The organism is Aureimonas phyllosphaerae (assembly GCF_900113065.1).
In the GTDB taxonomy this organism is placed as follows: Bacteria; Pseudomonadota; Alphaproteobacteria; order Rhizobiales; family Rhizobiaceae; genus Aureimonas; species Aureimonas phyllosphaerae.
The window spans coordinates 1-56528 of sequence record NZ_FOOA01000020.1 but is presented as its reverse complement, the minus strand read 5'-3'; the positions used below and the strand labels follow the sequence as shown (position 1 = coordinate 56528).

The window sequence follows — 56528 nt, the reverse complement described above, 5'->3', positions numbered from 1 at the left end:
TGGCGGGCCAGTGGGACCTGACCCCGCAGCGGTTCCGCGTGCAGGCGATCCGGCACCTCCTTCTCGGGGCCCGCCGCATCCTTCTCCATGCCGTCAACGTGACCGACGGCTTCGATCGCGACGAGCGACTCCTTGCCAACCCGCGCTGGGACTTTCCTCCGGCCTACAACTTCCTGCCGTGGTGGGACGATTGCGGCCCGATCTTCGACGAACTGTCGCGGCTGTCAGCCTTTCTGGAAGACGGCGAGCCCGTGCGGTCCGTCGCGCTCCTCTACCCGCTGGAGACGATCCGGGCCGAAGGGCCGGCGCATGCTTGCGGCCGGCATTTCGGCCTGTGGGCCGAGGCGCTGTCGCAAGCCGGCATCGGCTACGATATCATCGACGAGCGCCAGCTCCCGTCTGCGCTTTCGCCGGATGCGGGCTACGAGGTGCTGGTGCTGCCGGCCGTCAGCGTCCTGGCGGAGGGTCCCGGCGCCGGCCACATCCGCGATTTCGCGCGCCGGGGACGGCAGGTCGTCTGCTCCGGCGGGCTGCCGAAGGGGCTGGAGGACGTGGCCAGCATCGGCCCGCCCCTCGCGGCCATGCCCGCGTCGCGCGCAGAGCCCTACCACCTCGCGGGCTGCGAGGCTGCGAGCATCCGGGCGCGAGTCGCCGCGCTGCCGCGCTCCGACCTTGACATGCGCTTCGGGGACGAGGGACCGACCTGGTCCTCGATCGCACGCGTCGGGCCAGACTGGCGGCTGGCAGCCCTCAACGACGCCGATCATCCGAGGCGGCTGGAGCTGACGGGCCTTCCCCCGAGGCCCCAGATCGTGATTCTCCACTCCTCGACCATCGGTGCCGATCGCGTCGAGATCGCCGGGCGAGGCGACGGCACGGCGTCTCTCTTGGTTCCGGCCTTCGGCGTCGCCTGCCTCGTCGTTTCCGCGGGGAAGACGGCCGGCGAGCGGGAAGCCGGAAGCCGTCCCTCCCGGGTCCCGTCATCCTCCGGCGACGTCATCGACCTCGCGGACGGATGGACGCTCGAACTTCCGGGTCTCGCGCCGGTCCCCATCGCCGTCGACCGAGGCTGGGAGGCTCAGGGCTTCCCGTTCGTCTCGGGAACAGGCCGCTATCGACGGTCGATCGTCGTCCCGGGCGGGCCGGAGGGAACCCGCTGGTTCCTCGAACTCGCCGGCGTGGAGGTATCGGGCGAGATCTGGGTCGACGGGGTCTGTCTCGGCCGGCTGCTGCAGGGCCCTGCGCGCTTGCTGCTGCCGGGAAGATCCGGCGACACGCTTTCGCTCGAGATCCGCGTCCGCAACACCGCCGCCAACCGGTATCACGAGGCCATGTCCTTCTCCGCCGAGGACCTACCGCCCTCGGGGCTGACATCTCCCCCGCGGCTGAGGGCGACGCGGGAGCCTTGACCCGGCGGTCCGCGGCGGGCGCACGCCGACGCGTCGGGTCGATCATCGTCGCGCGTCCTCGCTCGCCGCATCGACCTGCGCTTCGATGGCCGCCTTGTCGACGACGGACCAGACCCGGTGGATCTTGCTGCCCCGGAACTCGTAGAAGACGTTCTCGGCGAAGGACACCCTTCGCCCCTCCACCTTCAGGCCGAGGAACGCGCCGCGAGGGTGGCAGTCGAACCGGAGCCGTGCGGCAACGCGGGGCGGCTCGCAGACCAGCGTCTCGATGCGGAACGCGAGGTCGGGGATGTCCGCATGGTCCTTGACCAGCATCTCCCGGTAGCCGGCGAGACCGAGAGCGCGGCCGTTGTGTTCGATGTCGTCGGCCACGAAATCGCCGAGCGACGGCCAATCGCGCGCGTTGAGACAGGCGATGTAACCCTTGTAGAGATCAGGCATCGGGGGATCGACAGGCAATGGAGGTCCTCACGGTTGCGGCCTTCCGACCGTCGATGGCGTGCCGCGAACCTAACGCGGCAGCAGGATGCCGGCGATCCTCCAGTCGGACGGCTGGTGCGGGAGGCTGCCGTCGGCGATAAGTGAGCGGCACGGCGAGCACCCGGCGGACAGGCAGGCAGCAGCGATGGACCACGGTTCCCCGCGGGGGCAGCGAATGGAGCGCGTCTCGTTCAACCGGCCGCTCGGTCACGGCGGGCTCGAGACGATGGCGGCCCACTATGTGCGCCAGACCTTCAAGCCCCACGCCCACCCGGAATATCTGATCGGCGTCATCACCGGCGGCGTGCACGCGGTCTGGTGCCGCGGCGAGCAGCATACGGTCCTGCCGGGAACGGTGATGTCGATGCGGCCGGGCGACGTCCACCACGGAAATGCCGCCGTCGAGGCCGGCTGGGTCCAGCGGATGCTCTACATTGACGAGGACACGATGGTGGAGATCATGGGGGACCTCCGCGACAGCCACCGCGCCCCGCTTCCGAACTTCGACGCCTGCGCCCGGCGCGACGACGCGCTGGCGGCGAACCTCGCGCGCATCCACGACAGGGTGCATGCGTCGAGGCTGACCCTGTCTCGCGACGCGGCGCTGGTCGCCCTGGCGGGTCTCGTCGCGCAGATCTCGGAGGGCGGGCCGAATGACGCGCCGGCAAGCGCCACACCCGACGCCCGTGCCCGTCGGCTCGTCGACTATCTTCATGCCCATGTCGAAGCGGATGTCAGCCTCGACGAGCTTGCCTCGCTCGCCGGGCTCCGCCGGCGGCAGACGATCGACCTCTTCCGGCGCCAGACGGGCCTGCCGCCGCATGCCTACCACATCGGCCTGAAGGTGCGCCTCGTGCAGGATCGCCTGCGTGCGGGAGATGCGCCGGCCGCCGCCGCGACCGAAGCGGGCTTTGCCGACCAGAGCCACATGAGCCGCCACTTCACGGCCATCGTCGGGATGACGCCGGCAGCCTATTCGCAAGCGGGTCGGGACCGCACTTTCGTTCTATAGTGCCGCGCCGCGCGCCCCTAATCAGCCGATGCCGACACGGGGTTCGGCGAGCGACGGGGGCCTTCATCATGTCCTGTTCATCCAGCATCGCGGCGCCGCTCATGCCGCGATCGACGCTGGCGGCGGACGCCGCCGTCCTTGCCGTCGCGGTCGTCTGGGGCGCGAGCTATCCGGTGACGAAGGGCGCGCTCGCCTTCGCCCCCGTGCTCGTCCTGATCTTCTACCGGTTCGTCGCCACGGCCTGCGTCATGGCCCTGGCGGCGCGCCGGGAGCTCGCCTCTGCGGGACGCGGCGACATCCTGCGCGGCGCGGTGCTGGGAGCGATCCTCGCGGCGATCTTCATCTTCGAGATCGCGGGCCTCGCCCTCACCAGCGCGACGAATGCCGCGCTGATCATCTCGCTCTGCACGCTGTTCACCCCGTTTCTCGAGCATGGGCTCTCGCGCCGCCTGCCGCCGGGACCCGTCGTCGGCGGCGCCGTGGTCGCCTGCCTCGGCGTCGCCCTTCTGGTCGGAGGTCTGACTGCCTGGACGCCGGGCGACGGGCTCATCCTTCTCGCCGCCTTGTTACGCGCCGTCATGGTCGTGTCGACCAAGCGGCTGATGTCGGGACGGCGGTTCTCGTCGGTCGCGCTGACCGCGGTCCAGGCCGCCACAGTCGCCGCCGTGGCGCTTCTCGCCCTCGCGCTGACGCAGGACGTCGGGGCGCTGGCGGTCCGGGCCGGCGCGGGCTTCTGGGGCAGCATCGCATTCCTCTCGCTGTTCTGCACGGTCGCCGCGTTCTACGTCCAGAATGCCGCGGTCCGCCGCACGAGCCCGACGCGGGTCGGCTTCCTGATGGGAACCGAGCCGCTGTTCGGCTTCGCCCTCGCGCATATCCTCCTGCACGAGCCCGTCACCGGCCCGGCCTCGATCGGTGCGGTCCTGATCGTGGGTGGAACCTTCGCGGGGCTTCTCGGCGATCGAAGGGCTGGCTGAAGGCCGGGATCCCCCCAGCCGCCAGCCGTTCAGGCGATGACGCCGCCGCCGTCCACCCGCACGGTCGAGCCCGTGGCGAACGGCGTCCGCATCAGGAACAGGACCGCGTTGGCGATGTCGTCGGGCTGCCCGACGGCCTTTGCCGGCAGGTTCGCCCTCGCCCGCTCGAACGCGGCCTCGCGCGCCTCGTCCGAGAGTTTCGACCACAGCGGCGTGTCGATCATGCCGGGCGAGACCGTGTTGACCCGGATCGGCGACAGTTCCAGGGCAAGACCGCGCGCCAAGCCATCGAGCGCGGCGTTGATCGCGCCTTGCGTCACGGAGGTGGCCGAGGGGCGATCCGCGAGGTAGCCGGTGATGAGGGTCAGCGAGCCGCGCTCGTTGATCCGGGCGGCCCGGGCGATCCGGTAGGCGCCCCAGAACTTGCTTTCCATCGCCTGCCGCGCGTCCTCGAGCGGCAGGGTGCGAACCGGGCCGGTCGCCGTCTGCGCGGCCGACACGACCACATGGTCGAAGGCGTCGCGCTCGGCGAAGAAGGCCTCGATCCCGGTCATGTCGCCTGTATCGAGAACCGCTGCCTCGGCATGCGGGCCGAGAGCGGAGCGCGCCGCCTCGAGTTTGGCCTGCGAGCGCGAGGCGATCGTCACCCGAGCCCCCGCCCCGTCGGCCTGCCCGGCGACGGCGAGCCCGATGCCCGAGCTACCGCCCACCACCAGGACACGGCGTCCATTGAGTTCCGTCATCGCTTGGTTCCTTTCCACCCGTCGATCGTCCCGGGAACGCGCCAGGGCCTCGATCCGGCTCAACTGTCGTGTGGGAGAGGGGGCAGCGCTCATCCGGCCCCTGCCCCCGTCGTCGGCTTCAAAGGTCGGGGAAGAGGTCCCGGACGGGGCTCACGCTCTCCAGAAGCGAGGCGACATGCAGGATGGTGGATTCCGTTTGCCAGGCGCCGACGACCTGAACGCTGATCGGCAGGCCCTCCCGGCTCGTGCCGAACCGCATCGCGAGCCCGGGCAGCCCGGTGACGTGGAGCGGCACGGTCGCGCCCTGGAAATAAGTCGCCTCTCAAACGAAGCGAGCCCAGCGGTCGTCCAGGCATGACACAGCTTCGCCGGGTTGCCCCCGCCCGAAAGGACCTTCGGCGACATCACCGCATCCCGACCTTTTCGTCGGCGCCAGCACGCCTGAACGGGGCAGCGTGCCCCCGTCAATTCAAGACCGGATGCTCAGGTTTCTCCGCTCTGCCGGGAAGGACAGAACCGAAGGGCCGGCGGCTCATCGACGAGCCGGTCGGAGCCATCGCTTCCTTATTTCAGCTGGAAGGCCGTCATGGCGAACCCGATGAGGCTGCGGATGTGCTGGGCGACGCTCTCCCGCGTGGCCTCGGCGTCCGAGGCCTGGATCGCCTCGATGATCTGGAGGTGCTCCGAGGAGTCCGGGATCAGCCGCTCCTTGAGCTGGTCGATCTCGAAGAGCCGCGTGGCGGCCCGCAGGTCGCGCAGGACGCGCGCCATGACCGCGTTGCCGCAATGGTCGATGATCATCCCGTGCAGGTGGTCGTCCGAGAACCAGTGCTGATCGGTGTGGTAGGTCTTGGCGTCGAGGAGTTCCAGGATCTCGAGGCGCACGGCGAGCAGCGTGCGGCGGGGGATGTTGTCGAGCGCCAGCACCGCCGCCTCGGGCTCGATCAGGAGCCGCAGCCGCAGGCTCTGGAGATATTCGCCGAGATCGACGCGGCGCACGACGTAGTTGCGCCCCTCGCCCTTGTGGACGAGTCCCTCGCCCTCCAGTCTCTGGAGCGCCTCGCGCATAGGCGTTCGCGATACGCCGAGCGTCGCGGCGAGCTTCGCCTCGACGATCACGTCGCCGCCGCGAAGGCGGCGGCTGCGGATCATATCGGCGACCGAGCGGTAGGCGAGATTGGCAAGGTTCGGGCTGCGATCGGCGGCCGCGGTCGGTGCGGCTCCTTCGTTTGAACTCATGACTGCCTCACCCCCGCCCGCACTCGCCCCTCGCCACTACACGACTGGTATGCCACTCCTCCGCCGTGCGGAAGCAAACAGTCGAGCTCCAGATGGCGAAGCCCCCGGCCCCGGCGGAACCCACCAACCTCTCCGAGAAAGCCTATCGGCAGATTCTGTCGGACATTCTCGACGCGCGCCTGGCGGCGGGCACGCCCATCCAGGAGCGCCGTATCGCCGAGGAGATCGGCGTCTCGCGCTCGCCCCTGCGCGACGCCCTCGGCCGGCTGGCCGGCGAGGGCCTCCTGGTGCGCGGCAACACCGGCATCCTGGCGGTACGCGCCCTCAGCCTCCAGGACTACCTGCAGACCCTCGAGATGCGCGCGCTCGTCGAGCCCGCCGCCGCGTCGCTCGCGGCCACGGCCGTTGCAGCCGCGGACGTCGCCCGGCTGGAGGCCGAGATGGCGAGGCTGGAGACGACGGACGATCTCCAGGAGACCGATCTCCTCCGGTTCGACGACGATCTCCACGCGCTGATCGCGACCCATTGCGGCAACCCGTTCATGACGCGGTACCTCCAGGACATGCGCCGCTACACCACACTCTACGAACGCCAGACCAAATGGCGGGCGACGCTGCATGTCGACAACGGCGAGCACCGGGAGATCCTGACCGCGCTGTCGCTTCGCGCGCCCGACCAGGCCGCGGGGGCGATGCGGCGTCATTTGTCCGGCATCCGCCGACGCGTTCTCGAACGCTTCTGACGATCTTCGAGAATCCATCTTGCACGCCTCCGGCATCCGTCGCATAATACTGGTATACCACTAGCATGCGATTTTGCTCCCGATCTTGCCAAGAGGTTTCACCATGCCCACCCGGTTTCCCTTGACGATCGCGCTCGGCGCCCTCCTCCTCGCCACGACGGCACAGGCGCAGGACTGCAAGCCCGCCGTCGCCGACAGCGAACTCATTCAGCCGGGCAAGCTGGTGATGTCGACGAACCCGACCCTGCCGCCGCTGCAGTTCGTGGATGCGTCGGGCGAGCTGAAGGGCATGCGCGTCGAACTCGGCAAGGAGATCGCCAAGCGGCTGTGCCTTGAGCCCGCATACATCCGCATCGAGTTCTCGGCGATGGTGCCCGGGCTCCAGTCGGGCCGCTGGGACCTCATCAACACCGGCATCTTCTACACGCCCGAGCGCGCGGCGATGATGCAGATGATCCCCTACGAGAACCAGGCGATCAGCATCTCGACGGCCAACAATTCCGGCGTCGAGGTCAAGTCGCTCGACGACCTCGCCGGCCGCTCGATCGGCGTCGAGATCGGCGGCTTCGAGGAGAAGCAGGCCAAGGCGATCGACGCGCAGCTGCGCGAGAAGGGCCTCGAGGGCGCGACAGTGCGGACCTTCGACAATTTCGCCCTCGCCTATCAGGCGCTGCGCGCCGGCCAGGTCGACGCGATGGTCTCGATCGACGGCGTGGCCGAGGAATACGCCAAGCGCGGCCAGTTCCACCGCGCGCTGCACGGGATCGGCCCGACGCCGGTGGCCCTCGCCATGAAGAGCCGCCCGCTGGCCGACGCGGTGGCGAAGGTGCTCGCGGACATGAAGGCCGACGGCTCCTTCGACAAGCTCTTTGCCGAGTACGGTGTCGAGCCGGTGTCCGGCGCGCTCGCCGTGAAGGGTCCGGCGGGCTGACCGCCAGTCTTTCCACCCCGCCTCGGCGACGATCCGGCGAAGGACCGCACGCATGCTGAACTGGAACTGGTCGGGCTTCTTCGGCTACCTCGTGAACCCGTTCATCCTCCAGGGCGTCTTCACGACGCTCTGGCTGACGGTCGTGGCCATCCTCGCCGGCCTCGTGCTCGGCTTCGGCCTCGCCCTGATGCGGCGCTCGTCGTCGCGCATCCTCTCGGGCTTGGCGGGCGCCTATATCTGGCTGTTCCGCGGAACGCCGCTGCTCGTCCAGCTCATCGTCATCTACACCGCCCTGCCCGAACTCGGCATCCGCTTCAACGTCTGGCAAGCCGCGCTGATCGGCCTGTCGCTCAACGAGGCGGCCTATCTCGCCGAGATCATCCGCGCCGGCATCGAGGCGGTGCCGAAGGGCCAGGTGCGGGCCGCGCGCGCGCTCGGCATGCGCGAGCCGCAGATCATGCGTTCGATCGTCCTTCCGCAGGCGTTGAAGATCATCGTGCCGCCGCTCGGCAACTCGGTGAACGGCCTCCTCAAGACGACCTCGGTCACTTCGGTGATCTCGATGGAGGAACTCCTGCGCCGCACGCAGGTCCTCATCCAGGAGCGCTTCGAGGTGCTCGAACTCTTCACCGTCGCGGCGATCTACTACCTCCTCCTGACCACGCTCTGGGACCTCGTCCAGCGCCGGATCGAGCGGCGCTTCGGACGCTCCGACCAGCCGCTTGCCGCGAGCGAGCAGCGCTGACCCCGCCTTTCAACGGATCCATCGCCATGCAGAAGACCTTTCGCGGTGTCTACACCGTCATGATCACGCCGTTCGACAAGGCCGGACGGCTCGACGTCGAAACGCTCAAAGCCTTCACCGACTGGCAGGTCCGGGAAGGCATCCACGGCCTGATCCCGCTCGGCTCCACCGGCGAGTTCCTGTCCCTGTCCGAGGAGGAGCGCGTCGAGGTCGCGAGGACCGTGATCGAGACGGCCGCCGGCCGGGTCCCCGTCCTGATCGGCACGGGCGCCGAGGACACGCGCGAGGCCGTCCGCCTTACGCGACAGGCCGAGGAACTCGGGGCCGACGGGGTGATGATCATTCCGCCCTTCTACTCGACGCCGACCGACGACGAGCTCGTCCATCACTACCGCACGATCGCCGCGGCGACCAAGCTGCCGATCATGGTCTACAACAATCCGGCGACGGCCAACGTGGACCTCAAGCCCGATCTCGTCGCGCGGATCGCCGAGATCGAGGGCTGCGACTACATCAAGGAGTCGACGCTGGAGGTGACGCGCGTGCGTGACATCATCCGCAAGGCCGGCCGCAACATGACGGTCTTCGGCGGCATCCTGGGCTTTGAGTCCTTCGTGGAAGGGGCGGAAGGCTGGGTCGCCGTGGCGTCCAACGTCGCCCCGCGGCAGATGGCGCGCATCTTCGAGCTGGTGAAGGACGAGAACCGCGTTCCCGAGGCGCACAGGCTCTATCTCGAATGGCTGCCGCTGATCGAGGCGGTCGGCGGGCATCTCTATGTCGGCGGGACCAAGGCGCTCCTCGGCCACATGGGCTTTGCGGTCGGCGAACCGCGCCCGCCCCGCCTGCCGCTGCCGGCGGCCGACGACGCCCGCATGAAGGCGCTGGTCGACCACTTCGGCCTCGCCCGGGCGCTCGCCGCCTGACATGCCGATGGCGCCCGCCCCCAGCTCCCGCGTCGGCGCGACGGCGACCATCCGGTTCGATGGCCGCGCTCTCCCGGCCGTGCCGGGCGAGAGCCTTGCGGCGACGCTGATCGCGGCGGGCCTCAAGGCGCAGTCCATCGGCAAGGACGGACGCCCGCGCGGCCACTACTGCGGCATGGGCGTCTGCCACGAGTGCCTCGTGGTGGTGAACGGACGTGCGGGGCAGCGCGCCTGTCTCACCAGGTCGGAGGACGGCCAAGACGTCCGGAGCCATCCCGTGCGGATCGACCTCCTCGATCCTCACCTTGCCGATCTCGCCGGACTGCCGACGCAGATCCTCGAACGGAGCGTCGACGTTCTGGTCGTGGGCGCCGGGCCGGCGGGCCTTGCGGCCGCGGAGGCCGCGGCACGGCACGGGGCGAGCGTGACGGTGCTCGACGAGCGTCCCGGCCCCGGCGGGCAGTTCTACAAGCAGCGCCAGGGCATGGCGGCGCGCGACCCGCAGATGCGCGAGGGCGCGACGCTGATCGAGCGGGTGCGCGGCCTCGGCGTCGCCATCCATGGCGAGACGCTCGTCTGGGGCGCCGAGCGGGACAAGGACGGCCACCTCGTTCTCGGAACCCTATGCCGGAGCGAGGCGGCCCGGTGGCGCCCACGCGTGCTCGTGGTCGCCACCGGCGCCTTCGAAACGCCGCTGGCGCTTCCCGGCTGGACCCTGCCGGGCGTGATGACCACCGGCGGGGCGCAGACGCTGATCCGCTCCTACGGCGTGTCCGCCGGGCAGCGCGTCCTCGTCGTGGGCAACGGTCCTCTCAACCTTCAGGTGGCCCTGGAGCTTGCCGCTGCAGGATCGACGGTCGCCGCGGTTCTCGACCGGGCCCCGGCCCCGCACACGCGACCGCGCGAGGCGGGTCGCCTCGTCATCAGCCACCCGGCGCTCGCGCTTGCCGGCATGCGGCAGATGGCCCGGCTGCGCGCGTCGAGCATCCCCCTTTCCTGGTCCTCGCAACTCGTGCGGGTCGAGGGCGACGGGCGGGTCGAGGCTGCCGTCTACGCGACCCCCGAGGGCGAGCGGTGCGTCGCGGTCGACGCCGTGGTCGTCGGCAACGGCTTTGCCTCCGCGAACGAACTCTCGCGGCTCCTCGGCTGCGCCCATCGCGATCGCGGCGGCCGGCTGGAGGTCGAGCGCGACGAGACCGGCCGGACGTCCCAGCCCGACGTCTTCGTGATCGGCGAGGCCGGCCGCTTCGCCGGCGCCCACGTGGCGCTGGCGCAGGGTCGCCTCGCGGGCCGCGCCGCGTCGCGCGAGCTCGGCTCAGACACGGCGATCGAGGCGGACGAGGAGCGGGCCGACCGCCGGCGCCTCGCCCGGCACGAGACCTTCCAGGCTGCGCTCTGGACCCTTTTCGACGCGTCGGACGCTCCGCCGCCATCCGCGGACACGCTGGCCTGCCGATGCGAAGCGGTGAGCTTTGCGGCCGTCTCGCAGGCGCTGGCCAAGGGGCCCCATGGCGACACCGCCAGCCTCAAGCGCATGACCCGCGCCGGCATGGGCCGCTGCCAGGGCCGCTATTGCGGCCCGGTCCTCGCGCGGGCCGCCGCGCGCGATCCCGAGGCCCGCGAGGTCGTGCCGAAGCTCGCCGCGCAGATGCCGCTCCGGCCGATCCCCCTCGCCGCGCTCGCGCTGGAGAAGCCGGAATGGGGCGGCCATCGCCGCGCGCTCCTGCCCGACCGGGCGGCTCCCGACGCCGAACCGCTGCCGCCGCTTTCCGTCGGAACGCTGGTGATCGGCGCCGGGATCGCCGGACTGTCCACCGCGCTGTTCCTCGCCCGCGCGGGCGAGGACGTCGTCGTGGTCGAGCGCGGCGTTCCCAATTCCGGCGCCTCGGGCGGCAATGCGGGAAGCCTGCATGCGCAGCTCCTCTCCTTCGACTACGGCGCACGCGCGGAAGCCGGCGGCGGGCCGGCTGCGCGAACCCTCCCGCTGCAGCGGGACTCGATCGACCTGTGGCGCCAGCTGGAACGAGAGCTGGCGGCGGACTTCGAAATCAAGATCACCGGCGGCCTGATGGTCGCCGAGACCGAGGAGCATCTGCGTTTCCTGGAAGCCAAGACCGCGGTCGAGCGCTCGCGAGGGGTTCGCTGCGACCTAATCGACGCAGCGGAACTCCGCCGCCGCGAGCCCGCCTTGTCGGAGCGCTTCCTCGGCGCCGCGTTCTGCCCGCAGGAGGGCAAGATCAATCCGCTCGTGGCCACCGAAGGCGTCCTGTCGGCGGCCCTTGCAGCCGGCGCGCGCCTCTACACGAACGCCGAGATCCGGGCGATCCGGCGCGAGGGCGACGGCTATGCCGTCGACACCTCGCGCGGCCCGATCCGGGCGCGCCGGGTGGTCAACGCGGCGGGCGCCTTCGCCTCGCGCATCGGCGCCATGCTCGGGCTGGACGTGCCGGTCTTCGGCGCCCCGCTGCAGATGGTCGTGACCGAAGCCGTCGCCCCGCTCGTGTCCTACCTCGTCGCACATGCCGGCCGCCACCTGACGCTGAAGCAGGCGGCGAACGGCAACATCATCATCGGGGGTGGCTGGACCGCCGGGCTCGATCCGGTGCACCAGCATCCGCGCCCGCTTTTCGACAGCCTGGAGGGCAACCTCTGGGTGGCGCAGCACGTCGTGCCCGCGCTTCGTAAGGCGCATGTCATCCGGAGCTGGGCGGCGATGAACATCAACATCGACGGCGCGCCGATCCTCGGCGAGCACCCCGACGCCCCCGGCTTCTTCAACGCCGTCACATCCAACGGCTACACGCTCGGGCCGCTCGTCGGCCGCATCACCGCCGATCTCGTGGCCGGAAGGCCCGCGACGCACGACATCGGCCCCTTCTCCGTCACGCGCTTCGCGAAAGGCCGCCCATGATCGAGATCCAAGGCGTCAACAAGTTCTACGGGAAGTTCCAGGTCCTCAAGAACTGCAGCACCCATGTCGCCAAGGGGGAGGTGGTCGTCGTCTGCGGCCCGTCGGGGTCGGGCAAGTCGACCCTCATCAAGTGCGTCAACGGGCTCGAGGGCTTCGACGAGGGCTCGATCCGGGTCCAGGGCATCGAGGTCGGCGACCCGAAGACCGACCTGCCGAACCTTCGCACGCGGATCGGCATGGTGTTCCAGAACTTCGAGCTGTTCCCGCATCTGTCGATCATCGAGAACCTGACGATCGCGCAGGAGATGGTCCTCCAGCGCACGCCCGACGTCGCAAAGGCCAAGGGAATGGCGCTGCTCGACCGGGTGGGGCTCGCCGACCATGCGGCCAAGTATCCCGGCCAGTTGTCGGGCGGCCAGCAGCAGCGCGTGGCGATCGCGCGTGCCTTGGCGATGGACCCGATGGCCATGCTCTTCGACGAGCCGACCTCCGCGCTCGACCCCGAGATGATCGCCGAAGTGCTCGACGTCATGGTCGGCCTCGCCCGCGAAGGCATGACCATGATGTGCGTGACCCACGAGATGGGCTTTGCCCGAAACGTCGCGACGCGGGTTGTCTTCATCGACCAGGGCGAGATCGTCGAGGACCGGCCGACCGAAGCCTTCTTTTCGGAGATCACCAACCCGAGGACGCAGACCTTCCTCGGCAAGATCCTGCGGCACTGAGCGACCCGTCCGCGCCGCGGCCCACCCTCAATCAGGACACATCCATGAGCGAGCTTATCGTCGAAATCGACCGCCACGCCTTTCCCGCGCGCTTCGAGACCGAGGCCGCCCCCCGGACCGTGGCGGCCTTTCGCGACCTCCTTCCCTATTCCGAACGCGTCATCCACGTGCGCTGGTCGGGCGAAGCCTGCTGGATCCCGCTCGGCGACAAGGACTTCGGCCTGCCGTACGAGAACGCGACCAGCCATCCCCATCCCGGCCAGATGATCCTTTATCCCGGCGGCGTGTCGGAGACCGAGATCCTTCTCGCCTACGGCCCGGTCGCCTTCGCATCCAAGGCGGGGCCGCTGGCCGGCAACCATTTCCTGACGATCATCGACAAGCTGGACGCGCTGGCCGAACTCGGCCGCGGCACCTTGTGGACCGGCGCAAAGCCGATCCGTTTCCATCTGACGTGAGCGACAGAGGATGGAGCGGCAGCCGGGAGCGCCCGAACGGGCTGGCCGCCGCCCCATTCATCGTCCGACAGGGAGCCGCAATCGATGACGACCCTTGAAGCCGCGGCCTCCCGCGACATCCCCCTTTCCCCGGCGGAACTCGACCTCCTGATGCGGCTTGTCGCGGCGGCGGGCGACCAGTCGGCCTTCACCGGTCTCGTCGCCGAGCGGATGGAAGCCGTGGGCTGCGCGGTCGAACCTCTCGTCTACGATCCGCAGGCCGTTCCGCTGATCGAGGAGTTCGCCTCCGGGGTGGATACCGCCGCCGGCGAACAGACATGCCTGATCGGGCGGATCGCCCCGTCGACGGCCGCGGACGGTGCCAGAAGCCTTCTCCTTTTCGCCCATCCCGACGTGGAAGCCTTCCAGGCGGATCACGGCTGGTCGCATGATCCCCGCGAGCCACGCGTCGAGAACGGCCGGCTGATCGGATGGGGCGTTGCCGACGACATCGCCGGAATCATGATCATGGTGGCCTCGCTCGCTCGATTGCACGCCCGCGGCTGGACCCCGCCCGCGCCGGTCACCCTCGTTTCATCGCCCTCGAAGCGGCATCGTCGCGGGATCGCGGCAGCGCTCGCCGCCGGCCTTTCGGCGGATGCGGCGATCTACCTGCACCCGGCGGAATCGGGCGCCGGCCTCGACGAGATCAAGGCCTTCGCACCGGGGCAGATCGAGTTCGCGGTGGAGATCGCGGGGCGTCTCCCGCAGACGGACGAGCCTTCGCATGCGGCTTTCGCCCATCTGGCCCATCACCCGCTCGATGCGATGCGGGCCGTCCTCGACGCCCTCGCCTCGCTCGACCGCGCGCGAGGGAAAAGCGTCCAGCACCCGCTCCTGCAGGCGGCGGTCGGCCGCTCCACCAACCTCCTGGTGACGCGGATCGAGGCCGGGTCGACCGGCGCCTCCGCGCGCATCCCCGCCTCGTGCCGGATCGCAGCGGTTCTGTCGCTGGTGCCGGGTGAGACCCTGGCGGAGGCGAAGGCGGTGGTGGAGGATGCCGTATCGGGCGCTTGGCAGGGCCTTCGATGGCCCGAGGCCACGCGGCCCGACGTGACATGGCTCTCCGGGGTTTCGGCCGCCGAAACCGACGTCGACGGCCCCCTCTACCAACTGGTCCGGGCGATGTTGCTGGAGGCCGGCGCGAATCCGAGGGTGAACCCGCTCCATACATCGAGCGACATCCGCAACCCGCTCGTCCAGCGCTCCATCCCGACGGTCGGCTACGGTCCGAGATGCGGCGATCTCACCATGGCGAAGGGGGTCGGCGAATGGGTCGACCTCGCGGATCTCTCCCGCGCGATCGATGTGACGGCGTCGATCATCGAGGCCTGGTGCGAGGCGCCGTCCAGCACGACACAGCCATGATGCCACGCGAGGGTCCTGTCGGAATGGCCGAATGGCCGTCGGTCACTCAGGCGACGAACGGATCGGCTCGACCGTGGGCTCTGCCAGCGGCAAGGGCGCGGACAGGAGCTGGAACGACAGGGACTTGCCGTGGCCGTCGAGCCCGAGGCTCGCATTGACGCCGCCCTCCAGCACGCCGTCGAGGACGAAGTTGAAGGCAGCCAGCCGCGGTAGTTCGTAGCGCACGACACGCGTCGGCTGCCGCGCGGCGAAGACCCCGGCGACGAAGGCTTCCGTCAACACTTGCCGCAGGCGCTCGTAGTCCGCGGGATCGCGGCAGATCACCGCGATGTTGGCGCGGTTTCCCTTGTCGCCCGACCGGGCGTGGGCAAGGGATCGCAGCGTCGTCTCAGCCATGGTGCGGCTCCAGGATCTCCATGCGGGGCTCGACGCGCTCGCGCTCCACGAGGCAAGACGCGCTGGCGACACGGTGGGTGAGGCGCGTGCGGATGCCCGCGCCGCCCCCCGGACCCGCGCAGTAGAGCGCCCGAACCTCGTGCAGGAGTTCCTCCGGTCCGGCTCGATCGGTCGAGGCGGCGGCGAGGCGGACGCGGACGTCCTCGCAAGGCGAAACCGCAAGGGCCGGTCCGAGCGCCGCGGGACCGGCCGGGTGAAAGAGGCTGGCGACACCGATCGCATCGGCGCGCACGAGAAGACCCGGCCAGCGCCGCGCCATCCGCGCCTGCACGACGGCGATCGCCAGAGCTGCCCGGCGCGCGGCGTTCGCGCCGGCATAGGAAATCTCGCCTTCCGCCAGATGCCCGCCATCGACGCACACCGTCGCCTTCAGCCGCTCGGGCCTCGGCCGCCCGCGCGCGCCGACCACCCTCACCCGGTCCTTGCCGACGACCTCGATCCCGACCTCGGTGAGGTCGAGGACGACGTCGGGGGTGAGATAGGCCGCGGGATCGTGGATCTCGTAGAGAAGCTGTTCGGCGACGGTCTCGCGGTCGACGCGCCCACCCGTGCCCGGCGGCTTGGTCAGCGTGATCGCGCCGTCGGAGAGAATTTCCGCGATGGGATAGCCGACCTCGGCAAGGTTCGGGACGTCCGCCATCCCGGGGTCGGCGAAGTATCCGCCGGTGACCTGCGAGCCGCATTCGAGGAGGTGGCCGGCGAGCGTTCCGGCAGCCAGGCGATCCCAGTCGTCGAGCCGCCAGCCGAACGCATGGATCAGCGGCCCGAGCGCCAGCGACGGATCGGCGACGCGTCCTGCGACGACGACGTCGGCACCGGCGTCGAGGCCCTCGCCGATCGCTTCGGCGCCGATATAGGCGTTGGCCGAGACGATCCCGGCGGCATCGGCGAGGAGGTCGCTGTCCATCTCGCGCGCCCTCAGTTCCGCGTGCGAGAAGGCATCGGAGATGTCGTCGCCCTCGACCACGGCGATCCGGATGTCGGGGTGGCCGAGTTCGGCCGCGAGGCGGCGGATGATCCGCGCCCCGCCCCGGGGGTTGGCGGCCCCGAAATTGCCGACGATACGGATGCCCGACGCCAGGCATTCGGCCAGCACGGGCCGAAGGAAGCGCTCGATCGCCTCGCTCGCGCCGGCCTCCGGGTCCTGCCGGCGCCGGAGCTGCGCCAGCGCCAGCGTGCGCTCGGCCAGCGTCTCGTAGATCAGGAAGCGGGGCCCTTCGTGGCGTGCCAGTTCGCGCACGACGGGGAGGCCGGCATCCGAGCGATCGTCGGCAAAGCCGGATGCGCAGCCGATCCGCACGAGGGAAGGAAGGTCTGCGTCCGACATCAGATGGCTCCGGTGATCCAGGCGACGGCGGCCATGATCAGCGTCGTCGCGAAGGCCCATTTGAAGATGAAGCGCTGGTGCGCGCCAAGCGTGACGCCCGACAGGCCGATGAGGATGAAGGTCGAGGCGGTGAGCGGGCTGAGCGGGAAGCCCGTCGTCATCTGCCCGAGGATGGCGGCGCGTCCGACCTCGATGCCCTCGTGGCCGAGCGCCTCGGCGGTCTGGGCGAAGACCGGCAGCATTCCGAAGTAGAAGGCGTCCGGCGTGAAGGCGAGGCTGAGCGGCATGCTCGCGACGGCGACGACCTGCGGCAGGTAGGGCGCCATGCCGTTCGGCACCACGGCGACGAGCGAGGTCGCCATCGCCTCGATCATGCCGGTCCCCTGGAGGATCCCGGTGAAGATGCCGGCGGCGAAGATCATGGTGGTGACGGTCACGACGCTGTCGGCATGCGCCACCAGCCGTTCACGCTGGGCCTCCCAGCTCGGATAGTTCACGAGAAGCGCCACCGCGAAACCGATGATGAAGATCACGGCGAGCGGCAGGACATGCGTGAAGAGCATGACGAGAAGCACGAGCGTCAGCGCGACGTTGAACCAGAAGAGGTGGGGCCGCAGTGCCGCCGCGTCCTCCGCCGTCTCGGTGACGTGGGCGCCCGCGTCGAAGCTGTCGGCGACGCCGAGGCGGCGGCGCTCCTTCAGCCCGAGATAGGCCGCCACCAGGAAGACCCAGGCGAGGCCGACCAGCATCGCGGGGATCACGGGCTGGAAGATGTCCTGCGAACTCGTGCCGAGGACGCTCATCGCGCGGGCGGTCGGTCCGCCCCAGGGCAGGATGTTCATCGTGCCGGCCGCCAGCGCGACGATGCCCGGCAGCACCAGCGGGTTCATGCGCATGTGCCGGTGGATCGGCAGGAGTGCCGTGATCGAGATCAGGAAGGTCGTCGCGCCGTCGCCGTCGAGAGCGACCAGCATCGGCAGCGCCGCCGAGACGAGGCAGAGCCGCACCGGATCGCCGCGCACCAGCGACACGAGGCCGAGGATCATCGGCTTGAAGATCCCGGTGCCCATCATCAGGCCGAAATACAGGACCGCGAACATGATCATGATGCCGGTCGGCGCGACCCGCACGATCCCGTCCATCATCATCTTGCCGAGGTCGGCGCCGAAGCCGCCGAGAAGCCCCGCCGCGAGCGGCACGAGAACGAGGCCGACGAGCACGGACAGGCGTCCGCTCAAGGTGATCGCCAGGAAAACGGCGATCGTGCCAAAGCCGAGCACGGCAAGCATGAATTCCTCCCAAGGCCTTCTCCCGAGGCCGGGCGGCAAGTTCGCACCCGCCGACTTGTGCGTAAATTGAATTCGGTTCATGCATCGATGCATGAAGCGCATCGATCTCTCGCCCTTCGAGCTTCAGGTCTTCCTGGTTCTCGTCGAGACCGGCAGTTTCCGGGCGGTCGCCCATCACTTCGCTCTGTCGCAGCCAGCGGTCAGCCGGGCGGTCGCGCGCATCGAACAGCGGATTGGAGCGAGGCTTTTCGACCGGACGAGCCGGTCGGTGGCCCTGACGCCGCAGGGCGAGGCGCTGCTGCCGATCGCCCGGCGCGTGATCCACGACCTCACGACCTCGCTGGACGAGATCACGCAGTCGCTGTCGGCGATCGGCGGCCATGTCGCGATCGCCGCCCTGCCCTCGATCGCCTCGGCCATCCTGCCGCCGCTCTTCGCACGGCTTCACCGCGACGACCCCGAGATCCGGCTGTCGATCATCGATACGCTGCTCGACGGGGTCACAGGCGCGGTGGCTCAGGGCGAAGTTGATTTCGGCATCGCCGTCGAACCGTCGCGGCGATTGCCCGACCTCGTCTTCGAACCCCTGACGACGGATCGCTTCGTGGCCGTCCTGTCCGCTCGCCATGCGCTAGCCAGCCTGCCGGATCTCTCATGGGCCGATCTGGCGACGCATCCCGTCGTCGCCATGAGAAGCCTGACCTCGGTGCGCCAGCTGACGGACGAAGGGTTCGCATCCGCGGGCTGCGCGGTGGTGCCGGCGTTCGAGGTCTCGCATCTCGCCTCGGCCGGCGCGCTCGTCGCGGCGGGGCTCGGCGTCACGGCCCTGCCGGAACTCGCGCTCAAGGCGTTCGACACGGAAGGGATCGTCACGCGCCCGCTGACCGCACCGGTGGTCCACCGCGCGATCTGTCTCGTGCAGCGGCGAGGACGAACGCTGTCGCCGACGGCGGCCCTGGTTCGCCAGCGGCTGCTGATGCTCGCGCCTTGAGGCTGCGACGCACTTTCGCCCGGCGCAGTCCGACCGAGCGCACCTCCGTCATGCGGCCGCTAGCGACCGTGCTCGAGCGCCTCGCTCGTCTCGGCGGCCGGACGCTTCACCGTCTCGGCGACGCGACCGTGGCCGCTGATTTCGCGACCGGCATCGGCGGAGAAGCGCAGGTTCCAGACCGTCGCCAGAAGCGAGATCGCCACCACGACCGCGAAGGCCACCGAGAAGTCGGACAGTTCCGGTGCGGCATGGCCCTGCACACCCATCGAGCCGTGCAGGGCAAGCGCCGCGACGCAGATGCCGAGCGACAGCATCAGCTGCTGGAAGGTCGTGTAGAAGCTCGTCGCCGAGCTCATCTGCGCCGGCGAGATCCGGTCGTAGGCCACCGTATTGTAGGCGGTGAACTGGAACGACATGGAGAAGCCGCAGCAGACCAGCACCCCGAAGATCGCGGGCAGCGGCCAGTCCGGCCGAAAGAAGGCGCAGGTGCCGTAGAGAAGCGCGGCGAGGATCCCGTTGACCACGAGCGCCTGGCGGAAGCCGAAGCGCCGCAGGATCCGAGGCGCCAGCGCCTTCATCATCAGCGAGCCGATCGCGGTCGCGATCGTGACGAGGCCGCTCGTCGCCGCCGAGAGCCCGAAGCCGAGCTGCATCATCAGCGGCAGGAGGAACGGCTGCGCCCCTTGCGTGATGCGGGTCAGCGATCCCGCGATCACCGAGGTGCCGAAGGACGGCACGCGCATCAGCGCGGGATCGAGGATCGGCGCGGCATGGCGCCGGGCATGGTGGAGATACGCCGCGCCCGCCACGAGGCCGACCGCAACGAGCGCGAGCGCCAGCATCCCCTCGCCGTCGCGGCTCGCCGTCTCGAAGCCGAACAGGAGCGAGCCGAGCGAGATGCCCGAGAGGATCATGCCGACGCTGTCGAACGGGCCGGTGCGCTCGTCCCGGGTCTCGTCGATGAAGAGACTGACGAGCACCATTCCGACGAGGCCGACCGGCACGTTGATATAGAAGATCCAGCGCCAGTCCGCATAGGTGACGATGAAGCCGCCCACCGGCGGCCCGAGGATCGGGCCGATGAGGGCGGGCACAAGCAGCCACGACATGGCCGAGACGAGATCGCGCCGCTCCACCGAGCGCAGGAGCACGAGGCGTCCGACCGGCATCATCATCGCACCGCCGAGCCCCTGGAGGAGACGCGCGGCGACGAGGAACCCGAGCGAGGGCGCCAGTGCGCAGAGGACCGATCCCGCGACGAAGACGCCGATGGCGGCCCGGAACACGGTGCGCGAGCCCCAGCGATCGGCCACCGCCCCGCTGACAGGAATGAAGACCGCGAGGCTGATGAGGTAGGAGGTGAGCGCGATGCTCATTGACGGCGCACCGACGCCGAAGTCCCGCGCCATCGTCGGCAGCGCCGTGGCGAGGATGGTGGCGTCGAGCTGCTCCATGAACATGGCGCTGGCGACGATGAGGGCGATGGTGCGGAAATTGCGCCGGGCGGGCACGGCATTGGCAAGGCCGATGGCGGAAGACGGGACGGACATGGAAATCGAAACGAACGCTTCACGGGCGGCGACGAGCCGGGCCGCCGGGCGGCGTGATACCTTCGATGGGAATCGCAAGGGAGACATACGGTGTCGATCGACCGTTGGCCACCCCTTCCCCGTTCACAATGGTCGCGCTGCGGGGCCTGAACGGTGGGAACCCGCCTGGAACGCTCTCGCAGGAAAGGCGCGGTTTCCGGCCCGTCCCTTTCGGCCCCGGCGCCGTCCCTTCGCAAAGGGGGCTTCGCGCGCCTTCGACCTGCGGATGTCGGCCCTTCCATCCCCGCGTTCCGACGAAACGACGGCGACGACGATCAGACGGTCTTCAGCCGTTCCGCGATCACCCCGAGGACGATCTCGGCCAGCGCGCTCACGGTCGGATCCTCTTCGCTCTCCGCGCGCACCAGCGTCAGGGAGACGGCTGGAAGCGCCGGGAGACCGGATTCGGTGGGGTCGAGCGCGACGAGCTCGTCCGGCAGGCCGATGCGGGTGCGCATCGTGATGCCGAGGCCCGCGGACGCGGCGGCCCAGAGACCCGACAGACTGGGACTGGATACGGCGATCCGCCAGGGCAGGCCGGCTTGATCGAGAGCCCCGATGGCGGGATCGCGAAACGAGCACGGGGATTCGAACGCAACGAGCGGGACGGGCTCGCCCCGAGCGATGCGGCCGAGCCGCCAGTCGCGGCGCCCGATCCAGACGGTGGGGATCTCCGCAATCGGCGTGAGATGCGGTGCGTCGATCGAGGCGCCCCAGGCCAGCGACAGGTCCAGTTCCCCCTGCCGCGTCTTGTCCACGAGGGCGTGGACCTTCTCGACCACGATCTCCACCAGGACGTTCGAATGGACGCGGGAGAACCGGCCGAGGACCTCGGGCAGCCAAGCCTCGGCAAAGTCCTGCGGCAGTCCGAGACGGACACGCCCGGCAAGTTCCGAACGACGCAGGCTGTCGATCGCCTCGTCGTTGAGGTCGAGGATGCGGCGTGCATAGCTGAGGAGCCGCTCCCCGGCGTCGGTCAGCGCCAGGCCCCTGCCGGCTCTCGTCACCAGTGGCTGCCCCACCTGTTCCTCGAGCTTGCGAAGCTGGGCGCTGACGGCCGATTGCGACCGCCCCACGCGATCGGCCGCGCGCGCGAAGCTGCCGAGCTCGAAGCCAAGGACGAAGGTGCGGAGCGCGTCGATGTCGAGATGGGGACGGACCACGTCGCTTCACTCATTCCGAACGGTTGGTGCGAAACTTCCAAATAGTCGATCGATCACGGCAGGAATAGACGTGGAAACCGATAAATCGCCCTTTGGAGCCCGGCATGCCTCTCGTTCGCATCAGCCTTTTCCACGGCCGCTCGCCCGAAGCGGTCCGCAGCATCGCCGACGGCGTTCACGCGGCCCTCGTCGAGGCCTACGGCGTCCCCGAGGACGACCGCTTCCAGATCATCGAGCAACGCGCGCCGGGCGAGATCATCTACAGCCCGAGCTATCTCGGCATCCAGCGCACGGACGGGATCGTCATCGTCCATGTGGTGGCCAGCAACTGGCGCGACACCGCGCAGAAGACGGCCTTCTACCAGGCCGTCGTCGACAGGCTCGCCGCCGATCCCGGCGTCCGCCGCGAAGACGTCCAGATCGTCATCAGCCCGAACGACAAGCCCGACTGGTCCTTCGGCAACGGCCTCGCGCCCTATGTCACCGTCTCGGCGGACAGCTGACCGTCACCGGGCGGGAACCGACGCGCGCGTCGTTCCGACAGTGACGACCGCGTGCCTCGGCCGGGCGCCTCTCTCCCACGCCGTCGTTCGACGCCCTCGCATTCCTGCGACCGCCTTGCGGCCAGCGGCACGAAGGAGATCCTCATGCACGTATTCCTCACCGGAGCGAACGGCTGGATCGGCTCGGCGATCGCCGACGGCCTGATCGAGGCCGGGCATTCCGTCACCGGACTGGTCCGGTCCCGCGACAAGGCGGAGGCTCTGGCACGAAAGGGGATCCAGCCCCTCGTGGGAGGGCTGGCCGATCATGACGTGTTGCGGGCCGGAGCGTCCGCGAGCGACGGCATCATTCACACCGCCTTCGGCCTCGACCTGTCGAAGATCGCGGAACTGGCCGAGGAAGAGCGCCGCGCGATCGAGACCTTCGGCGAGGTCGTCCGGGGCTCCAGCCGCCCCGTGATCGTCACCGGCGGCGTTCTCCTGACGCCGAGGGGAGAGGTCTTCGACGAAAGCGCCCGGCCGCCCGTCGATCCGGCCTTCCCCCGCGCATCCGAGCAGACGGCCTTCACCCTCGCCGAGCGCGGCATCCACGCCTCCGTCGTCCGCAACCCGCGCTCCGTGCACGGGCAGGGCGAGCGCCACGGTTTCGTGCCGATGCTGGCCGCCGTGGCGCGACGCACGGGCGTCTCCGCCTATGTCGAGGACGGAAGCAATCTCTGGCCCTCCGTCCATCGCCTGGACGCCGCGCGCGTCTACCGGCTTGCGCTGGAGCGCGGCGCCCGCGGAGAGGCCTTCCATGCCATTGCCGAGGAGGGCGTCCCCTTCAGGCAGATCGCCGAGGCGATCGGCCGGCAGGTCGGCGTCCCGGCCCGGTCCCTGTCGCCAGGGGAGGCCGAGGACCACTTCGGCGGCCTCGCGGTCTGGGTCGCCGGTCATGGACCGGCCTCCTCGGCCCGGACGAGAAAGTCGCTCGGCTGGGAGCCGAGGGAGATTGGCCTCGTTGCCGACATCGAGCGTCGGACCTACTCGGACTGACGATCACACTCCCTCGAAACCTGCGCCAGAGCGGTCCGAAGCCGATCGGCCGGACGTCGGCCCTCGGCCGGGAGCCGGAAAAACCCGGCCGCCAGTTCATTCGGGATGACGGGTCGAGGATGCGGGCAGACCATTCAGGCTGGAAACGAGCATCCTCCTGCCCGATCGTCCGCCTCGGTCACGATGCCAACAGCCGGATCGCAGGTGCGGCTGCGACCTCGGCGGCGTCCCCGGGCGGCGTGTAGCAGATGTGGCGCGCCACCTCCTCCAGCGCGCGGCGTTCGCGCCGCGCGAACTCCAGCGCCGCCTCGCGCGAGACGAAGATGCCGCCGCAGCAGTTGCAGGGGCCCTCGACGATCCAGCTTCCGTGCCCGCCCGGACGCAGCGTGAACGCCAGGGGGTCGGGTTCGATCTTCGACACCGCGCTCATCGGGCGGCCTCCAGGCCGGCCACATGCAGCATGGGAACGCGCGGCGGGATCGCCTCCATCGTGTCCCTGACGCACGCCGCCTGACGGCGCGCGTCCCGGCACAGGGTGTGAAGCGGCAACCGGACGGTCGTCTCGCACCCGACGCTCTCTTGCAGCAGTTCCTTCAAGGCCGCGACGCCCTCGGCCTCGACGAGATCGACGAGCGGGCGAAGGCGGGACTGGAACTCGCGCGCCAGGGCGCCGTCGTTGCCCCGGATCGCATCCCACAGACCGACGACCAGCGTCGGCGCGACGTTCGCGACCGCGCTGAACAGGCCGTCCGCTCCGAGAAGGCCGCTGGCCGCTGCCGTCGGCTCGTGTCCTGCCAGGAAGGCGACACCGTCGCGGGCCCTTGCCATGCACTCGACATGCAAGGGGTTGGCGGAATGGTCGATGATCGCCGCGACGTTGGCGATCTTGGTCAGTTCCGCCATCTGGCATGACGACAGGTGAACCTTGGTGGCGGCCTCGTCGAACTCGAGGAACAGCGGCAGCTCCGTCGCGGACGCGACCGCCTGGACGTGCGCCTGGATCCCGGCGAACGAGGGCTTGTTGTAGAAGGGCATGACGAGGACGAGGCCGTCCGCGCCCGTCCTCTCGGCATCATAGGCGAGCGCGATCGAAGCGGCCGTGCTCGGCGTGCCGACATGGGCGAGAATGGACATCCGCCCCTTTGCCGATACGGCCGCCTCGATCACCTCGATGCGCTCGGCGCGGCTGAGGTTGGAGCCCTCGCCCGCCCAGCCGGCGACCGCGACGGCCGATACGCCGCTGCGGGCCTGCCAGCGCGTGAGCGCGGCGACGCGGAACATGTCCACTTCGGTGAACAGGCCGACGTCGGAATCGAAGTCGGACTTGAAGGGCGTGATCAGTGAGGTCATCACGCCGGAGAATGCGGAACCCATCGAAGGAGCTCGCTCCCGTTGTTTCGATGGGCGGAATGTCGTCCCAACCGCATAAAGGATCGATACGAGTTTTCGGCCGGTCGGCACCTGTCTCCAATCCCGTCCGAACGGATGGGCATCTCGAGAAGCCTGTCCGCCGACGCTCCGGCCCCGCCCCCCCCCGGGACGAGGCGACGGATCCGGCCGTTCGTTTCGATAGCCCATCGCGGCGTCGGCTGGCGCAATCGGCGTCGACAACCCCGGCGGCCGGCCCGGAGCGCCGGCTGAGGTCGGCAGACCCGAGCTGCCGCCGCGCCCCATCTCGTCCGACCGCGTCATCGCGTCTGGCCACACGCCGCCCCGCCGTTCTAGAAGGTCGCCGGGGCATGGTCCTGCCCGCATCGTTTCTCCCGGTTGGCGTGGGTTCGCATGCCGTTTCTGACCCGTCGCCGCTTTCTTCGAACGCTCGGCCTCGGCGCCCTCGCGACGGGCGCGCTGGGCTCCTATGCCTTCGCGCTCGAGCCGATGTGGCGGTTGAGCGTCGCACGATACGCGTTCACGCCGCCCGGCTGGCCGAGGGGGCTTCGCCTGCGTCTGGCGCTCGTGGCGGACGTCCATGCCTGCCACCCCTGGATGCGGCCGGACCGCATCTCGGACATCGTCGATCGGACCAACGCGCTCGCGCCCGACGTGACGCTCCTTCTCGGCGACTATTCCGTCGGCATGCGCCGGTTCAAGACGGCCGATGTCCACCCGTCCGTCTGGGCGTCGATCCTGGCCGGGCTCCGGGCGCCGCTCGGGCGCTACGCGGTCATGGGCAACCACGACTGGTGGGAGGACGAGGCGGCGCAGCAGCGAGGGCACGGACCCACGTTCGGGCAGGACGCGCTGGAGCGGGCGGGCCTGCCTGTCCTGGAGAACCAGGCCGTCCGCCGGTCCAAGGACGGCCATCCGTTCTGGATCGCCGGCCTTGGCGACCAGCTCGCTCTTCTGCCCAAACGCCAGTACGGCCGCAGCGCCTGGCGGGGCGTCGATGACCTGCCGGCGACGCTGGCCGCCGTCACGGACGATGCGCCCGTGATCCTGATGGCGCATGAGCCGGACGTGTTTCCGGACGTACGGGCAGCGACGCGTCCGGTTGCCCTGACCGTGTCCGGCCATACGCATGGCGGCCAGATCCGGCTCCTCGGGCACTCGCCCGTGGTGCCCTCGCGATACGCCAATCGCTATGCCTACGGCCATGTGGTCGAGCCGCGATCCGACGGCCGCGACGCTCACCTCGTCGTGTCGGGAGGGCTCGGATGTTCCATCGCGCCGGTCCGGTTCGGCGTGCCGCCCGAGATCGTGGTGATCGACCTCGGGGACGACCACCCGCCCTCCGCAGGCGTGTAGCGCACGCCCGGAAAACGCCTGGCGCACAGCACCGCCGTTTGAGCGCGCGGCCGATGGTCGGCCCGCAAGCGGCGTCGGTCCGGAGCTTCTCGGCAGAATCCTGTTTCGCCGTGCCAAGCCCTCCGCCATCGGACATCCTTGGACGGGCCTCGTCGGCTGCAATCGAAGGGCACGGTGCGTTTCGCAGGTCGCCCGACGGCTTGCACCGGACGTCGTTCGGCTGACACCGACCGCCCGCTGCCAGCTCGGCGAAAACATGTCGCCAACACCCGAGTCGAATTGACATTCGACATAACCTTCGCGACAAATGTCAAAAATCGAAACGTGGGGAGGCCGGTTCGCTCAGCGAGTCGGTGACGTTTCGAGCCAGGATCGTACGGGAGGTGCGGTTTGCTTCGCAGTTTCGACCGGCAGAGCGTCTTTCTCGGCCTGCTCAACGTCGCCCTTCTGACGGCGGGCGCGTGGCTGGCCGGGGCCAACTTCATCGACAGCTACAATCTCCAGTCGATGGCGGCGCAAGTCCCCGAACTCGGCCTCCTCGCCTTCGGGGTGATGCTCGCCATGACCTCGGGCAACGGCGGCATCGATCTGTCCGGTATCGCGCTTGCCAACCTGTCGGGCATCGCGGCCCTGATGCTGGCCAAGCTGTTCGTGGCGCCCGACGTGGCGCCGAACCTCTTCTCGTGGGGTTTTGCCGGTTTCGCGCTCGCGATCGGCCTCGTCGGCGGCCTCGCCAACGGGCTGGTGATCGCCTACGGCCGCCTGACCCCGCTGATCGCGACCCTCGGCACGCAGCTCCTCTTCACCGGCATCGCGGTGTTCCTCACCAACGGCTCGGCCTTGAGCCTCGGCTACATCCCGCCGCTCGATGACTTCGGCAACTCCCCGATCCTCGGCATGCCGATCTGCTTCGCCCTCTTCCTCGTCGTCGCTGCCGTGATCGCCTTCGTCCTGCGCTTCACGCCCTTCGGCGTTCGCCTGATGCTTCTCGGCAGCAACCCGAAGGCCGCCCGCTACGGCGGCATCGCGGAACACCGGATGATCGTCCTGACCTACACCGCGAGCGGCCTCCTGTCGGCGATCGCCGGTATCGTCATCGCAGCCCGCAATGCATCGGTGAAGTGGGACTACGGCGGCTCCTACGTCCTGATCGCGATCCTGATCGCGGTCATGGGCGGCGTGAAGCCTGAGGGAGGCTACGGGAAGGTCGGCTGCGTGCTTCTGGCCGCCACGGCCCTCCAGATCCTGTCGAGCCTCTTCAACTTCATGGACATCTCGAACTTCTTCAGGGACCTCGCCTGGGGCGTCCTGCTCCTCGCGCTCCTGGCCTTCGCCAGGTTCGATTTCGGCACTTGGCTTCGGCCGAGCCGCTGAAGACACGCAGACCGCGCGGTTTTTCGGCGGGAGAAGGCCAGGAAACCGCGCTCGCATTAGCACATCCAACGGGAGGATCCGCATGACCACACTCCGCAAGCTCGCCGCCTGCACGGCGCTCGGCCTCGCCCTCGGGGCGGGTGCCGCCGCGGCCCAGGACAAGCCGACCATCGTCACCGTCGTGAAGGTGACCGGCGAGAACTGGTTCACCCGCATGAACCAGGGCGTCGACGCCTACGGCGCCGAGCACTCGAACGTCGCGACGAGCCAGGTCGGTCCGGCCAAGGCCGACGCCGCCCAGCAGGGCCGCATCATCGAGGATCTCGTCGCCAAGAACGTCTCGGCCATCGCCGTCGTACCGATGGATCCCTCCGCGCTCGAAGGCGTGCTGCGCCGCGCCGAGCAGCGCGGGATCAAGGTGATTACCCACGAGGGCGACAGCCTCGTCAACACCGCGGTCGACATCGAGGCCTTCGACAACAAGGCCTTCGGCACGCGCATCAACGAGAAGCTCGCGGCCTGCATGGGCCAGTCCGGCAAGTGGACGAGCTTCGTCGGCTCGCTCGGCAGCCTGACGCACAACCAGTGGGTGGATGCGGGCGCCGAGAACGCCAAGAAGTATTCCGGCATGGAGCTGGTGGCCGCCAAGAACGAGTCCTTCAACGACGCCAATAAGGCCTACGAGAAGGCCAAGGAGATCCTGCGCCGCTATCCCGACATCAAAGGCTTCCAGGGCTCGTCCGCGATCGACGTGATCGGCATCGGCCGCGCGGTGGAGGAGGCCGGGCTCCAGGACAAGACCTGCGTCTACGGCCTCGGCCTGCCCAAGGACACCGGCCCCTATCTCGACACCGGCGCGGTCGACGAGATCTTCTTCTGGGACCCGAAGGATGCCGGCTACGTCATGAACGTCGTCGCCAACATGGTGCTCGACGGCAAGGAAGTGACCGACGGGATGGACCTCGGCGTGCCCGGCTACAACAAGGTGTCGGTGAAGAAGGGGCCCGGCAAGGGCGTTATCGTCCAGGGCGAGGCCTGGGTCGACGTCGATAAGGCCTCCTACAAGAACTATCCGTTCTGAGCCGCGGCGCGAGCGTCGCGTCCGATCGCTCCGGGGCCGTCCTGGCCCCGGAGCACGACCGCCTTCATCGGGATCCCATCATGTCCGTCGTTCCAGCGCCGCTCACGGTCGACGCCGCTCCTCCGCTCCTGGAGATCCGGGGCGTGCGCAAATCCTTCGGCGGCGTCCATGCGCTGAAGGTGGTCGACCTCGTGATCGAGGCGGGCCGCGTCTACCATCTCATGGGCGAGAACGGCTGCGGCAAGAGCACGCTGATCAAGATCATCTCGGGCGCGCAGGCCGCGGACGAAGGCCAGATCCTGGTCGACGGCAAGGCGACGGGCAACCGGGCCGGAGACATCGGACCGATCGGCGCGCTGCGCGCCGGGATCGAGACGGTCTACCAGGACCTGTCCCTCCTGCCGAACCTTTCGGTCGCCGAGAACATCGCCTTCACGGGTCAGCTCGTGGCCGCCGACGGGCATCTTGCGCGCCGCCTCGATACGAGAGCCCTCTTCGACACGGCGCGTGCCGCGCTCGCCAAGGTGCAGCTGCCGACCGACCGCGAGTTCCTGACCCGGCGAACCGACACGCTGCCGCTCGCCGTGCGCCAGCTCGTCGCCATCGCCCGCGCGATCGCCGCCGATGCCCGGCTCGTCATCATGGACGAGCCGACGACCTCGCTGACGCGCCAGGAGGTCGACAATCTCCTGCGGGTCGTCGAACGGCTGCGTGCGGGCGGCGTCGCCGTGCTGTTCGTCACCCACAAGCTCGAGGAGTGCAAGGCGATCGGCGGGCGCGCCATCATCATGCGCGACGGGCGCAAGGTCGCCGAGCTCGACGTCGCGGACCATTCCAAGGCCGAGTTCATGTACTGGATGACGGGGCGCGAGATCAGCGAGGCGCGCTACCGCTCCGAGCCGACCCTCGGCGTGACACGTCTCGAGGTCGAGGCGCTCGGGTCGGACGCGTTCCACGACGTGTCCTTCTCGCTCCGGCGCGGCGAGATCCTCGGCTTCACGGGCCTTGCCGATTCCGGGCGCAACGAACTCGCGCTGGCGCTGGCGGGTGTCCGCCCCGCCCGCACCGGGCGCATCCGGCTCGACGGCGCCGCGATCGAGATCGGCACGCCGAGCGAGGCCATCGAGGCCGGCGTCGGCTACGTGCCGGAGGACCGCCTCACCGAAGGGCTGTTTCTCGAAAAGTCCATCGAGGAGAACATCACCCTGCCGGTGCTGGAGCGCCTGCGCGGCGCGCTCGGCATCATCAGCGGCCGACGCGCCCGCAGGCTCGCGGAGGCCACGGTGGCCGACCTCCAGGTGGCGACACCGAGCGTCGATCTCCCGGTCCAGTCGCTCTCGGGCGGCAACCAGCAGCGCGTCCTGATCGGCCGCTGGCTGACGATCGAGCCGCGCCTCTTGATCCTCCACGGTCCCACCGTCGGCGTCGACGTCGGGTCGAAGGACACGATCTTCCGCATCATCCAGCGGCTCGCCGATCGCGGCATGGCCGTCATCATCATCAGCGACGACCTGCCCGAGCTTCTGCAGAACTGCGACCGGATCGCGGTCATGCGGCAGGGGGCGATCGTGGCCGAGCGACCGGCCGAGGCATGGAGCGAGGAGACGATCTACCGCGCGCTCGCCTCGGCGGGAGAGGGCAGCCAACCATGACCGACATCGCCTCGACCCCGACCGCCACGGTGCCTCCCCTCCATTCGCGCCTGTGGGAGCGGATGGTGCGCCGCCCGGAACTCTTCACGCTGGTCCTCGTGATCCTCACCTGCATCGCGGTGACGATCGCCAATCCGGACTTCCTGCAGGTCAACAACCTGTTCGACGTCCTGCGCGCCTCGGTCGTTCGCGGGCTCTTCGCCCTCGGGGTGCTGGTGGTGCTGGCGGCCGGCGGCATCGACGTGTCGTTCACCGCGATCGCCGCGCTCATGATGTACGCGCTGACGATGCTGGCGACGAACCATGTGCCCGACATGCCGCTTGCGGTGTTCTTCCTGCTGGCCGCGGGCGGTGGCGCGCTTCTGGGTGCGGCCAACGGCCTTCTCGTCCACACGCTTCGCGCGCCCTCGCTGATCGTCACGATCGGCACGCAGTACATCATCCGCAGCTTCCTCCTGACCTTTGTCGGGACCGCGCTGTTCATGAACATCCCGACCGCCATGGACGCCTTCGGCCGGGCCTCCCTCTACACCCACACGGCACCGGGCGGCGGCATTTCGCTTCTGCCGGCGACGGTTCTCGTCCTGCTGGTGGCCTCGGTCGTGACCTGGTTCATCCTGGAGCGCACGCTGATGGGTCGCGCGGTGTTCGCTGTCGGCGGCAATCCGGGCATCGCGGAGCGGCTCGGCATCAGCCTGTTCCGGGTGCGCGTGTTCGTCTTCGCCTATGCCGGGCTCCTGGCGGGGATCGCGGGCGTCGTCCACGTCGCCTCCAACCGCCTCGCCAATCCGTTCGATCTGGCCGGCATGGAGATCGACGTCATCGCCGCCGTGGTGCTGGGCGGTGCGCGCATTACCGGCGGCTCCGGCAGCGTCGCCGGCACGCTGCTCGGGGTCTTCCTGATCACGCTGGTCAGCAACGTCCTGATCTTCGTCGGTATTCCGAGCACGCTGCAGCTCGCCATCGTCGGCGGCTTCATCCTCCTCGCCGGCACGATCTTCGCGCTCGGTCAGCGCGGCTGAACGCGCCGCATCCTCGTCCTCCCGCCCTCGAAGGGACCCCCATGTCGCACGACGTTTCCGTCATCGGTCTCTACATCCTCGACGTCCTCGGGCGCCCGGTGGACGCCATTCCGCCCGGCGGGCAGGTCGATTTCATCGACGAGATCCGGCTGACGGTGGCGGGCACGGCGGGCGGCACGGTGGTGGACCTCGCCAAGCTGGGCCTGAACTGCCTCGCCGTCGGCGCGGTCGGCGACGACGAGAAGGCGGATTTCGTCCTCTCGACGCTCCGGCGCTTCGGCGTCGACACGTCCGCGATGCAGCAGCTTTCGGGCGTGCCGACCTCGGCGACCATCCTCAACATCCGGCGCGACGGCAGCCGCCCGGCCCTTCATGCGCGCGGCGCCTCCGATCATTTCGAGGTGGCCGACGCGGCCCTCGACGCCGTGCTCGCGCCGCCGATCGTCCATCTCGGCGGCACCGGCCTCCTCGCAAGGCTCGACGGCGAGCCGAGCGCGCGGCTCCTCGCGGAGGCGAAGCGGCGCGGCCGGACCGTCACCTTCGATCTCCTGGGTGCGGGACCACAGACCCTCTCGCTCATCGAGCCGCTCCTGCCCCACATCGACTATTTCATGCCCTCGATCGAGGAAGCGCGCGACATTTCGGGCACCGCCGACGTGCGGGGCGCCGCCGCGTTCTTTCTCGATCGGGGCGTCGGGCAATGCGTCTTCACGCTCGGTGGCGACGGTGCCTGCTTCGTTTCGGCCGGCGGCGAAAGCGTCCGCCAGCCCGCCTTTGCGATCGAGGTCGTCGACACGACGGGTTGCGGCGACGCGTTCGACGCCGGCTTCATCACCGCGCTCCACCACCGGATGGACGTCGCGACCGCCCTCGCCTTCGCACAGGCCTCCGCCGCCCTCGTCGCGACCGGCCTCGGCTCGGATGCCGGCATCCGCTCGTTCGAAGATACGCTCGCCTTCATGAACGAGACACCGCGCCGGGACGCCGACGGACCGGCCTGAGAGGGCAAGGCGGCGACGGAGGGTCACCACGCCGACGCTCTTCACGCCCGGGACCCCGGACATACCTCATCCCCTCGCGGCGATGGCGCCGAGTTCCTCGAGGTCGAGGTCGCGCTCGAGGTCGTGCATCGTCTCGTCGTCGATCTGCTGCGTCCGGTGCAGCCGGATGAGCTCGGCGCGCCCCGCCGCGACGGCTGCGAGGATGACGTCGAAATGCGCGCCGATGCTCTCCTGGCGCTCGTCCATCGATCCCTGGAACTCGGTCGAGATCGTCGCCCGGCGCCGGTAGCTGTCGAGAAGGCGCGGGTGAAGGAGCGTGCCGTCGTCGGAGTAGGCGCGGCGCTCGACCGCCACCAGCTGCGCCCGCAGCATCGCGGCCTCGGCCGCGAAGAGATCGAGCGGCGGATGGGCCCGCTCGTCCTCCCGCAGGCCCGCCCAGCGGATCACCAGACCGAGCGTCGTGCCCTGCACGAGCACGGTCGCGATGATCGCGGCAAAGGCGATCACCAGCATCAGGTCGCGCTCGGGCATGGTCTCGGGCAGGCTGAGCGCGACCGCGAGCGTGACCACCCCGCGCATGCCGGCCCAGCTCGCGACGGTCGCGGCCCGTGCGCCGAGCGGTTCGGCGGCGCGCCGGCCCGAGCGCTTCAGCTGCTTGAGGACGGCGTCGCCCGCGAACACATAGGCGAAGCGCGCGAGCGTCATGGCGGCGATCACCGCCGCGGCCGGCACCGCCATGTCCTGCCAGACGACGCCGATGCCGCCCACCCGCTCGAGCACCCCGCGCAGCGACAGGCCGATCAGGATGAAGACGGCCGCCTCCATCAGGAAGATCAGCGTCTGCCAGAAGGCCACCCCGCGCAGCCGCACGCTCGCGGTGAAGATCGTGTGCTGGTACCAGCCGCAGACGAGGCCGGCCGTCACCGTGGCGATGACACCCGAGACATGCAGCACCTCGCCCGCGATGTAGCTGACCCAGCAGACGAGGACGGAGGCGGCGATCATCAGGTAGTCGTCGCCGAGGCGTCGCAGCAGGAGCACCCAGATGGCGCCGATCGCACCGCCGACGAGAAGGCCGCCCCCGACCAGGAACGCGAAGCTGCCGAGGGCCTCGCCAAGGCTGAACGTGCCCGTCAGCGTGGCGGCGACGGCGAAGCGGAAGAGAACGAGACCGGTCGCGTCGTTGAGAAGGCTCTCGCCCTCCAGAAGCGTGCCGAGCCGTCGCGGCAGCTTGACGCGCTGGAGAACCGCGCGCGCCGACACGGCGTCCGGCGGCGAGACGATGGCGCCGAGCGCGACGCAGGCCGCCCAGGGCAGGTCCGGCACGACGATTTTGGCCGCCAGCGCCACGGCTGCCGCCGTGAACAAGACCGCGCCGACCGCCAGCGAGGCGATGCCCGCCAGGTGCCGACGGAAGGGGGCCAGTGCCGTGAACCAGGCTCCGTCCATCAGGAGCGGCGGCAGGAAGACGACGAGCACGAGCTCCGGGTCGAGCTCGACCTGCGGCAGTCCGGGCAGGAAGGCCAGGGTGCCCCCACCCACCATCAGCGCCACCGCCGGCGGCAGCGACAGGCGTTGCGCAACGTAGTGCAGCACCAGGACCGCCACGAACATCGCGACGATGAGTTCGAAGAGTTCTACGGGGTGCATCGAAATCCCGCGCGGTCGAGGAACAACTCGCGGCATCCTTGCTGCAAAGCCGCGGAGATCGCCAGTGGACAGGCGGCGGGAGCCGGACAATCCACGGCTGAAGGCGCGGCGCCGGGCGCGCTGGCCGAACGTCGACGAGGTCGCGATGGGGATCCCCGCCCGCGACCGGATGCGGTCCGTCCCTGCCCTTTTCGCCTGACCGCGGTCGATGGGCGGCTGCCACGGCCCCGGCGAGCGAGCCTCAGGCGGCCGGCGCGGATGCCGCCGCAAGGCGGCTTTCCACCGCGGCGCGATGGCGCGTTCCCCAGTCGCAGAGCGGCATCAGCGCCGCGACGAGCGTCAGGCCGAAGGGGGTGATCGTGTAGTCGACCCGGGGCGGCACCTCCCGGTAGTCGCGCCGCACCAGGACGCCCGCACCCTCGAGGTCGCGTAGCTGCTGGATCAGCACCTTCTCGCTGATCCCCTCCACCAGCCGCTTGAGGTCACCGAACCGCCGGGGCCCGTTCTGGAGATGGTAGAGCACCAGCGGCTTCCACTTCCCGCCGACGACGGCCAGGGCGACGTCGAGACCACACTCGGAACTTCCCGCCGCCATCGCTTCCCTACCACTTACCTTTATGTCAGTACTAAACAAAACATCCGCGCCCGTCCATATCGCATCCGTCCAACGACAGGAGAACGAGATGGGCAGGCTGGACGGCAAGATCGCGGTCATCACGGGGGCCAACAGCGGCATCGGACTGGCGAGCGCCAGGCGTTTTGCCGAGGGGGGCGCCCGCGTCTTCATGACGGGCCGGCGGCAGGAGGAACTCGACCGGGCGGTGGCCGACGTCGGGCATGGCGCGCGCGGCATCCGGGGCGACATCGCCGACATGGGCGACCTCGACCGCCTCTTCGAGACGGTCCGGGCGGACGCCGGCCGGATCGACGTCCTGTTCGCCAATGCGGGCGGCGGCGAGTTCGCCGCACTGCCCGACGCGACGGAGGCGCATTTCGATCGCACCTTCGCGGTCAACGTGAAGGGCACCTTCTTCACGGTCCAGAAGGCCCTTCCGCTCCTTGCCGACGGCGCGTCGGTGATCCTGACCGGCTCCACCGCCGCGACCACCGGCATTCCGGCCTTCAGCGTCTACGGCGCCACCAAGGCCGCGATCCGCAGTTTCGCGCGCGGCTGGATCGTCGACCTCGCGCCGCGCGGCATACGCGTGAACGTCCTCGTTCCCGGCGCGACCTCGACCCCCGGCTGGCACGCGCTTGCCCCGGGCGAGGAGGCGAACAAGGCCTTTGCCGCCGCATCCGAAGCGGCCTCGCCGCTCGGCCGCATGGGGCGGCCGGAGGAGATCGCCAACGCCGCGCTGTTCCTGGCGTCCGACGAGAGCAGCTTCGTCACGGGGAGCGAGCTGTTTGCCGACGGTGGCGCCGCGCAGATCTGACCGAAGCGCGATCGGCGTCCCGTCCGGCCGCGGCCCGACGGGACGCCCGCAAGGCGCAGGCCGCGTCAGGTCACCCGCCCTCGGGCGGTGACGGGCCACGGCTCCAGCGTGCCGTCCGGCAGGCGGACATGGACGGCGTCCATCATGTTGGTGACGACGCAGGCATGGTTCGGGACGATCTCCACCCGGTCGCCGACCGCGAGCGCGAGAGCTCCCTTGCCGGTAAGGCGGCCGTGCTCTTCCGACAACTGGTCGATCGCGACGTCCGGCAGCCCGACCACCATCCCGTAGCCGTCGAGGCCGAGGAGGTCGGAGGTGAGGACCTTCGACCCGGCGTCGATGATCGCGCGATCGGGCGTCGGCTTCGAGACGACGGTGGCGACGACGCGTAGCGCGCAGTCGGCAAGCTCGGCGGCCCCGCGCGAGACCAGCGAACGGTCGTTGTAGACATAGGTTCCCGGCCGATACTCGGTGACGACACCGTCGTTCTCGACCTGCCAGAGGTCGGGCGTGCCGCCGGACGTGACCACCGGCACCCGCAGACCGTCGGCCTCGATCGCCGCCTTGGCCGCAGCCAGGAAGGCGGTGGCCGCCGCATGGCCGCCGGCCGCGGGATAGGTCATCAGCCCGCCGAAGGCGAGGCCGGGCGCACCGGCGATGCGCTGCGCGAGGCGTGCCGCCTCCGCCGGCGTCTGGACGCCGCAGCGTCGCCCGCCGGTGTCGCACTCGACAAGGACGACGAGCGGCTGCGGCTCGTGCGCAAAGGCGGCGGCGAGGCCGTCCACCACCGCCTCGCTGTCGGCGACGGTCGACAGGCGCACGCGCCGCGCCAGCGCCCGCAGCCGATCGAGCTTGGCCGGGCCGAGGACCGGATAGGTGAGGAGGACGTCGGGGATCGCGGGGTCCTCGTCGAGGAGGGCCTCCACCTCGCCGATCTTCTGGCAGGTGATGCCGACCGCCCCGGCGTCGAGCTGCGCGCGCGCCAGCCGGGCGAGCTTGTGGGTCTTGATATGGGGCCGGATGGCCAGCCCACGCGCCGCCAGATGGGCCTGCGCCCGGGCGATGTTTCGCAGCGCGATGTCGAGATCGATCACCACCGCCGGTGTCTCCGGTTCGCCTGTCACGATCCCTCCCGCAAGCCTGTTGACAAATATCGAGGCATGTCCACTGATAAGGCAATCCGCTGTTGCGGTCAAATGTTCATTACAACGGACATCAGCTCTGGAGGGAATGGCAATGGGTGTGAAGGCTGTAGTTCTGGGGCTCACGGCGACGGCGTGCGCCGCACTCCTCCCCGCGGGCGCCGAGGCCGCCAAGCTCGACGACGTTCTGGCGCGCGGCACGCTCGTGGTCGGCACCGGCTCGACCAACGCGCCCTGGCATTTCAAGGACGCGTCCGACACGCTGCAGGGCTTCGACGTCGACGTGGCCAAGATCGTCGCCAAGGCGCTCTTCGGCGACGCGGAGAAGGTCGAGTTCGTCAACCAGTCGTCGGACGCCCGCATCCCCAACATCACCACGGGCAAGGTCGACATGACCTGCCAGTTCATGACCGTGACCGGCGAACGCGCCCAGCAGGTCAACTTCACCATCCCCTACTACCGCGAGGGCGTCGGCCTGATGCTGAAGGAGGGCGGCCAGTATGCCGACTACAACGCGCTGAAGGCCGCCGGCTCGTCGGTCACCATCGCGGTCCTCCAGAACGTCTACGCCGAGGAGCTCGTCCACAAGGCGCTGCCGGAGGCGACCGTCGACCAGTACGAGGCGCAGGACCTCCTCTATCAGGCGCTCCAGTCCGGCCGCGCGGATGCCGCGGCCACCGACCAGTCCTCGATCGCCTGGTACGTCACGCAGAACCCCGGCCAGTACAAGGACGCCGGCTACGGCTGGAGCCCGCAGACCTATGCCTGTGCCGTCGCCAAGGGTGACCAGGACTGGTTGAACTTCGTCAATACCGCGCTGCACGAGGCGATGACCGGCGTCGAGTTCGACACCTATGCCGCCTCGTTCAAGAAGTGGTTCGGCAAGGATCTGCCGCCCCCGGCGATCGGCTTCCCGGTCGAGTTCAAGTGATATCCGGCGGTCCGGGCCACTGCGCCCGGACCGCCTCGCGCCCCACGCCCCAAACGAGCGATCCCGATGGGATACACCCTCAACTTCGACGCCGTCTGGCGGAACTTCGACGACCTCCTGTGGGGGCTCGGCCTCAGCCTCGGTCTCGCGGTCGTCGCGATCGGCATCGGCTGCGCCCTCGGGCTCGTGCTCGCCTTCGGCCGGGTCAGCCGGTCGCGGGCGCTGCGGATGCCGGCGGGCGCCTACGTGACGCTGTTCCGCAACCTGCCGCTTCTCGTGATCGTCCTGTTCTCGTTCTTCGCGCTGCCCCAGCTCGGTCTTCGCCTGTCGAAGCAGAGCTCGTTCGTCCTCGCGCTCGCCCTCTACTCCGCGGCCTACCTTGCCGAGGTGTTCCGCGGCGGCCTCCTCGGCGTGCCCAAGGGCCTGCGCGAGGCGGGGCTCGCGATCGGCCTGACCGAGGGGCAGATCCGTCGCCGCATCGTCCTGCCGGTGATGCTGCGCGCCGTCCTGCCGGCGCTGGGCTCGACCTTCATCGGCCTCTTCAAGGACACCTCGCTCGCCGCCGCGATCGCCGTGCCCGAACTCACCTTCGAAGCGCGCAAGATCAACGTCGAGACCTTCCGCGTCATCGAGACGTGGATCGTGGCGAGCGGGCTCTACATCGCGACCTGCTCGATCCTCGCCGCCCTCCTGCGCCGCGTCGAGGCGCGGCTCGCCGTGTCGAGGTAAGCCCCCGTGACCGCTCCTCCCACCTTCCTCGAGATCGTCTGGCTGGCGCGCTGGCCGCTCCTCTACGGCCTCGGCACCACGGTCGCCATCTCGGCGCTCGCCATTCTGGGCGGCACCGTCATCGGAACCCTTCTCGGCCTCACGCTGACCTACGGCAACCGCGCCGTGCGCCTCCTCGCGCGCATCTATACCGACGTGATCCGCGGCACGCCCGTCCTCGTCCTGGTCCTCGCGAGCTTCTACATCCTCGGCACCGTCGGGCTCGACCTCTCGGCCTTCCAGGCCGGCGTCCTCGCGCTGACGCTGTTCTGCGCCTCGCATGTCGGCGAGATCACGCGCGGCGCCCTGCAGACGGTGCACAAGGGCCAGACCGAGGCGGCCAAGGCGATCGGCCTCACCTTCGGCCAGACCTTCCGCTACGTGCTGGGGCCGCAGGCGCTGCGCCTCGCCCTGCCGCCGCTGATCAACACGGCGGCCGAGATGGTGAAGGCCTCGACGCTCCTCTCGGTGATCGGCGTCGCCGAGCTTCTCCTGCGCACGCAGGAGGTCATCAGCCGCGCCTTCCACAGCCTCGAGTTCTATCTCCTCGCCGGCCTTCTCTACTTCCTCGTCAATTTCGCCATTGAGCGTCTCGGCCGATATGTCGAGCGCCGCGTGAGCGTCGCGTGAAAGGCGCCCCGATGACCGCGAACCTTCTGGAAATCCGGGACCTTCGCAAGAGCTACGGCCCGCTCGAGGTCCTGAAAGGGGTCGACTGCGACGTGCGCTCGGGCGAGGTGATCTCGATCATCGGCTCGTCGGGTTCCGGCAAGACGACCATGCTGCGCTGCGTCAACATGCTGGAGGAGTTCGAGGGCGGCTCGATCCGCATCGACGGCGAGGAGATCGGCTTCTCCACCGAGGGCGGCCAGCGTCGGCGCAAGAGCGAGCGGGAGATCGCCCGCCAGCGCGCGCTGACCGGCATGGCCTTCCAGCAGTTCAACCTCTTCCCGCACATGACCGCGCTCGAGAACGTCACGCTCGGTCTGACGCTGGTGCGCCGGATGGGGCGGGACGAGGCACGCGCGCTCGGCGAGACCTGGCTCGACCGCGTCGGCCTCCTGGCGCGCAAGGACCAGTATCCGGCGAAGCTTTCCGGCGGCCAGCAGCAACGCGTGGCGATCGCGCGCGCCATCGCCATGAGCCCGCGCCTGATGCTGTTCGACGAGGTGACCTCCGCGCTCGACCCCGAGCTCGTGGCCGAGGTGCTTGCCGTCGTGCGCTCGCTCGCCGAGGACGGGATGACCATGCTCCTCGTCACCCACGAGATGCGCTTCGCCTACGAGGTGTCGAGCCGCGTCATCTTCATGAACGGCGGGCGCATCGGCGAGGAGGGGGACCCGCGCGAGATGTTCGCGTCCCCCAGGACCGAGCGCCTCGCCGCCTTCCTCCAGTCTTCCCGCTTCAACTGACAGAACAGGACACGCACGCATGACCCTCAAGCGCTATGGTGCCGGCGAGACCGGCGCCGGCGGCAAGCCGCTGCCCTTTGCCCGCGCGGTAGAAGCCGACGGCTGGCTTTACGTGTCCGGCCAGGTGGCCATGGAGAACGGCGAGATCGTGCCGGGCGGCATCGTCCAGCAGACGAAGAAGACCATGGAGAACGTCATCGCCATCCTCACCGAGGCGGGCTACGGCCTGGAGGACGTCGTGCGCGTCGGCGTCTGGCTCGACGACCCTCGGGACTTCTGGAGCTTCAACGGCGTCTATGCCGAATATTTCGGCGCGACCCCGCCGGCGCGGGCCTGCGTGCAGTCGTCGATGATGGTCGACTGCAAGGTCGAGATTGACTGCGTCGCCTTCAAGCGGAAATAAGCCGCGAGGGCCCGAGCATCGGAGACGACATGGACACGCGCGTGGAGGAGACCGTCAACCGCCGGGCGCGCGGGCTCGACCGGGCCTTCGACATCCTCGACGCCCTGCGCGAGGCGGGCCGTCCGCTCCGCCCCAACGAGATCGCGGCCGCGATGGGCGCGCCGCGGTCGACGATCTACGAGATCGTCGCGGCGCTCGTGAAGCTCGATGTCCTGGAAGCCGCCGACGCCGAGGGGCGCGTCTTCCTCGGCCGTCGCCTGTTCCTCTACGGGCAGGCCTACGGCCACCACTCCGACATGCCGAGCCGCGTGACGATGGTGCTCGACCGTCTCGCGGCGGAGACGCAGGAGACCGCCCAGTTCTGCCTCCTCGACGGCAACAAGTACACGGTCGCCATGATGCGCGAGGGCTCGCGGCCCTTCCGCATCTCGTCGAGCGTCGGCGAGCGCACGCCCATTCCCTGGACGGCGTCCGGCCGCCTGCTCCTTGGCCATCTCGGCGAGGACGAGATCCGCGCCTTCGTGCCGCCGGCGGACTTCCGGCTCCCCTCGGGCGACTGGCTCGCACCGGCCGAGTTCGCGCGGCAGGCCCACAAGGCCGTCGCGGACGGCTATTTCACCTTCGATTCCATCGTCGACAGCTACACCCACTGCTTCGCCGTGCCGATCCGCCGGCCGGACGGCACGGCGGCGGCGACGCTCTGCCTCGTCGCGCCGAAGGCCGATGCCCTGCGCAACCATGCCGACTATCTGGCTCGGCTCGGCGCGGCCGCGGTGTCGCTCGAACCCTTCTTCGCCTGATCTGCCGGGCGGCGCGCGCCGCTGGCGACGGACGCTCGGGCGGTGTAGGCCCTGATGCAACCTTCGCCAAGCCCCGGGAGACGCCTCATGACCCTTCGAACCGACGACGCCCTTCGCGAGGAGATGGTCGCAATCTGCCGCCGCATGAACGAGAGCGGCATCAACCAGGGCACCGCGGGCAACCTGTCGGTGCGCAACGCGGCGGGCTTCCTCGTCACCCCGACCTCGCTGCCCTACGATCTCATGCAGCCGGGCGACCTCGTACAGATGCACTTCGACGGCCGCTACGAAGGCCCCCGGCGCCCGTCGTCGGAATGGCGCTTCCACCGCGACATCCTCGCCGCCCGCCCCGACGTCGACTGCGTCCTCCACTGCCATTCCGTCTACGCCACGACGCTCGCCGTCCACCACAAGGAGATCCCGAGCTTCCACTACATGACCGCGGTCGCCGGCGGCTCGACGATCCGCTGCTCGCGCTATGCGACCTTCGGGACGCAGGCGCTGTCGGACGCCGCGCTGGAAGCCTTGGAGGACCGGATGGCCTGCCTTCTCGGCCAGCACGGGCAGATCGCGCTCGGGCGCACCATGGCGGGCGCGCTGGCGCTGGCGATCGAGGTCGAGACGCTGTCGCGCCTCTATGTCCAGGCGCGCATCCTCGGCGAGCCGCCGGTCCTCCCCGACGACGAGATGGCGCGCGTCATCCAGCAGATGAAGAACATGAGCTACGGCCAGGCCCCAGATCTCGACGGGGTGAACGACACGCCGAGCGCAACGGCCGGCGACGATCGCCCGGCAGCGAAGGCCTGAGGGGCGCGAGCCCCCTCCACGACGAGCGCGGCGGGCCGGAGCCGGTGGGCCCGCCGCGTGGTCCCGGCGCCATCGGGATCGGGGTTTCGTCATCCCTTGCCGTGCGAGAACCCCGCGCCCTGCCGCCGGGTGCATGACCGTCCCGCGAACCCCTGCCCTCGAATCACGCCCCTTGATGCGATCGTGGGCAACGCGCCCCGGCGGACGGTGCGCAGAGGCGGAGGCGCCAGCGCCCCGATGCCACGCCGTCATATGATATATCGCCTGCATCGCCGGGCTTTTCGCTCGTCTCGCCCGCCATCACCTTGATTTGGCACGCTTCCTGCTTTGCGATCCTGAACGGGCATTTGCCGCGTGGGGTCTTCAAACGCCGCGCGAATGGTGATGAACTGGCCGCCTCCGGACCGCGGGGCCGGCTGGAACCGGATGGGGATGCGTGCGATGCGATTGACCTATTCCACCGATCAGGCCCCGGGCGGCCAGCGCAAGCAGTTCTGGCAGGACGCGGTCTCGCGCACCTACTTCCCGCTCGATATCCAGTTCCGCAACGCGCAGGAGTTTTCCGGCGACCTCGACTTCTGGTCGCTCGGCCAGGTCTCGATCTCGCGCAACCACTGCGACGGGCTGCTCTACCGGCGGCAGGAGCGTCACCTCGTCTCGGAGCGCGAGGAAAGCTACCTGATCACGGTGCCCGACATCGCCGAGATCCGCTTCGCGCAGGACAACCAGGACGTCACCTGCCGGCCCGGCCAGTTCCTGATCGAGCGCAGCCACCTGCCCTACGAGTTCAGCCATCGCGAGCGGGCCGCGCTCTGGGTGATGAAGGTGCCGAGCGCGCTCCTTCGCTCGCGCATCCCCCGGCCCGAGCGGCTGGCGACGCTCCAGTTCGACGCGAGCCGCTCGGTCGGCGCCCTCTTCGTCGACATGCTGCGGATGACCGCGCCGCGCCTCGACGAGATGGACGAGGCGGCGCGCGGCCTGATGGGCGCCCATCTCGTCGATCTCCTCGCCATGGCGGTGGAGGCCGACCAGCGCGTCCTGTCGGGCTCGTCCTCTTCAGTGCGCAACGCTCACCTTCATCGCGCCGAGCACTTCATCCGTTCGCACCTGCGCGAGACCGATCTGTCACCGCAGCGCATCGCGGACGGCTGCGGCATCTCGCTGCGCTACCTTCACCATCTCTTCGAGGCGGAGGGCACGACGGTCTGCGCCCATATCCGTACCCAGCGCCTCCTGATGTGCGACGCGCTCCTGCGGGACCCGCAGAACGGGCGCCGCGCGATTTCCGAGATCGCCTACGAATGGGGCTTCGGCGATCAGGCGCAGTTCAGCCGCAACTACCGCGCCCAGTTCGGCTGCAGTCCGAGCCAGGCAAGGGCGACCGCGCTGAAGGGCTGATCGGCGATAGTGCAACGCACAAAGACGCCCAAGCTTTGTGCGGCCGATGCTCTCAGGCACAAGGACTGATGCGCTCTCCGACAAGAGCGGTCGGGCGAAAGCCCCTTTAATCCCCCGGCAACCTTTCGAAAAACCACCGACCGCCCTTGTCGAACGGGCGCGGATCGCACCGATCCGCCGCGCCATCGGGCACGCCTGTGCCGACACGAACGGTCGAAGCCTTGGGGATGGGCCGCCTTGCAGAATCTTCGCGTCGCCGTCGATGTCGGCGGCACCTTCACCGACATCTGCATCATGGACGAGGACACCGGCCTCATCCGCATCGAGAAGACGTCGTCCACCAAGGACCCGATCGAGGGGATCCTTGGCGGCGTCGGCAAGGCCGGCATCGATCTGTCCAAGGTGGCGCTCTTCAGCCACGGCACCACCGTCGCGACCAACGCGCTGATCACCCGCCGCCTGCCACGCACCGCGATGGTCTGCAGCGCTGGCTTCCGCGACGTCCTCGAGATCCGCCGCGCCAACAAGGAAGACCTCTGGGACGTCTACAAGGACGTCGTGAAGCCCTACATCCCGCGCCGCGACCGGCTCACGGTGCCCGAGCGCGTCGACAGCGCCGGCAAGGTCGTCGAGCCGCTGGACGAGGCGGCCGCCCGCGAGGTCGCGCGCATTCTCAAGAAGCGCGGCGTCGAGGCGATCGCGGTCTGCTTCATGAACGCCTACCTGAACGGCGACCACGAGCGCCGCATGCGCGAGATCCTGCTCGAGGCCATGCCCGACGTGCCGGTCTCGATCTCCTCGCAGGTGCTGCCGGAGATCTTCGAGCACGAGCGCTTCTCGACCACGGTCGCCAACGCCGCCGTCTCGCCGGTCGTCGTCAGCTACACGACGCGGCTCGGCGAGGAACTGGCGTCGGGCGGCTACACCCGCGACCTCCTCCTTCTCCACACCGGCGGCGGCGTGATGACGCCGGCCTCCGTCAAGGACTATGCCGCGCGGCTTGCGGGCTCAGGCATCGCGGCGGGCGCCATCGCGTCCCGCCACATCGCCTCGCTCTGCGGCTTCCCGAACTCGATCGGCCTCGACATGGGCGGCACGTCCACCGACGTCTCGCTCGCCTACGAGGGCCAGTCGCGTGTCACCAAAGACTGGTACATCGAGTTCGGCTACCCCATCCGCTTCTCCTCGATCGAGGTGCTGACGATCGGGGCCGGCGGCGGCTCGCTTGCCTGGACCGACGAGGCGGGATCGCTTCGCAACGGCCCGCAGTCGGCCGGCGCCTTCCCCGGTCCCGCCTGCTACGGCAACGGCAACCGCCAGCCGACCAACACCGATGCCAACGTCACGCTCGGGCGCCTCGGCACAAGTCTTGCCGGCGGCAAGGTGCAACTCGATCCCGCCCTCGCCCGCGAAGCCGTCGAGGACGGCGTCGCCAAGCCCTTCGGCCTGTCGGCCGAGGAAGCGTCGGATGCGATCCTGCGCGTCGCCAACGCCAACATGTCGGACGCCGTGCGCCTGATCTCGATCAGCCGCGGCTACGACCCGCGAGACTTCGCCCTCGTCGCCTTCGGCGGGGCCGGCGCGCTGCACGGGGTGGACGTCGCGCGCGAGCTCGCGATCCCCGCCGTGATCGTCCCGCCGAACCCCGGCGTCACCTCGGCGCTCGGCTGCCTCCTCGTCGACATGCAGCACGATTTTTCGGAAAACTGCATGGTGGAGGGCACCGAGGCCGAGCCCACCGATATCGAGGCGCGCTTTGCCCGGATCGAGCGCGAGGCCCTCGACCGGCTGACGCACGAGGGCGTCGCGGAGACGGACATCGTCCTCCAGCGCTCGATCGACATGATGTATCGCGGACAGTGGCGCTCGCTCGCCGTCTCCGTGCCGAGCCCGATCACCTCGATCGAGGCGCTGGTCGCCGACTTCCACCGCGAACACCAGCGCGAATACAACTTCCGCCGCGACGACGCGCCGGTCTCCTTCTTCCGCGTCAACGTCAAGGCGATCGGCGTCGTGCCGAAGGCCGAACTCGCCGTCCACGAGCCGACGGGCGAGACCCCCGATCCCGTGTCGCGCCGCACCGTCTGGTTCGACAACGCACCGCACGACACGCCGGTCTTCCAGCGCGACGACCTGCCCTGCGGCTTCTCGTTCCGGGGTCCGGCGATCGTCGAGCAGGTGGACTCGACCGTCGTTGTGCCGCCGGGCTCGCTCGCCGAGGTCGACAAGTATCTGAACATCATCATCCACGTGAAGGGCTGAACGAGATGGCCAGCGAACAGACGCTCGACCCCGTGACCTTCGAGGTCCTCAAGAACTCCTTCATCACCAGCGTCGACCAGATGGGCGAGCAGGTGCTGCGGACCTGCTACTCCTTCGTGATCTACAACCACGACTTCTCCTCGGCGCTGCACGATGCCGACGGCGAATGCGCGGCGCAGGGCAACCAGGACATCGCCGTCCACGTCGGCACCCTGCACTTCACCTGCAAGGACGTCATGCGCGCCTTCGAGGGCGACATGCACGACGGCGACGTCTTCGCCATCAACGACCCCTATGCCGGCGGCACGCATTTCTCGGACGTGCGCCTCATCCGGCCGATCTTCTCGGGCGGCGAGATCATCGCCTATGCCCAGTCCAACGGCCACTGGTCGGACATGGGCGGCTCGGTGCCGGGCTCCTTCGACGTCACGGCGCGCGACATGTTCCGCGAGGGCCTGCGCATCACGCCGGTCCGGCTCTACGACAAGGGCGTGTTCCGGCGCGACGTCGCCAACATGATCGCGTCGAACACGCGCGATCCGGCCTCGATCATCGGCGACATCCAGGCGCAGGCTCAAGGGACCGCCGTCTGCGCGCGCGAGATCCTGCGCCTCGTCGAGAAGTACGGGCGCGAGACCGTGAAGACGGGCCTTGCCGAAGTGCAGGACTATGTCGAGCGCGCCGTGCGCCAGCGCATCGCCGCGCTTCCCGACGGCACCTGGGAGACGGTCGACTACATCGACCGCGACCCGGCCGGCGGCGAGGGCATGATCCCGATCCGCATCAAGATGACGATCCGTGGGGATAAGGCCTATTACGACTTCTCGGGCAGCCACCCGACCATCGCCTCGATCTACAACTCGGCCTTCGGCGCGACCTTCTCGGCGGTCGCGGCCGGCATGAAGACCTTCTTCCCCGACCTCCCGCTCAATTCCGGCTTCTACCGCGCCTTTGAGCTGACGGTGCCCGAAGGCTCGATCGTCGACGCCAAGTGGCCGGTGGCGGTCACCGGCTTCCTGATGCCCTTCGAGAAGATCATGAACTCGATCTACGAGATGTGGTCGGAACTGATGCCCGAGCGCGCGCTCGCCTGCACCTTCAACCTCGAATATCTCCTGACCGGCGGGCGCGACGCCCGCTCCCCCGACAAGCCGATCTTCATGTTCTACGACTGGCTGCCGGGCGGCTGGGGCGGGCGCAACGGCAAGGACGGCGCCAACGTCACCACCTCGTGCTTCGGCACCGGCATGATGGCGCAGCCGATCGAGGGCCAGGAGCGCACGACGCCGATCCTGATGACCGAGTGCCAGATCCAGACCGATTCCGCCGGTCCCGGCGAATGGCGCGGCGGCGTCGGCGTCCTCAAGGGCTCCAAGATGCTGCAGTCCGAGGACACGGTGATCTCCTACATCTGCGACCGCGAGCGGGCGATCGTCTGGGGCATCGAAGGGGGCCTGCCTTCGATCCCGCACGGACTGACGCTGAAGCGGGTCGGCACAGACGAGACCGTCCGCCTCGGCACGATCTTCTCCGACGTATCGCTCAAGGAGGGCGACCACTTCTGGCGGCCCACCGGGGGCGGGGGCGGCTTCGGCGACCCCTTGAAGCGCGATCCCGCCCATGTCCTCGAGGACGTCGTCGACGACTACGTGTCGGTGGAGCGCGCCGCCAAGGATTACGGCGTCGTGATCCGGACGATCGACGCCGAACTCTGCGAGTACGAGATCGACGAAGCCGGCACGCAAGCCCTCCGCGCCGAGATCGCCAAGAGCCGCGTCGAATGGGCCCGGGAGGACCCCGAAGCGGTCGCCGGCAGGTTCCAGGCCGGCGAGATCGACATGATGGACGTGATCCGCCGCCACGCCGTGATCCTCCACTGGGGCACGGGCGAGCTCCTGCCCGAATCCACCCGGCAGTTCCGCGAGAGCTTCGAGCGCCGCTCCGTCGCCAAGTGGGCCGCCGCCTGACGAGACATGCCCGAACGGACGCGGCCGGACGACCCCGTTCCTCCCTCTCTCCTCCCGAAGCCTGAAGGATCGATGCCATGACGCCTTTTCAAGCCATGACCCGCGCACTCGGGCTTGCGACCGGCCTGTCGCTCGCCGCGCTCTCCCCCGCCTCGGCGCAGGAGAACTGGTTCCCGATGAAGATCTTCGATTCCTCCTCCGGCACGCCGACCCCGGCCGAGTACACGCCGGTGGGCAAGGCCGAGAAGCCCTACAATCTCTGCGTCCTCTTCCCGCACATGAAGGACAGCTTCTGGGTCGCGGTCGCCTACGGCGTCGTGAAACAGGCCGAGGCCGCCAACGTGAACATGACGCTCTACGAGGCGGGCGGCTACGAGAACCTGCCGCGCCAGCTCTCGCAGTTCGACGACTGCCTCGCGAGCGGTGCGGACGCCATCATCGTCGGCGCGATCTCCGGCGCGGGCCTTGCGCAGAAGTTCGACGAGGCGAAGGCCAAGGGCGTGCCGGTGGTCGGTGTCGTCAATCCGGTGCCGATCGAGAAGCTGCCGGCCGCCAACTTCGTCGACTTCGCGGCGATGGGCGGGGTGACCGCCAAGGGGCTTCTGGCGAGCCTCGGGGCCGACGAGACGGCGAACGTCGTCACCTTCCCCGGCCCTGCGGGCTCAGGGTGGGCGGAAAGCTTCAACGAGGGCTTCAAGAAGGAGGTCGCCGGCAACCCCAACGTCAAGATCCTCGACGAGAAGTTCGGCGACTCCGGCGTCGCTGTCCAGCTCCAGCTGATCCAGGACGCGCTCCAGACCTATCCCGACATGAACGTCATCTGGGGCACCGCGCCGACGGCGGAGGCCGCGATCGGCGCCGTCGCCGAGGCTGGCCGCACCGACATGAAGATCATCTCCTCCTACGAGAACCAGGCGATGCTCGACGCGCTGAACCGCGGCGACATCCTGGCCTTCGCCACCCAGTATCCCGTCGGCGAGGGCGCGATCGGCATCGACCAGGCGATCCGCCTCATCGAGAAGAAGCCGGTGGTCAAGCTCGTCCAGCCGGAAGCCGCCGTCATCGACAAGACCACGGTGCCGAACGTCAAGATGGACCTCGTCCTCGCCCCCGCCGACTGGACCCCGGTCTATTCGGTCAAGGCGAAGTAGGACCCGCGCAACATGGAGAACGGCATGGAGCGAGCCCCCGCGCCCGCCGGACACGCGGAGCCCCTGCTCCGCCTGTCCGGCATCACCAAGCGCTTCACGGGCGTCCTCGCGCTCGATGGCGTCGATCTCGACGTGCGCGCGGGCGAGCTCCATGTCCTCTTCGGCGAGAACGGTGCGGGCAAGTCGACGCTGATCAACGTCATCTCCGGCACCTTCCCGCCCGACGCCGGCTCCTTTCGCTTCAACGGCGAGGAGATCGGCCGTCTCTCTCCGCAGCGGGCGCGCCAGATCGGCATCAGCCCGGTGTTCCAGGAATTCTCGCTGGTGCCGAGCCTCACGGTCGAGGAAAACCTCTTCCTCGGCCGCGAGGCGTCGAGCGCCGGCGTCCTGAAGTCGGGCGCCATGCGCCGGCGCGCGCGCGAACTGATCGACGAGCTCGGCTTCGATCTCGATCCGGGCGCGCGGGTCGACGACCTGTCGCGCGCCCACCAGCAGATGGCCGAGATCGCGAAAGCCCTCCTCGGCAACGTGAGGCTCCTCATCCTCGACGAGCCCACCGCCTCGCTCACCGAGCGCGAGACGGGACGGCTCTTCGAGCTGATCGCGCGGCTGAAGCGCGAGGGCGTCGGGATCATCTACGTATCGCACCGCATGCGCGAGATCCGCGCGCTCGCGGACCGCGTCACGGTGCTGCGCGACGGCCGGCACATCAAGACGCTGGATGCCGCAACCGTGACCGACGGCGAACTCGTCGAGCTGATGACCGGGCGTCGCATCGACGTCCTGTTTCCCGCCATCACCCACGCGCCCGGCGCGATGGCGCTCGATGTGGAGAACCTGTCCACCGCGGACGGCACGGTGGCCGGCGTCAACTTCCACGCGCGGGCCGGCGAGATCACCGGGATCGCCGGGCTCGTCGGCTGCGGCAAGTCGGAGTTGGTGCGTGCGGTCTACGGGCTCGAGCCGATCGCGGGCGGTCGCATCCGCCTGCATGGCAAGCCCTATGATCCCCCCTCCCCGCGCGCGAGCCTGCGCCGCGGCGCCGCCTACTTTCCCGCCAATCGCGTCGCCGAGGGCCTCGCCCTGTCGCGGCCGATCCGCGAGAACGCCTCTATGACGGCGCTCGACCTGCCGCGCTTCGCGCGCGCCGGCATCCTGAAGCGCCGGGCCGAGCGGGCGCTGGTCGGCCCGATCATGGAGCGGCTGAAGCTGCGTCCGGCGGGCATCGAGCGGGCGGTCGGCAACCTGTCCGGCGGCAACCGGCAGAAGGTGATGCTCGGCCGCGCCCTGACGCGCGAGCTGACGGTCTTCCTCTTCGACGAGCCGAGCGTCGGCATCGACGTCGGCGCCAAGCTCGAGGTCTACGACTTCATGAAGCGTCTCGTGGAAGCCGGGGCTGCGGTGGTGGTCGTGTCGTCCGAACTGCCGGAGGTGCTGGCCCTGTCGAACCGGCTCTACGTCATGCACCACGGCCGGATCGCCGCCGAACTCGAGGGCCCCGACAAGACCGAGACCAACGTCCTTGCGAGCTTCTTCCGCGAGCAGCGCGCGGGAGCGGCCGCATGAGCGCGATCGCCGCCCGCCGCCCCGGCGGCCTCACCCTTCGCATCGGCATGCTGCCGATCGCGCTCCTTCTCCTCGTCGTCGCCATGTCGCTGGTCTCGCCGCAGTTCTACGGGCCCGCCAACGTCCTCAACATCCTGCGCAACGCCTCCTTCCTGACGATCGTGGCGCTCGGCCAGGCGATCGTCATCATCGCCGGTGGCTTCGACCTGTCGGTCGGCGCCGTGGTGGCGCTGGCAAGCGTCGTCACCGCCAAGGTCATGGGATGGGCGGCCGGCATCCTTCCCGGAAACGATGCGGCGATCATCGCGATCGGCGTGGCGGCCGGCCTCGGCTCGGGGCTCGTTGTGGGCCTCGTCAACGGCCTGTGCGTCTCGCGCCTCAAGGTGTCCGGCTTCGTGGTCACGCTCGGCACCATGTCGGCCACGGCCGGCGTCGGGCTGATGATCACGAGCGGCATCCCCGTCTACGGCATGCCAGACGGCTTCGTGAAAGGCTTCGGCCGCGGACAGGCCTTCGGCCTGCCCTACGCCGTCTTCATCGCGCTCGCGGTCCTCCTCGTCATGGTCTTCGTGCAGCGGCGCACGCTGTTCGGGCGCTATGTCCATGCGATCGGCGGCAATCCGGACGCCGCCGTCGTGTCGGGCGTCTCGATCGGACGCCATGTCGTCGGCACCTATGCGCTGTCGGGCGTCTTCGCGGCGGGTGCCGGCATCCTCTACACGGCGCTCGTCGGCTCCGGCCAGGCGAGCTTCGGCGGCGACCGGATGATGCTGCAGTCGATCGCGGCGGCCGTGATCGGCGGCGTGTCGCTGCGCGGCGGCGTCGGCCGGGTCGAGATCGTCGCCCTGTCGGCGCTGTTCCTGACGACGCTCGGCAACGCGCTCAACCTCCTTCATGTCGACGCCCGCCTGCAGCCGGTGTTCCTTGGGCTCATCATGGTGGCGGCGGTGGCGGTCGAGGAACTCGGACGACGGAGAAAGCCGCGTGTCTGACGCATCAAGCCCGCCGGCCCTCGCGATGGCCGCCCCGTCCAACGCCCCGACGCTGCGGCAGCGGCTCTGGCAGGCGGCTTTGCCGATCGCCCTCGTCGTCCTCCTCCTCGGCTTCTCGGCGGTCGATGCGCGGGTGCTCGGCCTCGCCAATCTTCTCAACGTCGCGCAGCAGACGAGCTACCTCGCGCTCTTCGCGATGGCGCAGACCGTGGTGATCCTGACGCGCGGTTTCGACCTGTCGCTCGGTCCGACGGTCTCGATGGTCTCCGTCGCCTCCGCCATGGCGCTGGCGGCCGCGGCGGCGGCCGGCCTGTCGCCGGTCGCGGTGCTCGCCCTCGGCCTCGCGGCGGGCCTCGGCATCGGCCTGGCCGCCGGCGCCTTCAACGGCATCGTCGTCGCGTTCCTCGGCGTCAGCCCCTTCGTCGCGACGCTGGGCTCCTACAACATCGCGATCGGCGTCGCGACGACGATCTCCGGCGGGCGGCCGGTCCAGGGCGTGCCGGACCTCTTCTCCGACGTCCTCTACCGCGGCAGCGTCTTCGGCGTGCCGGCGGCGATCGCGATCGCGATCCTCGTCGCGCTTCTTCTCCATCTCGTGCTGACCGGCACCGTGTTCGGTCGCTCGCTCTATCTCGTCGGCACCAATCCGCGCGCGGCCGCCGTCGCGGGCCTGCCGGTGAAGCGCATCCTCGCCCTCGCCTATCTCCTGTGCTCAGGCCTTGCCGCCCTCGGCGCCCTGATGATGACGGCGCGCACCGGATCGGGCGAGCCGAACCTCGGCGGCTCGCTCTCGCTCCAGGCGATCGCGGCGGCCGTGGTCGGCGGCACGAGCCTTGCCGGCGGGCGCGGCGGTGTCGGCACGGCGGTGCTCGGCGCGCTCTTCGTCACCATCCTGTCGAACGGCATGAACCTGACGCGCATCGACGGCTACGTACAGATGATCGTGCTCGGGGTCATCGTGATCCTTGGCGTGGTCCTGGACCGGGCGCGCCTGTCCGGACGCTAAGCGTTTTCGGTTTTTTCGATAAGCCAATCAAGGAAGTCGTATTTCACAAGGGCAATGCCCCCGGCGCACAGTCGAAGGCGACGCCTAGGACGGAAGCGGACGAAAGGGGCCCCGCCATGTTGAACACGCCGCAGCGGCATGTCGTCTTCGCCGACAGTCTCGACGGTGCGATCGAGGCGCTGGCTCGGGGCGCGAGCGTCATGGGGGGCGGAACCTGGATGATGCGCGCCGAGCGGCGGGGCGATCCCCTGCCCGCCTCCGTCGTCCTTCTCGACCGCATCCCCGCGCTCACCGAAGTGATGGTCACCGACAGCGCCGTCACGCTCGGCGCCGGCCTCAGCCATGCGGCGGTCGCGAGCGCGCTGAGAGGACTTTCGGGCCTCGAGGGCGTCGTCGCCGCGGCGTCGGGTTCCGCCAACCCGGCGATCCGCCATGCCGCGACGCTCGGCGGCAATCTGGCGACCGCCGATTTCCCTGCCGCCGACCTCGCCCCGGCGCTGCTGGCGCAGGGCGCCGAGGTCGAACTGGCCGCGAGCGGCGGCCCGCGGCGCCTGCCCCTCGACGCGTTCCTCGTCGATCGACCGGCGCATCTTGCCGACGCCATCCTCACCCGCGTCCACCTGCCGCGCGAGGCCGTCATGAGCGCCCATGCCCGCCTGCCCCTCAGAAAGGCCGGCGACTATCCGGTGGCGATCGTCTCCATCGCGCGCCGGGCCGACTGTACGCTGCGCATCGCGGTCGGCTCGGTCGAACCCGTCGCGCGTCGCTGGACGGCGCTGGAGGCGGCGATCGGCGCTCGGCCGGTCTCGCCCGACGAGGGCGCGCGTCTTGCCGCCGCGCATATGGATTTCGAGGGCCGCGACGGCGTCGAGGCCGAGGGCTGGTATCGCGTCACCGTCCTGCCCGCGCTGGTGAAGCGAGCGCTGGACGCGTTGGAGGCCCGGCCATGAGCGTTCGTTTCGAGCTGAACGGCGAGCCCTGCGGCTTTGCCGGCGATCCGCTCACCCCGCTCGTCGACGTCCTGCGCGGCGAGCGCTTCCTGACCGGCACCAAGGCCGTCTGCCGCGAGGGCTTCTGCGGCGCCTGCACCGTCCATGTCGACGGCGAGGCGCGCATGTCCTGCCTCGTTCCGATGGCCGGACTGGCCGGCCGGCGCGTCACCACGATCGAGGGGCTCGTCCCGCCGGGTGCCGCCCATCCGCTTCAGGCCGCCTTCGAGGCCGCCGACGTCGTCCAGTGCGGCATGTGCTTTCCCGGCATGGTCATGAGCCTGTCGGCCGCCTTCCGCGACCGGCCGCCCGCGAGCCGCGACGAGGTGAAAGCGGCGATGACCGGCAACATCTGCCGCTGCACCGGCTACGAGCGCATCGTCGATGCGGTGCTGGCGGGCCTCGCCCCGACGAATGCCTCAGGCGCAGGAGGCTCCGATGTCTGATCCGGCCGCCGTCATGGACCTGCCGCGGCGCGACGCGGGCGACAAGCTGCGCGGACGCACGAAATACACGATCGACCGGGTGAGCCCCGACACGCTCCATGCCGCGCTCCTGCGCGCCGAGGTGCCGGCCGGCCGCATCCTGCGGCTCGACGTCTCCGCGGCGCTCGCCATGCCCGGGGTGCGCGCCGTTGCCACGGGTCGCGATGCGCCCGGCCTCTACGGCATCGGCATCGCCGATCACCCGCTCCTTGCCGTCGACGCGATCCGCTACCACGGCGAGCCGATCGCGGCCGTCGCCGCCGAAACGGCGGCGCAGGCGCGTGCCGCCGTCGCGGCGATCGTCCTCGAGGTCGAGCCGCTCCCCCCGGTCCTCACCATGGCCGAGGCGCTCGAGCCCGGCGCGCGGCTCGTGCACGAGGGCTGGCGCGACTACGACGTCCTTGCGGAGGGCGCCGCGCGCGCCGGCAACGTCGCCTGGGAGGCCCGCACCAGCCGTGGCGACGTTGAGGCCGCCTTCGCGCGGGACGACGTGAGCGTGATCGAGAGCCGCTTCACCGTCGGGCGGCAGAGCCATGTGCCCTTCGAGCCGCGCGTCGCCATCGGCGCCTGGGAGGATGGGCGCGCCCATATCCAGACCTCGACGCAGGTGCCCTGGACGGTGCGCGGCGTCACCGGCCGGGCGCTCGGCCTCGGGCCGGGCCAGGTGCGCGTCACCGTTCCCCCCGTCGGCGGCGGCTTCGGTCTGAAGTTCGACGCGACGATCGAGCCGATCACCGCGCTTCTCGCCCGGATGAGCGGGCGCAGCGTGGTCCTTGAGAACTCGCGCCAGGAGGAGATGGCGACCTGCCTCTGCCGCGAGAACGCCGAGATCGTGATCCGCTCGGCAGTGACGCGAGAGGGCGAGATCGCCGGGCGCGAGGCCGTGGTCCTGATGGACTGCGGGGCCTATGGCGGCGAGCAGGTGTTCCTGACCACGATGACGGCCCACACGCTCGGCGGCAACTACCGCGTCGGCGCGATGCGGCTCGCGAGCCGCGCGGTCTACACCAACACGCCGCCGAACGGCGCCTTCCGGGCCTGCAACGGCGTCTACAACACGTTCGCGCTGGAGCGGCACACCGACGAGATCTGCGAGGCGCTCGGGTTCGATCCGCTGGCATTCCGCCGGCAGAACGTCGTCGGCGACGGCGATCTCGGCGCCACCGGCCAGCGCTTCGAGGGCGACGTGCTGACCCCGATGATCGACCGGATGGAGGCGCTGCGCGCCAGGACCGGCACGGCGGAGGCGCGGGCCGGTGACCGTCTCTACGGCATGGCGACCGTCGTCGGCACCTGGTTCGTCTTCACCGGCCCCTCGGCCGCCACGGTCCACCTCAACACGGACGGCGGCGCGGTGCTCGTCACCTCCGGCGTCGAGATCGGGTCCGGCACCATGGTGCAGGCGCTGCCGCAGATCGTGGCGGGCGAGCTCGGGCTCGATCCGGCCTCGGTCGTGGTGCGCGAGGCCGACACGGACGCCGCGGGCCTCGATGTCGGCGTCGGCGGCGGGCGCACCACGGTCTCGATCGGGGCGGCCAGCGTCTCGGCCTGTGCCGAGGTGCGCGAGAAGCTCCTGAAAACAGCCGCGGAGATGCTTCAGTCGCGCCCCGAGGACCTCGTGCTCGAACAGGGACGCGTCGCCATCCGCGGCCGGCCGGGTTCGGGCACCACGATCGCGGCCGTGGTCGCCCACGCGCACTGGACCACCGGCCCGATCAGCGGCTCGGGCGCCTTCACCGCGGCGGGAACGCCGGCCATGTCCGGCTGCGCGATGGGGCACTTCATCGACGCGCTCGATATTCCGGTCTTCGTGGTGCACGAGGCCGAGGTCGCGGTGGACCCCGACACCGGCCATGTCGAGGTTCTGGCCTATCGCGTGGTGCAGGACGTCGGCCGGGCGCTCAACCCGCGCGCCATCCTCGGGCAGGTCCAGGGCGGCGTCGTGCAGGGGCTCGGCTATGCGCTCCACGAGGAGGTCACGATCACCGCGGACGGGCGGATCGCGCAGGACGGTTTCGAGACCTACCGGGTGCCGCTCGCGGGCGACGCGGTGCCGGTCGCCGTCGATCTCTTCGAGGGCGCGTTCTCGATCGGGCCGCTCGGCACCAAGGGCGCGGGCGAGGTGCCGATCCTCGGCGTCGGCGCGGCGATCGCCTGCGCGGTCGCGCGCGCGACGGGCAAGCCCGTGCAGCGCCTGCCGTTGACGCCGCCGCGTGTCCTCAAGCTCCTGCACGGCCGCGAGCCCGCACCGGCACTCGATCACATTGCCCGCGACTTCCACGACAACATTCTCGCCTGAGAGCCTCGTATGGTTACCCTGAACTGCGACATGGGCGAAAGCTACGGCAACTGGCGCTTCGGCGACGACGAGGGGATCATGCCCCGGATCGACTGCGCCAACATCGCCTGCGGCTTCCACGCCTCGGACCCGATAACCATGCTGCGGACGGTGCGCCTCGCGCTCCGGCTCGGCAAGCGCGTCGGCGCCCATCCCTCCCTGCCCGACCGCGAGGGATTCGGCCGGCGCGAGATGAAGCTGCAACCGGACGAGCTCACCGCCGCCTTCCTCTACCAGATCGGGGCTCTCGCCGGCATCCTTCGCGCCGAGGGCGGCACGCTCACGCACGTCAAGCCGCATGGCATCGTCTACGGCATGGCAGCGCGCGACATCGAGACCGCACGCGCCATCGCGCGCGCCGTGCAGCCCTTCGGCGTGCCGCTCTTCGGCCTCGCCGGGACCCATCACGAGACGGCCGCGGCCGAGTTCGGCGTGCCCTTCCAGGGCGAGTTCTTTCCCGACCTTGCCTACGGGCCGGACGGCGGCCTCCTCATCCCGCGGGTGCAGAGCGAGATCGACCTTGCGCTCGTCGAGGCGCGCATGCGCCGCGCCCTGTTGGAGGGGCAGATCGAGACGACGGACGGATCGCGGCGGCCGGTCCGCTTCGAGACCGTGTGCATGCATTCCGACCCGCCCAACGCCCGCGACGTCGCCGCCGTGCTGCGGCGCGTGATCGACGAACACGGCTGAAGCGCCCCGGCAGCGCTTAGCCCTTCCCCTCCGACCCGAAACCCGGTGACCCCCATGGACACGCTTTCGAACTCGCTGGCTGCGGCCGACATGGCGCACACTTTGCATCCGAACACGAACCTTCGCGCGCACGAGGCGCAGGGGCCGATGGTGATACAGCGCGGCGAGGGCATCCGCGTCTTCGACGACAAGGGCAAGGAGTACATCGAGGGGCTGGCCGGCCTCTGGTCGGTCGGCGCCGGCTTCTCGCAGAAGCGGCTGGCGGACGTGGCCTACCAGCAGATGCTGAAGCTGCCCTACTACCACACGTTCACCCACAAATCGAACGAGCCCTCGATCCGCCTCGCCGAGAAGCTCGCCGAGATCACGCCGGGGCCGCTGACGCGCGCCTTCTTCACCTCGTCGGG

At 69.7% G+C, this 56528-nt stretch carries 54 protein-coding genes (1 of these 54 running past the window's edge); 40 read left to right on the top strand and 14 right to left on the bottom strand.

All coding sequences use genetic code 11. The features are described from left to right. Positions 1 to 1409, top strand: the 3' portion of a protein-coding gene (locus BM175_RS18545) for a hypothetical protein (RefSeq protein ID WP_090965704.1). 1255 nt of this gene lie to the left of the window's left edge; 1409 of the gene's 2664 nt are visible here — the last part of the coding sequence; its start codon lies off the left edge, out of view; its stop codon occupies positions 1407 to 1409. Between the two features lie 42 nt (positions 1410 to 1451). Here BM175_RS18545 and BM175_RS18540 read toward each other — a convergent pair whose 3' ends face one another. Then, complete coding sequence (locus tag BM175_RS18540) at positions 1452 to 1850, bottom strand: ester cyclase (RefSeq protein ID WP_090965702.1); 399 nt, start codon at positions 1848 to 1850, stop codon at positions 1452 to 1454. A gap of 184 nt (positions 1851 to 2034) precedes the next feature. On the opposite strand from BM175_RS18540, the gene BM175_RS18535 reads away from it, so the two are divergent. Both BM175_RS18535 and BM175_RS18530 read left to right on the top strand, forming a co-directional pair. Then, complete coding sequence (locus BM175_RS18535; RefSeq protein WP_090965700.1) at positions 2035 to 2901, top strand: AraC family transcriptional regulator; 867 nt, start codon at positions 2035 to 2037, stop codon at positions 2899 to 2901. A 68-nt stretch (positions 2902 to 2969) separates the two neighbouring features. Then, on the top strand, positions 2970 to 3878 hold the full coding sequence (locus BM175_RS18530) for a DMT family transporter (RefSeq protein WP_090965698.1): 909 nt from the start codon (positions 2970 to 2972) through the stop codon (positions 3876 to 3878). Between the two features lie 29 nt (positions 3879 to 3907). Here BM175_RS18530 and BM175_RS18525 read toward each other — a convergent pair whose 3' ends face one another. The 3 genes from BM175_RS18525 to BM175_RS18515 all read right to left on the bottom strand — a co-directional run bounded on the left by BM175_RS18525 (position 3908) and on the right by BM175_RS18515 (position 5860). Continuing rightward, positions 3908 to 4621 carry an SDR family oxidoreductase gene (locus BM175_RS18525; protein ID WP_090965697.1) on the bottom strand — a complete coding sequence of 238 codons (714 nt, stop codon included), beginning with the start codon at positions 4619 to 4621 and terminating at the stop codon, positions 3908 to 3910. 118 nt (positions 4622 to 4739) lie between these two features. Continuing rightward, positions 4740 to 4916 (bottom strand): amidase family protein, encoded by a 177-nt coding sequence (locus tag BM175_RS18520; protein WP_210185810.1) that lies wholly within the window; start codon positions 4914 to 4916, stop codon positions 4740 to 4742. 269 nt (positions 4917 to 5185) lie between these two features. Next, positions 5186 to 5860, bottom strand: coding sequence for a GntR family transcriptional regulator (locus tag BM175_RS18515; protein WP_090965695.1), 675 nt, complete (start codon positions 5858 to 5860; stop codon positions 5186 to 5188). 92 nt (positions 5861 to 5952) lie between these two features. On the opposite strand from BM175_RS18515, the gene BM175_RS18510 reads away from it, so the two are divergent. The 8 genes from BM175_RS18510 to BM175_RS18475 all read left to right on the top strand — a co-directional run bounded on the left by BM175_RS18510 (position 5953) and on the right by BM175_RS18475 (position 14703). Further along, positions 5953 to 6603: a GntR family transcriptional regulator gene (locus BM175_RS18510; protein ID WP_090965693.1), complete on the top strand. Its 651-nt coding sequence runs from the start codon at positions 5953 to 5955 to the stop codon at positions 6601 to 6603. A 103-nt stretch (positions 6604 to 6706) separates the two neighbouring features. Continuing rightward, on the top strand, positions 6707 to 7534 hold the full coding sequence (locus BM175_RS18505) for an ABC transporter substrate-binding protein (RefSeq protein WP_090965691.1): 828 nt from the start codon (positions 6707 to 6709) through the stop codon (positions 7532 to 7534). Positions 7535 to 7586: 52 nt separating this feature from the next. After that, entirely contained in the window at positions 7587 to 8279 is a 693-nt protein-coding gene (locus BM175_RS18500) for an amino acid ABC transporter permease (RefSeq protein WP_090965689.1), read from the top strand. Between the two features lie 26 nt (positions 8280 to 8305). Beyond that, positions 8306 to 9202, top strand: coding sequence for a 4-hydroxy-tetrahydrodipicolinate synthase (gene dapA / locus BM175_RS18495; protein ID WP_090965687.1), 897 nt, complete (start codon positions 8306 to 8308; stop codon positions 9200 to 9202). 1 nt (position 9203) lies between these two features. Then, positions 9204 to 12113, top strand: a complete 2910-nt coding sequence (locus tag BM175_RS18490) for an FAD-dependent oxidoreductase (RefSeq protein ID WP_425285292.1) — start codon at positions 9204 to 9206, stop codon at positions 12111 to 12113. Continuing rightward, positions 12110 to 12838 carry an amino acid ABC transporter ATP-binding protein gene (locus tag BM175_RS18485; protein ID WP_090965685.1) on the top strand — a complete coding sequence of 243 codons (729 nt, stop codon included), beginning with the start codon at positions 12110 to 12112 and terminating at the stop codon, positions 12836 to 12838. The genes BM175_RS18490 and BM175_RS18485 overlap by 4 nt, the downstream gene beginning before the upstream one ends. Before the next feature lie 44 nt (positions 12839 to 12882). Beyond that, on the top strand, positions 12883 to 13296 hold the full coding sequence (locus BM175_RS18480; protein WP_090965683.1) for a DUF3830 family protein: 414 nt from the start codon (positions 12883 to 12885) through the stop codon (positions 13294 to 13296). Between the two features lie 84 nt (positions 13297 to 13380). After that, on the top strand, positions 13381 to 14703 hold the full coding sequence (locus tag BM175_RS18475) for a M20 family metallopeptidase (RefSeq protein WP_090965681.1): 1323 nt from the start codon (positions 13381 to 13383) through the stop codon (positions 14701 to 14703). 42 nt (positions 14704 to 14745) lie between these two features. Here the strand turns inward: BM175_RS18475 and BM175_RS18470 are convergent, their stop codons facing one another. The 3 genes from BM175_RS18470 to BM175_RS18460 are packed head-to-tail and all read right to left on the bottom strand — an operon-like array spanning position 14746 to position 17775. After that, complete coding sequence (locus BM175_RS18470; protein ID WP_090965680.1) at positions 14746 to 15099, bottom strand: AtuA-related protein; 354 nt, start codon at positions 15097 to 15099, stop codon at positions 14746 to 14748. Beyond that, entirely contained in the window at positions 15092 to 16486 is a 1395-nt protein-coding gene (locus tag BM175_RS18465; protein WP_090965678.1) for an acyclic terpene utilization AtuA family protein, read from the bottom strand. The genes BM175_RS18470 and BM175_RS18465 overlap by 8 nt, the downstream gene beginning before the upstream one ends. After that, a complete protein-coding gene (locus BM175_RS18460) occupies positions 16486 to 17775 on the bottom strand; it encodes a CitMHS family transporter (protein WP_090965676.1) in 1290 nt (429 codons plus the stop codon). Before BM175_RS18460 ends, BM175_RS18465 begins: the two co-directional genes overlap by 1 nt. A gap of 91 nt (positions 17776 to 17866) precedes the next feature. On the opposite strand from BM175_RS18460, the gene BM175_RS18455 reads away from it, so the two are divergent. Continuing rightward, positions 17867 to 18766: a LysR family transcriptional regulator gene (locus BM175_RS18455; RefSeq protein WP_175526911.1), complete on the top strand. Its 900-nt coding sequence runs from the start codon at positions 17867 to 17869 to the stop codon at positions 18764 to 18766. Between the two features lie 59 nt (positions 18767 to 18825). On the opposite strand, the gene BM175_RS18450 is transcribed toward BM175_RS18455, so the two are convergent. Continuing rightward, positions 18826 to 20316, bottom strand: a complete 1491-nt coding sequence (locus BM175_RS18450; protein WP_090965673.1) for a DHA2 family efflux MFS transporter permease subunit — start codon at positions 20314 to 20316, stop codon at positions 18826 to 18828. 314 nt (positions 20317 to 20630) lie between these two features. Beyond that, positions 20631 to 21518, bottom strand: coding sequence for a LysR substrate-binding domain-containing protein (locus BM175_RS18445; RefSeq protein WP_090965671.1), 888 nt, complete (start codon positions 21516 to 21518; stop codon positions 20631 to 20633). Positions 21519 to 21622: 104 nt separating this feature from the next. Between BM175_RS18445 and BM175_RS18440 the strand changes: the two genes are divergently transcribed. Next, on the top strand, positions 21623 to 22021 hold the full coding sequence (locus BM175_RS18440) for a tautomerase family protein (RefSeq protein ID WP_090965731.1): 399 nt from the start codon (positions 21623 to 21625) through the stop codon (positions 22019 to 22021). Positions 22022 to 22165: 144 nt separating this feature from the next. Then, entirely contained in the window at positions 22166 to 23056 is an 891-nt protein-coding gene (locus BM175_RS18435) for an SDR family oxidoreductase (protein ID WP_090965669.1), read from the top strand. Positions 23057 to 23234: 178 nt separating this feature from the next. On the opposite strand, the gene BM175_RS18430 is transcribed toward BM175_RS18435, so the two are convergent. Continuing rightward, positions 23235 to 23486 (bottom strand): hypothetical protein, encoded by a 252-nt coding sequence (locus BM175_RS18430; RefSeq protein WP_090965667.1) that lies wholly within the window; start codon positions 23484 to 23486, stop codon positions 23235 to 23237. Then, complete coding sequence (locus tag BM175_RS18425) at positions 23483 to 24430, bottom strand: dihydrodipicolinate synthase family protein (protein ID WP_175526910.1); 948 nt, start codon at positions 24428 to 24430, stop codon at positions 23483 to 23485. Before BM175_RS18425 ends, BM175_RS18430 begins: the two co-directional genes overlap by 4 nt. A gap of 408 nt (positions 24431 to 24838) precedes the next feature. Here BM175_RS18425 and BM175_RS18420 point away from each other — a divergent pair, with 408 nt between their 5' ends. The 6 genes from BM175_RS18420 (at position 24839) to BM175_RS18395 (ending at position 31931) form a co-directional block, all read left to right on the top strand. Beyond that, entirely contained in the window at positions 24839 to 25801 is a 963-nt protein-coding gene (locus BM175_RS18420) for a metallophosphoesterase (RefSeq protein WP_090965663.1), read from the top strand. A gap of 390 nt (positions 25802 to 26191) precedes the next feature. Then, positions 26192 to 27175 carry an ABC transporter permease gene (locus BM175_RS18415; RefSeq protein ID WP_090965661.1) on the top strand — a complete coding sequence of 328 codons (984 nt, stop codon included), beginning with the start codon at positions 26192 to 26194 and terminating at the stop codon, positions 27173 to 27175. Between the two features lie 82 nt (positions 27176 to 27257). Beyond that, a complete protein-coding gene (locus tag BM175_RS18410) occupies positions 27258 to 28256 on the top strand; it encodes a substrate-binding domain-containing protein (RefSeq protein WP_090965659.1) in 999 nt (332 codons plus the stop codon). A gap of 80 nt (positions 28257 to 28336) precedes the next feature. Next, a complete protein-coding gene (locus tag BM175_RS18405; protein ID WP_090965657.1) occupies positions 28337 to 29908 on the top strand; it encodes a sugar ABC transporter ATP-binding protein in 1572 nt (523 codons plus the stop codon). Then, the gene (locus tag BM175_RS18400; protein WP_090965655.1) at positions 29905 to 30930 is read left to right on the top strand and encodes an ABC transporter permease; all 1026 of its coding nucleotides are present in this window, start codon (positions 29905 to 29907) and stop codon (positions 30928 to 30930) included. Before BM175_RS18405 ends, BM175_RS18400 begins: the two co-directional genes overlap by 4 nt. A gap of 41 nt (positions 30931 to 30971) precedes the next feature. Continuing rightward, positions 30972 to 31931, top strand: a complete 960-nt coding sequence (locus BM175_RS18395) for a carbohydrate kinase family protein (protein WP_090965653.1) — start codon at positions 30972 to 30974, stop codon at positions 31929 to 31931. A gap of 66 nt (positions 31932 to 31997) precedes the next feature. On the opposite strand, the gene BM175_RS18390 is transcribed toward BM175_RS18395, so the two are convergent. Together BM175_RS18390 and BM175_RS18385 are read right to left on the bottom strand one after the other, a co-directional pair. After that, positions 31998 to 33581: a Na+/H+ antiporter gene (locus BM175_RS18390; protein ID WP_090965651.1), complete on the bottom strand. Its 1584-nt coding sequence runs from the start codon at positions 33579 to 33581 to the stop codon at positions 31998 to 32000. A 241-nt stretch (positions 33582 to 33822) separates the two neighbouring features. After that, positions 33823 to 34176 (bottom strand): winged helix-turn-helix transcriptional regulator, encoded by a 354-nt coding sequence (locus tag BM175_RS18385; RefSeq protein WP_090965650.1) that lies wholly within the window; start codon positions 34174 to 34176, stop codon positions 33823 to 33825. 88 nt (positions 34177 to 34264) lie between these two features. Here BM175_RS18385 and BM175_RS18380 point away from each other — a divergent pair, with 88 nt between their 5' ends. Then, positions 34265 to 35014 (top strand): SDR family oxidoreductase, encoded by a 750-nt coding sequence (locus tag BM175_RS18380; RefSeq protein WP_090965648.1) that lies wholly within the window; start codon positions 34265 to 34267, stop codon positions 35012 to 35014. 65 nt (positions 35015 to 35079) lie between these two features. Here BM175_RS18380 and BM175_RS18375 read toward each other — a convergent pair whose 3' ends face one another. After that, on the bottom strand, positions 35080 to 36138 hold the full coding sequence (locus BM175_RS18375; protein WP_090965646.1) for an alanine racemase: 1059 nt from the start codon (positions 36136 to 36138) through the stop codon (positions 35080 to 35082). Positions 36139 to 36250: 112 nt separating this feature from the next. Between BM175_RS18375 and BM175_RS18370 the strand changes: the two genes are divergently transcribed. The 19 genes from BM175_RS18370 to BM175_RS18280 all read left to right on the top strand — a co-directional run. Next, positions 36251 to 37087: a transporter substrate-binding protein gene (locus BM175_RS18370; RefSeq protein ID WP_425285291.1), complete on the top strand. Its 837-nt coding sequence runs from the start codon at positions 36251 to 36253 to the stop codon at positions 37085 to 37087. 66 nt (positions 37088 to 37153) lie between these two features. Continuing rightward, positions 37154 to 37816, top strand: a complete 663-nt coding sequence (locus BM175_RS18365) for an amino acid ABC transporter permease (protein ID WP_090965642.1) — start codon at positions 37154 to 37156, stop codon at positions 37814 to 37816. Between the two features lie 6 nt (positions 37817 to 37822). After that, positions 37823 to 38485: an amino acid ABC transporter permease gene (locus BM175_RS18360; protein ID WP_090965640.1), complete on the top strand. Its 663-nt coding sequence runs from the start codon at positions 37823 to 37825 to the stop codon at positions 38483 to 38485. A gap of 11 nt (positions 38486 to 38496) precedes the next feature. Next, on the top strand, positions 38497 to 39267 hold the full coding sequence (locus tag BM175_RS18355) for an amino acid ABC transporter ATP-binding protein (RefSeq protein ID WP_090965638.1): 771 nt from the start codon (positions 38497 to 38499) through the stop codon (positions 39265 to 39267). Positions 39268 to 39286: 19 nt separating this feature from the next. Beyond that, on the top strand, positions 39287 to 39670 hold the full coding sequence (locus tag BM175_RS18350) for a RidA family protein (protein WP_055887409.1): 384 nt from the start codon (positions 39287 to 39289) through the stop codon (positions 39668 to 39670). 29 nt (positions 39671 to 39699) lie between these two features. Further along, entirely contained in the window at positions 39700 to 40470 is a 771-nt protein-coding gene (locus BM175_RS18345; RefSeq protein ID WP_090965636.1) for an IclR family transcriptional regulator, read from the top strand. Between the two features lie 87 nt (positions 40471 to 40557). Then, a complete protein-coding gene (locus BM175_RS18340; RefSeq protein ID WP_090965634.1) occupies positions 40558 to 41277 on the top strand; it encodes a class II aldolase/adducin family protein in 720 nt (239 codons plus the stop codon). 441 nt (positions 41278 to 41718) lie between these two features. Then, entirely contained in the window at positions 41719 to 42675 is a 957-nt protein-coding gene (locus BM175_RS18335; protein WP_090965730.1) for an AraC-like ligand-binding domain-containing protein, read from the top strand. 237 nt (positions 42676 to 42912) lie between these two features. Continuing rightward, positions 42913 to 44937: a hydantoinase/oxoprolinase family protein gene (locus BM175_RS18330; protein ID WP_090965632.1), complete on the top strand. Its 2025-nt coding sequence runs from the start codon at positions 42913 to 42915 to the stop codon at positions 44935 to 44937. Between the two features lie 5 nt (positions 44938 to 44942). Continuing rightward, positions 44943 to 46904, top strand: a complete 1962-nt coding sequence (locus BM175_RS18325) for a hydantoinase B/oxoprolinase family protein (RefSeq protein WP_090965630.1) — start codon at positions 44943 to 44945, stop codon at positions 46902 to 46904. Between the two features lie 77 nt (positions 46905 to 46981). Next, positions 46982 to 48055 (top strand): TMAO reductase system periplasmic protein TorT, encoded by a 1074-nt coding sequence (gene torT, locus BM175_RS18320; RefSeq protein WP_090965628.1) that lies wholly within the window; start codon positions 46982 to 46984, stop codon positions 48053 to 48055. A gap of 24 nt (positions 48056 to 48079) precedes the next feature. Then, positions 48080 to 49621, top strand: coding sequence for a sugar ABC transporter ATP-binding protein (locus BM175_RS18315; protein ID WP_090965728.1), 1542 nt, complete (start codon positions 48080 to 48082; stop codon positions 49619 to 49621). After that, positions 49618 to 50613 carry an ABC transporter permease gene (locus BM175_RS18310; protein WP_090965626.1) on the top strand — a complete coding sequence of 332 codons (996 nt, stop codon included), beginning with the start codon at positions 49618 to 49620 and terminating at the stop codon, positions 50611 to 50613. Before BM175_RS18315 ends, BM175_RS18310 begins: the two co-directional genes overlap by 4 nt. Beyond that, positions 50606 to 51619 carry an ABC transporter permease gene (locus BM175_RS18305; protein ID WP_244546070.1) on the top strand — a complete coding sequence of 338 codons (1014 nt, stop codon included), beginning with the start codon at positions 50606 to 50608 and terminating at the stop codon, positions 51617 to 51619. Before BM175_RS18310 ends, BM175_RS18305 begins: the two co-directional genes overlap by 8 nt. A 116-nt stretch (positions 51620 to 51735) precedes the next feature. Continuing rightward, entirely contained in the window at positions 51736 to 52569 is an 834-nt protein-coding gene (locus tag BM175_RS18300) for an FAD binding domain-containing protein (protein ID WP_090965622.1), read from the top strand. Further along, positions 52566 to 53054, top strand: a complete 489-nt coding sequence (locus BM175_RS18295; protein ID WP_090965620.1) for a (2Fe-2S)-binding protein — start codon at positions 52566 to 52568, stop codon at positions 53052 to 53054. Before BM175_RS18300 ends, BM175_RS18295 begins: the two co-directional genes overlap by 4 nt. Continuing rightward, positions 53047 to 55392 (top strand): xanthine dehydrogenase family protein molybdopterin-binding subunit, encoded by a 2346-nt coding sequence (locus tag BM175_RS18290; RefSeq protein ID WP_090965618.1) that lies wholly within the window; start codon positions 53047 to 53049, stop codon positions 55390 to 55392. The genes BM175_RS18295 and BM175_RS18290 overlap by 8 nt, the downstream gene beginning before the upstream one ends. A 9-nt stretch (positions 55393 to 55401) precedes the next feature. After that, the gene (gene pxpA / locus BM175_RS18285; RefSeq protein ID WP_090965616.1) at positions 55402 to 56121 is read left to right on the top strand and encodes a 5-oxoprolinase subunit PxpA; all 720 of its coding nucleotides are present in this window, start codon (positions 55402 to 55404) and stop codon (positions 56119 to 56121) included. Positions 56122 to 56175: 54 nt separating this feature from the next. Then, positions 56176 to 56528: aminotransferase class III-fold pyridoxal phosphate-dependent enzyme (locus BM175_RS18280; RefSeq protein ID WP_139224699.1), on the top strand; the 353-nt coding region annotated here is incomplete at its 3' end.

What these genes read in the sequence shown, in the direction of transcription:
- BM175_RS18480 (WP_090965683.1), top strand. Translation starts at nt 12,883, where the DNA reads ATGAGCGAGCTTATCGTCGAAATCGACCGCCACGCCTTTCCCGCGCGC.
- BM175_RS18475 (WP_090965681.1), top strand. Translation starts at nt 13,381, where the DNA reads ATGACGACCCTTGAAGCCGCGGCCTCCCGCGACATCCCCCTTTCCCCG.
- BM175_RS18390 (WP_090965651.1), bottom strand. Translation starts at nt 33,581, where the DNA reads ATGCACCCCGTAGAACTCTTCGAACTCATCGTCGCGATGTTCGTGGCG.
- BM175_RS18420 (WP_090965663.1), top strand. Translation starts at nt 24,839, where the DNA reads ATGCCGTTTCTGACCCGTCGCCGCTTTCTTCGAACGCTCGGCCTCGGC.
- BM175_RS18425 (WP_175526910.1), bottom strand. Translation starts at nt 24,430, where the DNA reads ATGGGTTCCGCATTCTCCGGCGTGATGACCTCACTGATCACGCCCTTC.
- BM175_RS18345 (WP_090965636.1), top strand. Translation starts at nt 39,700, where the DNA reads ATGGACACGCGCGTGGAGGAGACCGTCAACCGCCGGGCGCGCGGGCTC.
- BM175_RS18315 (WP_090965728.1), top strand. Translation starts at nt 48,080, where the DNA reads ATGGAGCGAGCCCCCGCGCCCGCCGGACACGCGGAGCCCCTGCTCCGC.
- BM175_RS18350 (WP_055887409.1), top strand. Translation starts at nt 39,287, where the DNA reads ATGACCCTCAAGCGCTATGGTGCCGGCGAGACCGGCGCCGGCGGCAAG.
- BM175_RS18470 (WP_090965680.1), bottom strand. Translation starts at nt 15,099, where the DNA reads ATGGCTGAGACGACGCTGCGATCCCTTGCCCACGCCCGGTCGGGCGAC.
- BM175_RS18485 (WP_090965685.1), top strand. Translation starts at nt 12,110, where the DNA reads ATGATCGAGATCCAAGGCGTCAACAAGTTCTACGGGAAGTTCCAGGTC.
- BM175_RS18525 (WP_090965697.1), bottom strand. Translation starts at nt 4,621, where the DNA reads ATGACGGAACTCAATGGACGCCGTGTCCTGGTGGTGGGCGGTAGCTCG.
- BM175_RS18535 (WP_090965700.1), top strand. Translation starts at nt 2,035, where the DNA reads ATGGACCACGGTTCCCCGCGGGGGCAGCGAATGGAGCGCGTCTCGTTC.
- BM175_RS18530 (WP_090965698.1), top strand. Translation starts at nt 2,970, where the DNA reads ATGTCCTGTTCATCCAGCATCGCGGCGCCGCTCATGCCGCGATCGACG.
- BM175_RS18410 (WP_090965659.1), top strand. Translation starts at nt 27,258, where the DNA reads ATGACCACACTCCGCAAGCTCGCCGCCTGCACGGCGCTCGGCCTCGCC.
- BM175_RS18380 (WP_090965648.1), top strand. Translation starts at nt 34,265, where the DNA reads ATGGGCAGGCTGGACGGCAAGATCGCGGTCATCACGGGGGCCAACAGC.
- BM175_RS18355 (WP_090965638.1), top strand. Translation starts at nt 38,497, where the DNA reads ATGACCGCGAACCTTCTGGAAATCCGGGACCTTCGCAAGAGCTACGGC.
- BM175_RS18395 (WP_090965653.1), top strand. Translation starts at nt 30,972, where the DNA reads ATGTCGCACGACGTTTCCGTCATCGGTCTCTACATCCTCGACGTCCTC.
- BM175_RS18300 (WP_090965622.1), top strand. Translation starts at nt 51,736, where the DNA reads ATGTTGAACACGCCGCAGCGGCATGTCGTCTTCGCCGACAGTCTCGAC.
- BM175_RS18310 (WP_090965626.1), top strand. Translation starts at nt 49,618, where the DNA reads ATGAGCGCGATCGCCGCCCGCCGCCCCGGCGGCCTCACCCTTCGCATC.
- BM175_RS18465 (WP_090965678.1), bottom strand. Translation starts at nt 16,486, where the DNA reads ATGTCGGACGCAGACCTTCCTTCCCTCGTGCGGATCGGCTGCGCATCC.
- BM175_RS18450 (WP_090965673.1), bottom strand. Translation starts at nt 20,316, where the DNA reads ATGTCCGTCCCGTCTTCCGCCATCGGCCTTGCCAATGCCGTGCCCGCC.
- BM175_RS18295 (WP_090965620.1), top strand. Translation starts at nt 52,566, where the DNA reads ATGAGCGTTCGTTTCGAGCTGAACGGCGAGCCCTGCGGCTTTGCCGGC.
- BM175_RS18325 (WP_090965630.1), top strand. Translation starts at nt 44,943, where the DNA reads ATGGCCAGCGAACAGACGCTCGACCCCGTGACCTTCGAGGTCCTCAAG.
- BM175_RS18455 (WP_175526911.1), top strand. Translation starts at nt 17,867, where the DNA reads ATGAAGCGCATCGATCTCTCGCCCTTCGAGCTTCAGGTCTTCCTGGTT.
- BM175_RS18340 (WP_090965634.1), top strand. Translation starts at nt 40,558, where the DNA reads ATGACCCTTCGAACCGACGACGCCCTTCGCGAGGAGATGGTCGCAATC.
- pxpA (WP_090965616.1), top strand. Translation starts at nt 55,402, where the DNA reads ATGGTTACCCTGAACTGCGACATGGGCGAAAGCTACGGCAACTGGCGC.
- BM175_RS18490 (WP_425285292.1), top strand. Translation starts at nt 9,204, where the DNA reads ATGCCGATGGCGCCCGCCCCCAGCTCCCGCGTCGGCGCGACGGCGACC.
- BM175_RS18510 (WP_090965693.1), top strand. Translation starts at nt 5,953, where the DNA reads ATGGCGAAGCCCCCGGCCCCGGCGGAACCCACCAACCTCTCCGAGAAA.
- BM175_RS18540 (WP_090965702.1), bottom strand. Translation starts at nt 1,850, where the DNA reads ATGCCTGATCTCTACAAGGGTTACATCGCCTGTCTCAACGCGCGCGAT.
- BM175_RS18460 (WP_090965676.1), bottom strand. Translation starts at nt 17,775, where the DNA reads ATGCTTGCCGTGCTCGGCTTTGGCACGATCGCCGTTTTCCTGGCGATC.
- BM175_RS18405 (WP_090965657.1), top strand. Translation starts at nt 28,337, where the DNA reads ATGTCCGTCGTTCCAGCGCCGCTCACGGTCGACGCCGCTCCTCCGCTC.
- BM175_RS18500 (WP_090965689.1), top strand. Translation starts at nt 7,587, where the DNA reads ATGCTGAACTGGAACTGGTCGGGCTTCTTCGGCTACCTCGTGAACCCG.
- BM175_RS18370 (WP_425285291.1), top strand. Translation starts at nt 36,251, where the DNA reads ATGGGTGTGAAGGCTGTAGTTCTGGGGCTCACGGCGACGGCGTGCGCC.
- dapA (WP_090965687.1), top strand. Translation starts at nt 8,306, where the DNA reads ATGCAGAAGACCTTTCGCGGTGTCTACACCGTCATGATCACGCCGTTC.
- BM175_RS18335 (WP_090965730.1), top strand. Translation starts at nt 41,719, where the DNA reads ATGCGATTGACCTATTCCACCGATCAGGCCCCGGGCGGCCAGCGCAAG.
- BM175_RS18385 (WP_090965650.1), bottom strand. Translation starts at nt 34,176, where the DNA reads ATGGCGGCGGGAAGTTCCGAGTGTGGTCTCGACGTCGCCCTGGCCGTC.
- BM175_RS18515 (WP_090965695.1), bottom strand. Translation starts at nt 5,860, where the DNA reads ATGAGTTCAAACGAAGGAGCCGCACCGACCGCGGCCGCCGATCGCAGC.
- torT (WP_090965628.1), top strand. Translation starts at nt 46,982, where the DNA reads ATGACGCCTTTTCAAGCCATGACCCGCGCACTCGGGCTTGCGACCGGC.
- BM175_RS18290 (WP_090965618.1), top strand. Translation starts at nt 53,047, where the DNA reads ATGTCTGATCCGGCCGCCGTCATGGACCTGCCGCGGCGCGACGCGGGC.
- BM175_RS18365 (WP_090965642.1), top strand. Translation starts at nt 37,154, where the DNA reads ATGGGATACACCCTCAACTTCGACGCCGTCTGGCGGAACTTCGACGAC.
- BM175_RS18430 (WP_090965667.1), bottom strand. Translation starts at nt 23,486, where the DNA reads ATGAGCGCGGTGTCGAAGATCGAACCCGACCCCCTGGCGTTCACGCTG.
- BM175_RS18435 (WP_090965669.1), top strand. Translation starts at nt 22,166, where the DNA reads ATGCACGTATTCCTCACCGGAGCGAACGGCTGGATCGGCTCGGCGATC.
- BM175_RS18400 (WP_090965655.1), top strand. Translation starts at nt 29,905, where the DNA reads ATGACCGACATCGCCTCGACCCCGACCGCCACGGTGCCTCCCCTCCAT.
- BM175_RS18505 (WP_090965691.1), top strand. Translation starts at nt 6,707, where the DNA reads ATGCCCACCCGGTTTCCCTTGACGATCGCGCTCGGCGCCCTCCTCCTC.
- BM175_RS18440 (WP_090965731.1), top strand. Translation starts at nt 21,623, where the DNA reads ATGCCTCTCGTTCGCATCAGCCTTTTCCACGGCCGCTCGCCCGAAGCG.